This window comes from Paenirhodobacter sp., from assembly GCF_041916475.1.
In the GTDB taxonomy this organism is placed as follows: domain Bacteria; phylum Pseudomonadota; class Alphaproteobacteria; order Rhodobacterales; family Rhodobacteraceae; genus Rhodobacter.
The window spans coordinates 1-52,798 of sequence record NZ_JAYRZN010000025.1 but is presented as its reverse complement, the minus strand read 5'-3'; the positions used below and the strand labels follow the sequence as shown (position 1 = coordinate 52,798).

The following is a 52,798-nucleotide window of genomic DNA, read 5'->3' as shown; positions in this document are numbered from 1 at the left end:
TGATCGGCGTCGACGCTGGCATCGCAGCCATCGAGGCGCCCACGAAATTCATGCGCGACTGGGTCTCGCGCAACTTCGAGGAGCAGATCCTGCGGGAGCTGCGCGCCTCGGGGATGGTCGTGGAGCGCATCGAGTTCCGCGTCCCGGATCTGCGCCCGATCCCGGCGGCGGACGTCGTCCGTCCGGTTGCGGCCCCGGCGCGCAAGCCGGTGCGCGCGAGCGATGACGATCTGCCCGGCGCGCCGCTGGATGCGCGGTTCACCTTCGACAGCTTTGTCGTCGGCAAGCCGAACGAGCTCGCCCATGCTGCCGCGCGGCGCGTGGCCGAAGGCGGGCCGGTGAGCTTCAACCCGCTGTTCCTCTATGGCGGCGTCGGCCTCGGCAAGACCCACCTGATGCATGCGATCGCGCATGAGCTGTCCACCCGCCGCCCCGACATGCGGGTGCTGTACCTCTCGGCCGAGCAGTTCATGTACCGTTTCGTGCAGGCGCTGCGCGACCGTCAGATCATGGATTTCAAGGAGATGTTCCGCTCCGTCGACGTGCTGATGGTCGATGATGTGCAGTTCATCGCCGGCAAGGATTCCACCCAGGAGGAATTCTTCCATACGTTCAATGCCCTGGTGGATCAGGGCAAGCAGATCGTGATCTCCGCGGACCGCGCGCCCGGAGAGATCAAGGATCTGGAGGAGCGGATCCGCTCGCGCCTGCAATGCGGGCTGGTCGTGGACCTGCACCCCACCGATTATGAGCTGCGCCTCGGGATCCTGCAGACCAAGACCGAGGTCTATCGCGGCCAGTATCCGGGGCTGAAGCTCGCCGATGGCGTGCTGGAATTCCTTGCGCATCGGATCAGCACCAACGTGCGCGTGCTGGAAGGCGCGCTGACCCGGCTCTTCGCCTTCGCCTCGCTGGTCGGGCGGGAAATCACGCTGGATCTGGCGCAGGAATGCCTCACCGATATCCTGCGCGCCTCGGACCGCAAGGTCACCATCGAGGAGATCCAGCGCAAGGTGGCGGAGCATTACAATGTGCGCCTCTCCGATATGATCGGCCCGAAGCGGATGCGCACCATCGCGCGGCCGCGGCAGGTGGCGATGTATCTGTCGAAGAATCTCACCACCCGCTCGCTGCCCGAGATCGGGCGCCGTTTCGGCGGGCGCGACCATACCACCATCATGCACGGCATCCGCAAGATCGAGGAGCTGATGGTGGACGACCGGCAGCTGACCGAGGATGTCGATCTGCTGCGGCGGCTGCTGGAGTCTTGACGCTTCCGGCAATCCAGCCGAATGTCCTGAAAATCCGTGCCGGGGCGCAGGACGCGCCCGGCTGCCGCGAGGAAAGACCATGAAGATCAGCATCGAGCGCGCAGACCTGCTGAAAGCCGTCGCGCAGGCACAATCGGTTGTCGAGCGCCGCAACACGATCCCGATCCTGGCCAATGTGCTGATCGAGGCCGAGGGAAATACGGTGTCGTTCCGCGCGACCGATCTCGATATCGAGGTGGTGGACAAGGCGCCCGCAATGGTGGAGCGCCCCGGCGCGACCACGGTTTCGGCGGTCATGCTGCATGAAATCGTGCGCAAGCTGCCTGATGGCGCACTGGTGGTTCTGGCCGACGATCCGGCCGCGGGGCGGCTGACGATCACCGCCGGGCGTTCGAGCTTCAACCTCGCGACGCTGCCGAAGGAAGATTTCCCGGTGATGGCCTCGACCGAGTACAGCGCCAATTTCGGCGCCAAGGCCGGGGTGCTGAAGCGCCTGTTCGACAAGTCGAAATTCGCGATTTCCACCGAAGAGACCCGGTACTACCTCAACGGCGTCTACATGCATGTGGCGCAGGGTGAGGAGGGCGCGGTGCTGCGCTGTGTGGCGACCGATGGCCACCGCCTGGCGCGGATCGATGCGGCGCTGCCCGAGGGCGCTTCGGGCGTGCCCGGCGTGATCGTGCCGCGCAAGACGGTGAACGAGCTGCGCAAGCTCCTGGATGACGACGATGCCGATATTGCGGTTTCGGTGAGCGAGACCAAGGTCCGCTTCGCGACGCCGCGGATCACGCTGACCTCGAAGGTCATCGACGGCACCTTCCCGGATTACACCCGCGTGATCCCGACGGGCAACACCCGGCGGCTGGAAGTCGATGCGGCGGAATTCGCCAAGGCGGTGGACCGCGTGGCCACGGTATCCTCGGAGCGGTCGCGCGCGGTGAAGCTGAGCCTCGAGGAGGACCGGCTGGTGCTCTCGGTCAATGCGCCCGATGCCGGGGCGGCCGAAGAAGAGCTCGCCGTCGCCTATGGCGATGAGCGGCTGGAGATCGGGTTCAACGCGAAATACCTGCTGGAAATCGCGAGCCAGGTGGACCGCGAGAATGCCGTGTTTCTGTTCAATTCCTCGGGCGATCCGACGCTGATGCGCGAAGGCAACGACACCTCCGCCGTCTATGTCGTGATGCCGATGCGGGTGTGACGATCCTTTCCACGCTGACGCTGCTGCAATTCCGCTCGCATCGCCGCGCCGAAATCCGGTGCGACGGGCGTCCGGTGGCGATCTATGGGCCGAATGGCGCGGGTAAGACCTCGGTGCTGGAGGCGGTGTCGCTGCTCTCGCCGGGGCGGGGGCTGCGCCGGGCCGCGGCGGAGGAGCTGATCCGGCGGCAGGAGCATGTCGGCTGGAAGATCCGCGCCGAGCTGAATGGCCATGAGGTGGAGACCCATGCCCTGCCGGGGAGCCCGCGCGAGGTGCGGGTGGATGGCAAGGTGGTGCCGCAGGTGGCGCTCGGGGCGGTGGCGCGGGTGCTGTGGCTGGTGCCCGCGATGGACCGGCTCTGGATCGAGGGGGCCGAGGGCCGCCGCCGCTTTCTGGACCGGATGACGCTCTCCTTCGCCCCCGGTCATGCAGAAGCCGTGCTGGATTATGAAAAGGCGATGCGCGAGCGCAACCGGCTGCTGAAGGATCAGGCGCAGGACCGCGGCTGGTATGAGGTGCTGGAGGCGCGGATGGCGGAGGCCGGCGCCCGGATCCGGGCCGCGCGGGCGCTGGCGCTCGGGCGGATCGCGGCGGCGCAGGCGGGGGCGGCCACGGCATTCCCGGCGGCGGAGCTGGTGGTGACGGGGGAGGGGCCGGCGGAGCTCGCGGCGGCCTGGGCCGCGGACCGGCGCCGCGACCTGGCCGCGGGGCGCACGCTCGAAGGCCCGCATCGCGCCGATCTGGAGGCCGTTTATGCGGAGAAGGCGACGCCTGCGGCGCAATGCTCCACCGGGGAGCAGAAGGCGCTGCTGATCTCGCTGCTGCTGGCCAATGCGCGGGCGGTGGAGCGCCCGGTGCTCTTGCTCGACGAAGTGGCGGCGCATCTGGATTCTGCCCGCCGCGCGGCACTTTACGATGAAATCTGCCAACTTTCCGCGCATGTCTGGATGACGGGCACCGAGCGCGTGTTATTCGACACGCTCGGTGCCCGGGCGCAGTATCTGGAGGTGAGCGATACGGCGGGCATGTCGGACGTCAGGGAGGTGACGCCATGAATTATCCTGTGCAGCGGGTGACGCTGATCACCCTCGGCGTTCGCAGCCTTGCGAAATCGCGCAGCTTCTACGAGGCGCTCGGCTGGACGCCCGCGGAGGCCACCCCGGCGGTGGTGTTCTTCCAGATGCAGGGCCTGGCGCTCGGCCTGTTCGGGCTGAAGGACCTCGCGGTCGATCAGGGCCGGCCGGAGGTGCCGCTGGGCACCGGCGGCTTCACCCTCGCGCAGAATTTCGACAGCGCCGAGGACGTGGACGCCGCCTATGCCGCGGCGGTGGCGGCCGGGGCGGAGCCGATCAAGCCGCCCTCCAAGACCTATTGGGGCGGCTATTCCGGCTATTACGGAGACCCCGACGGCCATGTCTGGGAGATCGCCTGGAACCCCTACTGGCCGCTCGCCGCAGATGGCACGCTGACCCTTCCGCGACAGGGCTGATCCCCCCATATTTTGTGCGTTTGGCGTGACATTCCCCCGCCAAACCGCTACAACTCCGCAGCAACTCACAGGATTGGTGCGGATGACCGAGCAGACCCAGAACAAGACCGAATACAGCGCGGATTCCATCAAGGTTCTCAAGGGCCTGGAAGCGGTGCGCAAGCGCCCCGGCATGTATATCGGCGACACGGACGACGGGTCGGGCCTGCACCACATGGTCTATGAGGTGGTGGATAACGGGATCGACGAGGCTCTGGCGAATTATGCCGATTTCGTGCAGGTCGTGATCCATGCCGACAGCTCGGTTTCGGTGCGCGACAATGGCCGCGGCATTCCGGTGGACATGCACCCCGAAGAGGGCGTCTCGGCGGCCGAGGTCATCATGACCCAGCTGCATGCGGGCGGCAAATTCAACAACACCGACGAGGGCGGCAATGCCTACAAGGTCTCGGGCGGGCTGCACGGGGTGGGCGTGTCGGTCGTCAATGCGCTGTCGGACTGGCTGGAGCTGAAGGTCTGGCGCGACGACAAGATCTATTTCGCCCGGTTCGAGAAGGGCGATTGCGTGGAGCATGTGCGGGTCATCGGCGATGAGCCGGGCGGGCGCGGCACCGAGGTGCGCTTCCTTGCCTCCGCCAAGACCAACGACCCGGAGGGCACGTTCTCCAACCTGGAATACAGCTTCAAGACGCTGGAGACCCGGCTGCGCGAGCTGGCGTTCCTGAACTCCGGCGTGCGGATCATCCTCGAAGATCTGCGCCCGGCGGAGCCCCTGCGCGCGGAGCTGCATTACGAGGGCGGCGTGAAGGAATTCGTGAAATACCTCGACCGCTCCAAGACCGCGCTGATCCCCGACCCGATCTACATGACCGGCGAGGTGCGCGGCATCGGCGTCGAGGTGGCGATGTGGTGGAACGACAGCTACCACGAGACCGTGCTGCCCTTCACCAACAACATCCCGCAGCGCGATGGCGGCACCCACCTTGCGGGCTTCCGCGGCGCGCTGACCCGGACGCTGACCAAATACGCCCAGGACAGCGGCATCGCCAAGAAGGAGAAGATCGACTTCACCGGCGACGATGCCCGCGAGGGGCTGACCTGCGTTCTGTCGGTGAAGGTGCCGGACCCGAAATTCTCGAGCCAGACCAAGGACAAGCTGGTATCCTCCGAGGTGCGCCCCGCGGTCGAGAACCTGGTGAACGAGAAGCTCGGCGAATGGTTCGAGGAAAACCCGGGGCCTGCGCGGGCGATCGTGGGTAAGATTGTCGAGGCGGCGCTGGCGCGGGAGGCGGCGCGCAAGGCGCGCGAGCTGACTCGGCGCAAGACGGCGATGGATGTGGCCTCGCTGCCCGGCAAGCTGGCGGATTGCCAGGAGAAGGATCCGGCGCTCTCCGAGCTGTTCCTGGTCGAGGGGGATTCCGCAGGCGGATCGGCGAAACAGGGGCGCGAGCGCAAGAACCAGGCGGTGCTGCCGCTGCGCGGCAAGATCCTGAACGTGGAGCGCGCGCGGTTTGACCGGATGCTGTCTTCGGATCAGATCGGCACGCTGATCACCGCGCTCGGCACCGGGATCGGGCGCGACGAATTCAACCTCGGCAAGCTGCGCTACCACAAGATCGTCATCATGACCGATGCCGACGTGGACGGCGCGCATATCCGTACGCTTCTGCTGACCTTCTTCTTCCGGCAGATGCCGGAGCTGATCGAGAGCGGCTATCTCTACATCGCGCAGCCGCCGCTTTATAAGGTCGCGCGCGGCAAATCCGAGGTCTATCTGAAGGATCAGGCGGCGCTGGAGGACTACCTGATCCATCAGGGCGTGGAGGGGGCGCGGCTGCGCCTCGCCGACGGGCAGGATATCATCGGCGCCGATCTGGGGCGGGTGGTCGAGGAGGCCCGCGTGATCCGCCGGATCCTGCAGGCCTTCCCGACGCATTACCCGATGCCGATCCTGGAGCAGGCGGCGATCGCGGGGGCGCTGTTGCCGGGCCGGGTCGATGCCGATGCGCAGGGCGTGGCCGATGCGGTGGCCGCGCGGCTGGACCTGATCGCGGTGGAATACGAGCGCGGCTGGAGCGGGCGCCCGACGCAGGACCATGGCATCCGGCTGATGCGGGTTCTGCGCGGGGTGGAGGAGCACCGCACACTCGACGGGCAGGTGTTGCGCTCGGGCGAGGCGCGCAAGCTGGCCGCCCATACCGAGCTGCTGCAGGAGGTCTATGGCAAGCCCGCGATGCTGATCCGCAAGGACCGCGAGCAACCGATTCACGGGCCGCTGGCGCTTCTGCAGGCGATCCTGTCCGAGGGCGAAAAGGGCCTGACGCTGCAGCGCTACAAGGGCCTGGGCGAAATGAACCCCGAGCAGCTGTGGGAAACCACGCTCGATCCTTCGGCGCGGACGCTCCTGCAGGTGCGGGTGGAGGATGTGGCCGAGGCCGATGACATCTTCACCAAGCTGATGGGCGATGTGGTGGAACCGCGGCGCGAATTCATCCAGCAGAACGCGCTGAGCGTGGAGAACCTCGACTTCTGATGTTCGAGCTGTCGCTGGATCTGGTGGCGCTGCTGGTCGGCGCCGCCTTCGTGGCGGGGATCATCGATTCCATCGCGGGCGGCGGCGGGCTCATTACGCTGCCGGCGCTGCTCCTGGCCGGGGCTTCGCCGCTCCAGGCGCTGTCCACCAACAAGGTGCAGGGTGTGTTTGGCGCGGCCACGGCGGCCGTCTCCTATGCGCGGGCGGGGCATGTGGCCCCGCGCCGGCAGCTGCGCGCCGCGGGCTACGCCTGCGCCGGGGGTGCCGCGGGGGCAGGCTGCGCCACGCTGATTCCAGCCGATGCACTGCGCATGGTGCTTCCGGTGGTGCTCGTGGCCATCGCGGCCTTCTTCGCGCTGAAGAAAGGGCTGGGCGATCTGGACCGGACCGAGCGGATCGCGCCGGCGGCCTTCGCGGCCAGCATCGTGCCGCTGATCGGGGTTTATGACGGGCTGCTGGGTCCGGGGGCGGGGTCGTTCTACATGATCGGCTTCGTCACGCTGGCGGGCTATGGCGTGCTGAAGGCGACGGCGCATACGAAGCTTCTGAACCTCGCCTCGAACCTCGGCGGGCTTGCGGCCTTCGCGCTCACCGGAAAGCCGCTCTGGGCGGTGGGGCTGGCGATGGGGCTTGCGCAGATTGCGGGCGCGCGGATCGGCTCCGGGCTGGCGATGCGGGCGGGCGCGCGGCTGATCAAGCCGCTGCTGGTGCTGACATCGACGCTGCTCGCGCTGCGCCTGATTTCGCAGAACTGGCTTTAGCCGAAGCCGGGCGCGAGGCGCATGCCGCCGGTCTCGAATCCGCGCCAGTTGCGCTGCACCGAGGGGATCAGCTGCTCCACCACCGGATGCGCCGGGTCCAGCACGCCGCAGCGGATCAGCAGCGCGGTGATCGCCGCTTCCGAGGCACGGGTGCCGCCATCGAGGATTTTCAGCGCGATGCCCTGCCGGGTCTCGGGCAGGATCGCCACGAACACCGCTTCGGCCCCGGTTTTCACCGCAGCCTTGCCGCCGGTGGCGCGCATCAGCCGGGTACAGGCGCGCTCTTCGCCCGCGACCATTTCCGGGAAGGCCATCATCGCGCGGGCAAGCCGGGCGGCGGCGGTTTCGCGCAGGCCGCCCTCGCGTGCGGCGGCGAAGAACTGCATCGCCCGGGCGAGGCCGGTGATGGTGCAGGCAAAGTTCGGCGCGGAGCAGCCATCTATGCCGAAACCGGCCGAAACCTCGCCGGTGACCTCCTCAAACGCCGCCTTCACGGCCTTTTGAACGGGGTGGTCCAGCGCCACATATTCGGTGCCCCCGCCCAGATGTCGGTTCAGCGTCAAGAAGCCTGCATGTTTGCCGGAGCAATTGTTGTGCAGCTGGCAGGGCGCCGTATCCGAGCAGGTGAGGCGCTTGTTCTCGTCGCGGTCCTGCGGCATGTGGCTGCCGCAGCGCAGGTCGGCCTCGGCCATCCCGAGCCCGGCAAGCCAGTCCGCAACCGCCTGAACATGCAGATGCGCCCCGCTGTGGCTGGCGCAGGAGAGCGCGAGCTGGCGTTCGCTGAGCCCCGCCGCTGCGGCGGCCCCGCTCTCGATCAGCGGCAGCGCCTGGATCATCTTGCACGAGGAGCGCGGGAAGATCACCGCCGCCGGGTCGCCCCAGGCAGCCTCCACACCATCCGGCCCGAACACCACGGCATGGCCGGAATGCACCGATTCCAGCATGCCGCCGCGCCAAAGCTCGATCAACGGAACTGCCGCCATTTCCCACCCCGACTGCGAAAAGCCGCCCCGAAGGTCTTTCCCCCGGGTGCCAATTTGCGTTATCTGTCGAATATCGAGTTGAAATCGGTTCCGCCACTGTAAAGAACGGCCGAAGGCCAGCGGGCGGTCAGGGGCAACAGGCAGCTGGAGGCTGTAACCATGAAGAAATTCGTTGTGCGGGGGGCTGCGGTTCTGGCGGCGTCGCTGGTTCTGGCAGGCACCGCGGGGGCACAGGCCACCTCCAACCGCGTCGCGGCAAAGACGGACTGGAGCGTTTTCGTCGAGGACAATCCGAAGGAATGCTGGGGCGTCTCCTCTCCCAAGGAAACCGTGAACACCAAGGACGGCAAGAAGATCGAGGTACGCCGCGGCGATATCCTGCTGTTCGTGACTTTCCGCCCGGGCAAGCAGGGCGAAGTGTCGTTCATGGGTGGCTATCCCTTCGCTTCGGGCTCCACCGTCGATCTGGAAGTGAACAACGGCCAGAAGTTCCAGCTGTTCACCGATGGCGAAGGCGCCTGGGCGGGCTCGCCCGAGGATGATGCGAAGATCGTCGCGGCGCTGAAGGCCGGGGCCGATGTGACGCTGAGCGCGCGCTCGGGCCGGGGCACGGTGACGAAGGACAAGTTCTCGCTGATGGGCTTCACCGCGGCCCTGACCGAGGCGCAGACCCGCTGCAAGTGACCTTGCGGGTGCGGTGACACGACCGGCGCGCCCCCGTGGCGCGCCTTTGGCGTTTGGGGCTTTGTTTTTCAGGGCGAATCCCTTATATCCGCCTCTCACTCCACAGGATCCCGGTCATGAACCAGCCCGCTGCCCCGATCACGCAAGACGTGATGACCATTCCGCGCAAGCTGCCCGAGGGCGGCAAGGTGAACCTCGTCGGTCTCACCCGGCCGCAGCTGCGCGAGGCGCTGATCGCGGCGGGCACGCCCGAGAAGCAGGCGAAGATGCGGGTCGGGCAGATCTGGCAATGGATCTATCACTGGGGCGTGCGCGATTTCGCGCAGATGACCAACCTCGCGAAGGAGTATCGCGCGCTGCTGGCCGAGCATTTCGAGGTCTCGGTGCCCGAGATCGTCAGCCGCCAGGTCTCCATGGACGGCACGCGCAAATACCTGCTGCGGATCGCGGGCGGCCATGAGGTCGAGGCAGTCTATATCCCCGAGGAGACCCGCGGCACGCTGTGCATCTCGAGCCAGGTCGGCTGCACGCTGACCTGCTCGTTCTGCCATACCGGCACGCAGAAGCTGGTGCGCAACCTGACCGCGGGCGAGATCGTGGGCCAGGTGATGGTCGCGCGCGACGACCTCGGCGAATGGCCCGAGCCCGGCGCGCCCAAGGACGAAACCCGACTCGTCAGCAATGTGGTGCTGATGGGGATGGGGGAGCCGCTCTATAATTTCGAGAATGTGCGCGATGCGATGCAGGTGGTGATGGATGGCGAGGGGATCTCGCTCAGCCGCCGGCGGATCACGCTTTCCACTTCGGGTGTGGTGCCTGAAATCGCCCGTACCGCGGAGGAAATCGGCTGCCTGCTGGCGGTGTCGTTCCATGCCACCACCGATGCCGTGCGCAACACGCTGGTGCCGGTGAACAAGAAATGGAACATCGAGACGCTGCTCGGCGCTCTGCGCGAATATCCGCGCCTGTCCAACAGCGAGCGGATCACGTTTGAATATGTGATGCTGAAGGGCGTGAACGACAGCGACGACGATGCGCGCCGCCTGGTGAAGCTGATCCGCGGCATTCCCGCCAAGATCAACCTGATCCCGTTCAACGAATGGCCCGGCGCCCCCTATGAGCGCAGCGACTGGGAGCGGATCGAGGCCTTCGCCGACATCGTCTACAAGGCGGGCTACGCGAGCCCGATCCGCACCCCGCGCGGCGAGGATATCATGGCCGCTTGCGGGCAGCTGAAATCCGCGACGGAGCGCGCCCGCAAGAGCCGCGCCGAGATCGCCGCGGAGGCTGGCCTCAATTGAGCGCCGGGGGGGCGCTTTCGGGCGCCCACCACAGGCACCAGTCGGTGCCGTTGAAGGCGATGCGCTCGGCCTGATCCACGGGCAGCGGCGCATCGCGGCATTCCGAGAGCAGCACCCCGCCCGGATGGGCCGCGATCCAGGCCGGAGCCTCCGCCGCCGCGGGCAGCTGGATCGCCGGGATGATCCGGCCCTCGAAATCGAACTCCTCGTGGTAGTTCTCGGCCACGACGGCGATGCCCTTGTCCTGCACCGGGCCGATGCGCCGCGCGATCACGCCGCTGTCGTAGTCTCGGCCAAGTGCGGTCAGCCCGATGACGAAGTTCAGCGCCATCACCACGCCAAGCCCGAGCAGCAGCAGCCCGCCGAGCGGCCGGAGCCGCAGCGATACCCCGGCCAGCGCCACCAGCGCGGCCGCCACCAGCGCCACCCAGGGCCAGGGCTGCAGCTGCGCTGCGGCCTTCGCGCCCGCCGCGCCGAAGCTGGCCGCGGCCAGCGCGAACGCGATGACGACGGTGAGCCCGGCCGCGACCCAATTGCGCCCGCGCGGCTCCACCCCGCTCAGGGCGCGCCCGAAGACGAGCGCGAAGGCGGGCAGGGCGGGGATCAGGTAATGCACCTGCTTGCCGGAGACGAGCGAGAACAGCGCGAGGCCCGAGAGCCCCCAGATCAGGCAAAGCCTGAGCGCCCGGTCCCCCGGCTGCAGCGCACGCAGGCCGCGCCAGAGCGCCCCACTCCAGACCCAGGGGAACAGCACCACCGGCAACAGCGCCACATACCACCAGAGCGGGCGGGCATGGGCGAAGGAATTGACCGCGCGGCCAGCCGTCTGCTTCCACAGGATCATTTCGCGGTATTCGGCGCCGCCCGCAATGGCCGCCGGCACGACCCAGAGCGCCACCAGCACCAGCGCGAAGCCGACCGCGAGCCCCGCGCCCTTCAGCACCTCGCGCGCGCTCGGCCGCTCCACCGGCGCCCAAAGCGGCCAGGAGACGAGCGCGGGCACCAGATGCAGCAAGATCGCCGGGCCCTTGGCGTAGACCCCGAAGGCCAGCGCCAGGCCATAGCCGAGCCAGGCCCACAGATGCAGCCCCGGTGCGCGCAGCGCCCGCCACAGCGCCGCGATGCCGCCCAGCGTGGCGCAGGCGAGCATCGTGTCGAACATGGTCAGGCCGCCATAGATGGCAAAGACGCTCGTTCCGGCGAGAATGGTCGCGGCGGCGAGGCCGGTGCGGCCGTCCCAGAGCCTGCGGCCGAGCAGGCCGGTGCCGATTACGGCCAGGAGCCCGAAGGCCGGGCCCACCAGCCGCGCCGAGAACCCCTGCACCCCGGTCACCGACCAGACCAGGTTGATCAGCCAGAACAGCAGCGGCGGCTTGTCGGTATAGAGGCCGTAATTCTTGATCGGGAGCAGCCAGTGATGCTCGAGCCGCATTTCCCAGGCGACGTCGATATAGCGCGTCTCGTCGATCGGGATCAGCGGGCGCAGCGCAACCCCGGCCACAGCGACGAGGGCGAAGGCGATGACGGCCATGAGCGCCGTCAGACGGTGATGGGCAGTCATTCGCAGCCGTAGTCCCAGGTGTCGATGATGGCGAGCGCCTCTTCGGCGGTCTCGACGAAGGAGATCAGGTTCAGGTCATCGGCATTGATCGTGCCGGCCTCCACCAGCAGCGACCAGTTCACCACGTTCTTCCAGAAGTCGGCGCCGAACAGGATGAAGGGGATCTTGCTCATCCGGCGGGTCTGGATCAGCGTCAGCGCCTCGAACATCTCGTCCAGCGTGCCGAAGCCGCCCGGGAACACGGTGACCGCCTTCGCCCGCATCAGGAAATGCATCTTGCGCAGGGCGAAATAGTGGAAGTTGAAGGACAGATCCGGGGTCACATAGGCATTGGGCGCCTGTTCGTGCGGCAGCAGGATATTCAGGCCGATCGAATGGCCGCCCGCTTCATGTGCGCCGCGGTTGCCCGCCTCCATCACCCCCGGCCCGCCCCCGGTACAGATCACGAACTGGCGGCCATAGCTTTGCAGGCTGCGGTCGGTCATCGCATGGGCGAAGCGGCGCGCCTCTTCGTAATAGGACGACAGCTCGCCCAGATAGGGGGTCTTGGCGGTGTCTTTGCGCTCGGGCGCAGGAATCCGCGCGCCGCCGAACATCACCACGGTGGATTCGATGCCGCGCTCGTCGAGGATCATCTGCGGCTTCAGCAGCTCCAGCTGCAGCCGCACCGGCCGCAGCTCCGGCCGCATCATGAAATCCTCGTCGATGAAGGCGAGGCGGTAGGCGGGCGAGCGGCTCTGCGGGGTATCGGGCACGCGATTGGCGGCCTTCGCGTCGCTGATCGAATCGCGGAAGGTGTGTGCCCGTTTCTCTTCGCTTATGCCATCCATAGCGGTCCTGCTCGTTGCGCCAGCCTGCATGTCCAACTATAGGCTTGGGCGACAGAAAACCACAGAGTTGTTGAACCGGAGGCCACCATGTCGAATGCCGCGCTCGAATCCGCGATCGAGGCTGCCTGGGAAACCCGCGACACGATCACGCCCGCATCCCGCGGCGAGAGCCGTGACGCGATCGAAACGGTGCTGGAGGGGCTCGACAAGGGCGCGATCCGCGTGGCCGAGAAACAGGCCGATGGCAGCTGGCATGTGAACCAGTGGGCCAAGAAGGCGGTGCTCCTCGGCTTCCGCCTGAAAGACATGGAGATCCAGGAAGGCGGGCCGCAGGGCTCCGGCTGGTGGGACAAGGTCGACAGCAAGTTCAAGGGCTGGGGCGAGGCCGACTGGAAGGGCGCGGGCTTCCGCGCCGTGCCGAACTGTATCGTGCGCCGCTCGGCCTATATCGCGAAGGGCGTGGTGCTGATGCCCTCCTTCGTGAACCTCGGTGCCTATGTGGACGAGGGCACGATGGTGGATACCTGGGCCACCGTCGGCTCCTGCGCGCAGATCGGCAAGGGCGTGCACCTGTCGGGTGGCGTGGGCATTGGCGGCGTGCTGGAGCCCATGCAGGCCGGCCCGACCATCATCGAGGACAATTGCTTCATCGGTGCGCGCTCCGAGGTCGTCGAGGGCTGTATCATCCGCGAAGGCTCGGTGCTGGGCATGGGGGTGTATATCGGCAAATCCACCAAGATCGTCGATCGCGAGACCGGCGAGGTGATGTATGGCGAAGTGCCGCCCTATTCGGTGGTGGTCTCGGGCTCGATGCCCTCGAAGAACGGCATCAGCCTCTATTGCGCGGTGATCGTGAAGCGGGTGGATGCGCAGACGCGCTCCAAGACCGGCATCAACGAGCTGCTGCGCGACTGATCGCCAGGGCACGGGAAACGGCCGCGGCGGTCCTCCGGGGCCGCCGTTTGCGTTTGCGGGCGTGCGTGGCGGCGGGTGTTGCGCTAGGCTCGTTCGGGTGGCGGGAACCGGGGCGCCGGCCCCGCGTTTCGCAAGCGCTGCCGTATGTGTCAGGAGGTACAGATGGGTCTCGGGTTTTTCGCATCGATCATCGTCGGCGGGCTGGCCGGCTGGATCGGGTCGCGGATCATGGATGCGAAGACGGGGATCTTCGTGAATATTCTGCTCGGCATCATTGGCGCGCTGGTGGCCAATGTCATCCTCGGGCTGCTCGGCATCTATGCCGCGAATGCCTGGCTGCCGCAGCTGGTCGTGGGCACGCTGGGCGCGATCATCCTGATCGCCGTCGGCCGCGCGATCCGGCGCTAGAGAGGCGTTGACCGGGCCTGCCCGTCCGCCTATGCCGTACGGGCAGGAGGCCGCCATGACCGACACACCCAAGCCCGAAAAGCCCGCGAAGGAAAAGCGCCCGCAGCAGGTCTATACCCTGCTGGTGCAGGTTGGCCGCAAGAAGGGCGATGGCTTGCCCAAGGGCGCAACCGGGGCGGGCATTCTGTGCTTCGCCTCCGGGGTGGACGAGGCCGAGGCCGTGCGCGAAACCGTGGCGATCCTGAAGGAGGCCGACCTGGCCCCGCTGGATGTGACCGGCTATGGCACCCTGGCCGATCGCGAGAAACAGGGCGACGAGATCGACCCCGAGGAGCGCGCCCTGATGCAGCGCGCCCTCGACGAGAATTCGGTGATCGTCGTTCAGATGAGCCCGTTCTTCGGCGACGACGCCTGAACGTTTGCGCCCCGCGCAGGGCCTGCTACACTGCCTCAAAACGCAGAGGCAGGCATGAGACACGCAGCAAATCTGGGCACCCTGACCCTGGTCGCCTTCACCGGGCTCTCGGCCTGTTCGAGCCCGGCGGAGCGCTATGCCGGGCCATCCGTTCCCCTGGGTGGGGCCGCGGAGGCGATCCCGGCGGCGGATGGCCTGCACGAGCAGGGGCTGCAGAACTGGCTCGCGGCCTTCAAGCCCCGCGCCATGGCGGAGGGGATCAGCGAGCGCACCTGGGCGCGCTCCGCCGCGATCATCCGCTACAACCCCAAGGTGATCGAGCGCGACCGCTATCAGGCCGAATTCACCAAGCCGATCTGGGACTATCTGGACGGTGCCGTCTCGCCAGACCGGGTGGCCACGGGGCAGGCCATGCTCGCGCGGCATCAGGCGGTGCTGCAGGCGATTGAGGCGCGCTACGGGGTGGACCGCGAGGTCGTGGTGGCGATCTGGGGCATGGAATCGAACTATGGCCGCAACCGGGGCAAGACGCTGATCCTGCCCGCGCTGGCGACGCTGGCCTATGACGGGCGGCGCGGCGCCTTCTTCGAGCAGCAGTTCCTCGATGCGCTGAAGATCATCCAGGCGGGCGATACCGATCCGATGCACCTGACCGGCTCCTGGGCGGGGGCGATGGGACATACGCAGTTCATCCCCTCCTCCTACCTCGCCCATGCGGTGGATTTCACCGGCGATGGCCGGCGCGACATCTGGTCGGACGACCCGGCCGATGCGCTCGCCTCCACCGCGGCCTATCTCGCGCAATCGGGCTGGACCCGGGGGCAGCCCTGGGCGGTGGAGGTCACGCTGCCTGCGGGCTTCGATTATGCCCACAGCGGCAAGCGGGTGACGAAATCTCCGGCGGACTGGGCCGCGCTTGGCGTGCGCCGGGTGGATGGCGGGGTGGTTCCGGGCCATGGCGCGGCGTCGATCCTGCTGCCTGCGGGGGCGCGCGGGCCTGCGCTGATGATCTTCGACAATTTCGCCGCGATCGCGCGCTACAATACCTCGGATGCCTATGTGATGGGCGTCGGGCTGCTGTCGGACCGGCTGAAGGGCCGGGGCGGGCTGGTCGCCCCCTGGCCGCGTGATGCGCGTGTGCTCTCCAGCGCGGAAAAGCAGGAGTTGCAGCAGCGGCTCACCTCTCTGGGCTATGATACCCAGGGCACAGATGGCAAGATCGGCCAGAAGACGATCGACGCGCTCACCGCCTGGCAGCGGGCGAATGGCCTTGCCCCGGATGGCTATGCGTCGGCCGCCGTGCTCGAACGTTTGCGGAGAAGCTGATGCCCCCTGTCGCCACCGTCTTTGCCGCCATCGATGCCGCCAATGCCGCGGACCCCACGCAGGAGGAGGGCGCGCCGGCGGCGCTGCTCTATGGGCGGCGGATGTCCGAGGAGCTGGCGCGGCTGTTCCCGGCGGCCTCCGAGCCGCTGCAGATCGCGGCGCGCGGGCAGCATGTGGAGCGCTGGCTCCTGCCGCGCACCGATTTCCCCGAGGGCCGCATCGGCTATCTGGAGTGGCGCCGCGAGCAGGGCCGCCGCCATGCCGAGCGCCTGGGCGGCATGATGCGCGCGGCGGGCTATGACGAGGCCGCCATCGCCCAGGTCGGCCGCATGCTGCGCAAGGAGGGGCTGAAGCGCGAGGCCGAGGTGCAGGCGCTGGAGGATGTGATCTGTTTCGTCTTCCTGCGCCATTATTTCGCGCCCTTCGCGCCGACGCAGGCGCCCGAGGTGCTGCTTGGGATCGTGCAGAAGACGGCGCGCAAGATGTCCGCGGAAGGGCGCGCGCGGGTTCTGGCCGAATTCGCGCTGCCCGAGCCGTTTGCGGCGGCCTTCGCCTGAGCCTCAGCCGGGCGGCAGCTGCTGCAGCAGCGCCTTCAGCCCCGGCTCCGCGACCCGGCGCGCGGCTTCCTGCGGCGAGACGAATTCGCGCGCGCGCTGGCCCTTCTCCGGGAAGTCCCCGGCCATCGCCGTCACGTCGATCACGAAGACCTGCACCTCGGTGTCGCGCGGCAGCCCGGTCTTGCTGCGCTTGGCATAGGTGAAGCTGCCGATCGGCTCGGGGCGCAGGCGGCCCTTGACCCCCGCCTCCTCCCAGGCCTCCTGCATCGCGGCGCCGGCCAGCGTGCGCCCCGCCATCGGCCAGCCCTTGGGGATGATCCAGCGCCCGGTATCGAGCGAGCTGATCACCAGCACCTTGCCCTCCTTCAGGCACAGGGCGCCCGCTTGCAGCGGCCGGGGCCGGTGCCCGAGGAGCGTGGTGAGAAACTTGCCCAGCCGCATCAGCTTTCCTCGTCCTCCACCCGCCCGCGCAGCGCCTTCACCGTGCCGCGTTGCGTCTTGGCCTGCAGGCGTCGGCGCTGGCTGCCCAATGTCGGCTTGGTGGCGATCCGCCGCTTTGGCGCGACGAGCGCCGCGCGCACCATTTCGGCCAGCCGTTCGCGTGCCAGCTCGCGGTTGCGCAGCTGGCTGCGCGTCTCCTCCGCCCGAATGACGATGGCGCCGTCCAATGTCCATTTCCGTCCCGCGATCCGTTTCAGCCGCGCCTTCACGGCGGGGCTCAGATGGGGAGAACGCTCTGCCTCGAAGCGCAGTTCCACCGCGGTCGAGACCTTGTTCACGTTCTGCCCGCCCGGCCCCTGCGAGCGGGTGAAACTTTCGGTCATTTCCCAATCGGCGAGGGACAGGGTTTCGGAGATCCACAGCATCGGATCAGATTAGCCGCCGCCGCGGAAAGCGAAAGCCCCCTCAGGCGGTCAGCCGCGCGCCGTCATGCCCGGTGATGCGCGCGCGCAGGATCGTGCCTTCCGGCATGTCCTGCGCGAAGGTGACCTCGGTGAAGAATTCGGTGCGCCCGGCGCGCGGGCCCTCGGTCAGGATCACGCGCTCCTGCCCGCGCTCGGCCTCCAGATGCCGGCTGAGCGCCTCCTGGCCCTTGGCGCGCAGCCGGGCCGCGCGCTCCTTGATGGCCGGGCCCTGCACCCGCGGCATCCGCGCGGCGGGGGTACCCTTGCGTGCCGAATAGGGGAAGACATGCAGGAAGGTCAGGCCGCAGTCATCCACCAGCCGCAGCGAATTTTCGAACATGGCGTCGGTTTCGGTCGGGAAGCCTGCGATGATATCCGCGCCAAAGACAATGCCCGGGCGCAGGCGGCGCGCCTCCTCGCAAAAGCGGATCGCATCGTCGCGCAGGTGGCGCCGCTTCATCCGCTTCAGGATCATGTCGTCCCCGGCCTGCAGGCTCAGATGCAGATGCGGCATCAGGCGCGGCTCGGTGGCGATCGCATGCATCAGGTTCTCATCCGCCTCAATGCTGTCGATCGAGCTGATCCTGAGCCGGGGCAGATCCGGCACCAGCCGCAGGATCCGCATCACCAGATCGCCGAAGCGCGGCTCGCCCGGCAGGTCCGCGCCCCAGGAGGTCAGGTCCACCCCGGTCAGCACCACCTCGTTGAAGCCGCGGTCCACCAGGCGTCGGATCTGCTCCACCACCACCCCCGCCGGGACCGAGCGCGAATTGCCCCGGCCATAGGGGATGATGCAGAAGGTGCAGCGGTGGTCGCAGCCGTTCTGGACCTGCACATAGGCGCGGTGACGGCCGAAGCCGTCGATCAGATGGCCCGCGGTTTCGCGCACCGACATGATGTCATCGACCATCACCCGCTCGGTCGCGCCGATGAAATCCGGGGCCTTCAGCGCGGCCCAGGTTTCGGGCTGCATCTTCTCGTGGTTGCCGACGATGCGGGTCACTTCGGGCATTTCGGCGAAGGTTTCGGGCTCGGTCTGCGCCGCGCAGCCGGTGACGATCACCGGCGCGCCGGGGTTTTCGCGCGCCAGGCGGCGGATTTCCTGCTTCGCCTTGCGCACGGCCTCGGCGGTGACGGCGCAGGTATTGACGATCACCGCCCCCTCGATCCCGGCCGCGGCAGACAGCTCGCGCATCGCCTCGGTCTCATAGGCGTTGAGCCGGCAGCCCAGCGTGGCAAAAACCGGCGGCTTCATGGCATCAGGCCGGGCGCGAGCCGCCCCTCGAAGACCAGCGCCGTCGGGCCGGTCATCCAGACGCCATCTTCGCGCCAGTCAATCTCCAGCTGCCCGCCATCGACATCGACGATGACCCGGCGCCCGGTGAGGCCGCGCAGATGCGCGGCCACCGCCGTGGCGCAGGTGCCCGATCCACAGGCGAGCGTGATCCCCGCGCCGCGCTCCCAGACCCGCATCCGCAGGTGATCGGGCCCGACGAGGGAGGCGAATTCGACATTGGTGCGCTCGGGGAACAGCGGGTCGTGCTCGATCCGCGGGCCGATGCCGGCCACATCCACCGCTTCGGCATCCGCCACGAAATAGATGCAATGCGGGTTGCCCATGCCCACCGCGACCGGCGCCCCCTCCAGCGGCAGCGACATCGGATCCGCCTTTACCGGGATTTCGGCGGCGTCCAGAATCGGGGGACCCATGTTGACCGAAACCAGCCCGTCGGCGCGGCGCTGCGCGAACAGGAGGCCGCGGGTGGTCTCCAGGCTGATGCTGTCGCGGCCGAGCTGCGCCATCATCCAGTCCGAGACGCAGCGCGTGGCATTGCCGCAGGCGCCAGCGCGCGAGCCATCCGAATTCCAGAAATCCAGTGTGAAATCCGCCTGCTCCGAAGGGCGGATCACCGCGAGCTGATCGAAGCCCACGCCACGGTGCCTGTCTCCGAGTGCTCGCGCGAGCGCGGGCGTGACCGGATCATCGCCCGAACGGGCGTCGATCACCACGAAATCATTGCCAAGCCCGTGCATCTTCATGAAGGGCAGGCCGTTGGGAGGGCGGTTCTGGATCATGCGCGCGGATATACGCCGCGGGCGAAGATTTTTCCAGTGCTGCATTTTGTCTGGGATTTGGCCTTGACCCAACTCACGATGGTTTGTAGAGAGCGCCGCGTGATGGGCCGTTAGCTCAGTCGGTAGAGCAACTGACTTTTAATCAGTGGGTCACAGGTTCGAATCCTGTACGGCTCACCATCACACATTGATTTTGTTGGATTTTCTTGTCAAGTGGCAAGTGGTCCGTCCGACCGTCCGACCCATCCGATATCGGACGGAAAAGCCGAGGCCCGAGAAGGCCCCGACAGATCGCGGAGATCACTCCACGGCAACGACCCAAAACCCCTCGCCATAGTCCGATTCGATCACGACCATATCCAGCAGGACATTGTGGCGGCGCACCAGCTTTGGCAGAACCGTGCATCAGCTTTGGCAGGAAAATTTTCCACCGTCGCCGATCCCTGACACCATCCGGTAGCCCACGCCCCATATGCTTTCGATGCGCATATCGCTCGGGAGCTTCTTGCGCAGCCTGTGCACCAAAACCTCAACGATCCTTGGCCCGGCCTCGTCGGGCTTGTTTGCGTAGAGCCTGTTCAGGATCCGCTCCCGCGGCAGCGTTACGCCTTCTGCCCGTTTCAGGATCAGGAACAGGTGCGCTACCTGCCTTTGGACGCCAAGCTCCACCATGACTCTGACCACATCATCGTCGGCCCCTTCATAGGTGCAGGTAAGCCATTCGATGCGCGCCGCCAGATCCTCGATTACCTCATCGCGCGGCCTTTTTTCTGCGCGGATCTCATCGCGCAACGTTGGCATCCGGCGCGCACGGCCAGCGGACAAAGCCTGACGGTCAATCGCGATATAGGTATCCAGCGCCTGGGCCAGAAGCGGACGGGCGGATCGGGCCGGGGCGCCGACCTCTCGCTCGTATTCTTGCACTGGCCACTTGTCGATCAGGAGCGATGTCATCACGTCGAGAGCCATGGGCGGAATCTCCACACGGGATGGGTCATCCATGAACTGCAAGGCGGCCTCGGCCTGCTGCTCGGATAGGTAATGCACCAAGTTCATGTGCGATGGTTCGAGCCGTGCCCCGAGGATCGCCTTTGCCGGTGGACGCTGGTTCATCAGGGGATCTGCTCCCCCCGGATCATACCCAGCAGGGCCGCCCGCTCCTGCTCGGCCGCCTCATAAAGCCCTCGCCACATGGCCGCGTCGCGCTCGTATATCCGCGCGTCGGCGGCCGCGGCCGTCGCGGCCGCCTCTGCCTCCGCCGCCTGCTCAGCCCGGGCCTCGATGCTGGCGGCCTCGGCCGCCAGCTCGGTGAGTTTTGCGCTGATCATCACGCGGCCAGCGGTGCGGTTTCGAGCGGCGCGGCGCGCATCGCCTTGCGCAGGTTGTAGTTGGTGGGCGATGCGCCATCGCTGTTGGAGCTGTAGAGCCCGATCCGGCCCGCTCCGGTGATGGTGGCGTCGGTCGCTGTGACCTGCAGAACACCGTTGACGTAGAAGCGCAGCGTCGTGCCCTCGATCTCGAACCGCCACGTCTCCTGCGTCCCGCTTGCGGGAGCCGTGCGGGTAAGGCTGCCCAGCTCGGTGTAGGTGCCCGCGACGGTCTTGCCGATCCGCAGCTTGGTCCCGCCCTGATCCGTGCCCGCCTGATAATGCGTGGTCCCCGCGGCATCCACGCGCGCGATGATCCACGGCGAGCCCAACGCGCTAGACCCGAACCTCGCCGTATCGAGCTCGATCGCCACATCGTCATCCGCGAAAGCGCTGTAGGCCTTGGCTTGCCCGGCCGTCCAGGCAAGCCCGTTGATTGTGCCATTGTTCCACAGCACGCCGCCCGGCGATGCCATCCAGGCATGGCCGCTGGTCGAGGTGGTGCCGCCGATCGCGGTCTGATCGACGCGGCCGGTAAAGGTGTCGGAGAACACCCAGGCGCGGGTCACGGCGCCGGTGCCGCTGGTGGCGGATTTGGTGGCCGAGGCCGTGCCCGCGCCGACCGCGTTCACCGCGCGCAGGGCGAAGGTATAGGCCGTGCCTGCCGCGGGCATGGCCAGCGTGCGCGCGCCGGTCCCGGTGCCGCTGAGCGCGGTCCAGGTGGTGCCGCCGTCGATCGTGTATTGCAGCGCGGTGATCGCCGAGCCGCCAGTCGCGGGCAGGGCCGAGACCGTCAGCGTCACCTCAGTGTCAGCGGCTCCGGTCGCCACAGACCAGTCGCCCGCGGCAAACTGCGCAGGCGCTGTCGCCGCCGCACCGAGCACGATCGCGGCCGTGGTCGCCTCCACCGGCGTCGCATCGTCCACCGCGCGGATGTATTGCGCGGATTTGGTGGCCGAATCCGGGAACGGATAGACCCAGACATCCACTTGCCCGCTGGGCGCGGCCGAGAGGGTGATGGTCAGGACCGCGCCGGAGACGCTGACCGAGGAGACGGTATAGCCGCCCGTCGAGGTCCCGGCCGGATAGACCGCGACCCGGCCGACCGGGTTGCCGATCAGCTCGATAGGCTCCGAGAAGGTCAGGGTGATGGTGGCGCCGCTGATCGCGGAGCTGACCACCGTGGGCGCGTTCCATGCCCCGGAGAGGCCCTTGTGCGCGGCATTGGCGAGGGTGATGTTGCCCGCCTGCGTCGGGTGGACGTTATCGACCAGCGCGCTGTCGCGCGGCTCCACCCAGGTGCCGCCCTCCGCCAGCGCCGCGGCCCGCATCTGGCGGCGGATCGCATTGACCTGCTCAAAGGCGCCATCGCCGAAGCGGGTGGCCGTGGCCGTGAAGATCTTGCGCACCGTGCCGCCATAGCCGTTGCGGCTGTTGATATCGGCCAGCGCGGTGGCCACGTTGGCCGCGAAGGTGGCCTCGGCGGTGCTGGAGGTCACATCGGTGGAGCCGATGTAGAACCAGAACGCCTCCCAGCCGCCCGCCTCGGCGAGGATGTTGCGCAGCTGGGTCTGGCCGGTGCTGGTGATGATCCCCTCGACCGTGCTGCCCGAGCGGCCGTAGCAGACCCATGCGCAGGTGACGCCATGCTGGGCCACCTGCAGGCGCAGCAGCTCCGCCGCGCCGACACCGTTGTAGATCGCCGCGCCGTCGGTATCGCTCGGGATCTGCCAGCCCGCGCCCTTGGTCTGGGTGTCGAATCCGCTGCCGGTGTAGTGGTTGCGCACCGATCCATAGGGCGTGGCGCCGGGCACCAGCGCCGCGATGGTACCGCCCGCCGTATCGACCTTGGCCGCCAAGCGACCGATCTGCGACTGGCCGACGCCGAGGATCACCCGGCCCATGCCAAACCGCGTATTGCCCTGCGTCCAGGGACCGGCCGCGCCGGGCGCCAGGTCGAGGCGATACCAGCCGAGCCGCGCTGGCGCTGCGACGGTGAAGGAGTTTGCGCCAGCCACGGCATCGCCGATCTTGGCTGCGGCCACCACCACCGCATTGGTGTCAGGATCGACCAGCCTTGCATAGACCGGGGTAGCGGCATCGGAGGCGACCGAGATCGGCACAGAGCCCGCGCCGAGGCCATTTGCCCCGCCCGTGGTCGTCGTGCGCTGATAGACCTTGCGATCGGTGATCTGGGTCAGCGTCAGGGCGATGCTGGCGCCGCTGGTGGCAGATTTGGTGGCCGAGGCCGCGCCCGCGCCCACCGCGTTCACCGCGCGCAGGGCGAAGGTATAGGCCGTGCCTGCCGCGGCCATGGTCAGCGTGCGCGCGCCGGTTCCGGTGCCGCTGAGTGCGGTCCAGGTGGTGCCGCCGTCGATCGTGTATTCCAGCGCGGTGATCGAGGCGCCGCCATTCATGGGCAGCGCCGAGACGTTGAGCACCACCTGATTGGCGGCGAGGCCGGTGGAGACTGACCAGTCGCCCGCGGCGAACTGCCCGGGCGCAGTCGCCTCGGGCGGCGCATCGCCATAGATCTGCGTCTCGCCGCGATAGGCCGCGACGATCTCGACCGAGCCTTTGTAGAACTTCAGGAAATCACCGAACCCCATGTCAGGCCTCCGCGCGGATGAGGTAGATCGTCTGCGCGTCTTTGCTCGCCAGCGCAGCATATTCGGCCTGCGTCAGGACCACGGACTTCAGGCCCGCGACCGTCCCGATGGGCATCAACGTGTGCAGCAGCACTGGCGCCGCGCTCTCGGGCACGTTGACCCCGGCGACCTCGAGCTTGCCGCCCGGGGTCGAGGAAATGGTGACCTTGTAGCTCGTGCCCTTGAGCCCGGCGATGTTCGGCCAGACGTCGATCGAGCCTGTGCCGTCACTGCCGATCACGGCCTCGATCGCGGTGGGCATGATGATCCCGCCGTCGAGGTCAAATCCTGACAGGGTGAACGTGACCTTGCCGCCCGTCACGGCGGCGCCGGAGGGCTGCTTGATCGCGAAGGTGATGTGCGTGGTGTCCATAATGGTCTCCTTAGAACCAGCGGCCGATCGCGATGAGCGAGGCCGTTTTCGAGATCGCCGCCGCACGGCTGATCGAGCTAAACATCCGGACGTTGCAGGTGGTGCTGGTGCTGTTGCGCAGCGAGATGCCGTGCATACCCTCGACGCTCATCGACAGGCTGCCCCAGACCATCGGCGCGCCGCCGGGGAAACCGGAGGGGTACGTCCAGATCGTGTTGTCACTGATGAAAACCTGACCCGAGGCCGTCGCGCAGGCCGTCGCGGTCAGGTCGAGAGACTGGCCGCAGATCTGCAATCCGTCGGCTGTACGGGTCCACCAGCCGTTGGCATTGCTGCCGCGCTCGACGATCGCGCCGGTGGGCACGCCGCCCGACTGGCCGACGGTGCCGAGGATATCGCGCAGGGCTGCCGTGCTGAGGCCGGTGACGACCGGGATCTTGGCCCCGCTCGCCCCGGCCAGCCCGAGCACCGCGCGCGCGGCCGGGGTCAGATCGGTGGTTGCGAAGGAGCTTGCCCCAGAGAAATACGGCAGCTTGTTGGCCGCGGTGGAGAGCGCCGCCAGCGAGGTCAGCGTGCCATTGGTCAGCTGCTGCAGCAGCGTGTTTGCGGCGGCGAGAGAGCGGACATCGTCATCGCGATAGTCGATATCGTAATTGGCCCCCGATAGCGCCGCGCCCGGCCAGGGCCGCGCCAGCGTGATCGAGGTGTTGCTGTTCACGCTGGCGATCGGGACGCAGAGCCCGGATGCCATGAACATGTCGCCCGCGCGCACGCCGCTGGTCAGCCAGGCGGTGCTGACGCCGGTGACCGCGGTGCTGCCTGCGCCGACGCTGACGGGCCCGGTCGAATAGGTGGTGGTTGCCATTACTGCCTCCGAGAGAGCGCCCCGGCGGCGAGCCAGAGCAGGTGGATGAGGGCGATGCGCCAGTCGATCGCGACGGCCAGCGCGCCGCACAGGACGTGGCCGGTGTCCTCGGCGCTGTCGTCGAGCGTGCCGCCCCACAGGAGCAGCTGCGGAAGCTCGATCAGGGACACATAGAGGGCCATCCCGAGCATCAGGCCCGGGCCGCAGATCCAGCCGATCGGCGCACCGATGGCCCAGGCATGGCCGAGCTGGTTGAGCGTGTAGCCGCGCGCGTCGCCCGGGAATGATGTTGGCGTGCTGATATAGCGGTAGAGCCAGCCGATCATGGCGCGATCCCTCCGAGCTGGGCGGAAAGCGCCGCGATGATGGCTGCGACGTCCTCGGGCGCGGTGGCGGCCTGCACGGCGGCCTCGGCGGCAAAGCAGCCCCCGTCGATGGCGGCCGCGACCTGCACCCAGAGCGCGTTGAGGTTGAGAAAAACCTGGGCGACCTCGTATGGCGTGGGCGCCGTCACCCCGACCTCGGAGCCGATCAGGGGATAGTCGGCGATGTCAGGATCCACGGCCGCGAGCCAGGCGCGCGCCTCCTCGAGCTTGGCGATGTAGATCGCCTCCTGCCCGGGGATATCGGTGATGTAGGCCAGCCGCGCGGCACCGCGCAGGGCGGTGATCTGCGCCAGCGCCGCGGCCCGCGCCTCGGCCAGCCGGGCCGCATGCCAGGCCGCATCGCGCGGATCGCTCCAGGCATGGGTGGCCCAATCCCAGACGGCCCAATCGCCCGGGGCCGCCGGAAACGGGACCGGCTGCCCGGCGACGATATAGACCTGCGCAGGGTCATGGTGCCCCGCGATATACCCGGTGCCCGCCGCAAGATTGAGCGCCAGATCCTGCTCTGAGCCCTCAAACCGCGCCGTGATCCGGCCCTGCGTATCGAATACGGTCCAGCCGGTCATTTCTTCACCTTCAGGATGCCCATGGACATATCGAAGCAGAGACCGTTCGTCCCATCGGCGGCCTGGACAAACTGGATCGCGAGGGTATTGGTGCCAGCCACCAGGTTGACCGCCTGGACGTAGGCCACCTCCAGCGCCTCGCTGTTCTGGATCGTTTTTGGTACGTCCCTGTCGCCGTAGGGCAGCTCCGCGCCGTTGAAGGTGATGCGCGTCCTGCCCGAAACCGAAGCCCCCGGGGCCGCATTATTGGCGCGGATCCGGTAGTACAGGGCCAGCAGTGCCTTGTCTGTCGCCACGCCCGAGATCGACAGCGTGTAGATGTTGAGCCAGCTGCCATTCGTCGGGGTGAACGACACATCCGCAGGCGTCACCGAGACCATGTCGGTCAGCGCGCCGTTTTTGACCTGCAGCGTATCGACCGTGAGATCCGTGATCGCCGCGCCATCAATAGAGGCCGTTTTGATCCGCGCGGTGTTGATATAGACGACGCCGCCATCAACGATAAACGGCAGGTAAGAGACCCCGCCCTGCTGGATCACGAACTGATCGGCCACGAAGGCGACCCGGGATTTCCCGCCCGGCACCGCCTCCATGAACATTGCCGCAGAGCGCGCGCTGGTAGCCTCGGCGGCGGTCGCGGCGGCCTGAAGCCCGATCCGCGACAGGGCGCCGGAGGGGGTCGCCTCCACCCCGATCCGGAACAGACCAGATGCCGCAAACTGCCCCACGCTCGCGTTGAGCGCAGTATAGGCATCCGCCTGGGCGCTGATATCGCCCTCCACGTCCGAGACCCGCGCCGTCAGGGCATTGAGCGCGCTCGATGCCGCCTTGCCGCCGACCACGGTGGTCAGGTTGTCGAGCCCGGCCTGCAGGCTGGTGAGCCAGGTGCTGTTTGCCGAAATGCTGTCGCCCTGCTGGGTCACCACAGTGCGCAGCGCCTGCAGCGCATCGGCCGTTGCGAGCCCCGGGATCGCCGCCTTGAGCGCGGTGACGGCCTCCGCCACGATCGTCACCTGCTCGTCGGTCAGCTCGATCCGCGTGGAGAGCGATTGCGAGGCCTGGGCGATGTAGTCGCGCAGATCCTGACGGCCCAGATGGTCGCGCGCGGCCCCCTCGACACCCTCGGCCCGCAGCGCGCGCAGCTGGCTCGTCAGCGCCCGGATCGCCGCCGACTGCACCAGCTGCGAGCCGTCCCCGGTTTGGGTCTCGGTCGCGATCTGGTCGATCGCATCGGCCAGCGCATCGAGGCCCGTCGCCGGGTCGCTCACCCGCGATGATTGCAGCGCGGTCATATCCTCGGACAGGACCTCGATCCCGTCCTCGGTGGCCGTCACCCGGCTCTGCAGCCCGCTCAGGGCCGAGCCGAGGCCGGAGACCGCGCCCGCCTGATCGGTCAGCTCGGCCTGCAGCTGCACCACATCCTGCGCCAGCGCCTCGTCCGCATCCGTCATCGCCTGCTGCAGCGCCGACAGATCCGCCGAGGAGGCCCCCGGCGCCGGGCGCCCGATCGCGATCCAGTCCACCGCCACGCTGTCCGAGGCGGTGTTGTCGGCCAGATCGAGGCGGATGCGATCAATGCTGCCCGACCAGCCCGGCACGATCGAGATCATGCCCTCATCGGCAGCCCAGACCGGCTCGGCGATAGCCACGCGCCGCGCCGTGCTCCAGCCCTCGCTGGCGCCAGCCCACCACAGATAGCCAGTCCATGCCGGGGTGCCCGTGCGCTCTACCCGCAGCCGCACCTGACTGTAGCGGGCGGCATCCACCGCGAGGCCAACGGGCGAGACGATATAGCCGCCTGCACCGTTGGCCGGGCGGATCAGCCCGCCCGCCACCGCAGCCGGATTGGACGGCGATCCGGTCCAGCCCTCGGCCGAGCTGTCGAAATACCAGATCCGCGCCTGATCGAATTGCGTGGCATTGCCCACGGCCAGCCCGGTGATCAGCGCCGCCAGCGCCTCGTCCCCATCGACCTGTGCCTGCGCCACCTGCTGGATCCGCGCCTGGCTGTCGGCCGCCGTGACCTCGAGCGTCTCAATCCGCAGCACGGCCGCCATGTCGGCATCGGCCAGCGTGACGATCTGCTCATCATAGGCTGCGCGCAGATCTCCGAGCTGCACGGCGAGGCTGCGCCGGATCTCGTCGCGGGCGGCATGGCTGGCCGAGGCGAGCTCGACTGCCTGCGCCTGCAGCGCGCGCACCGTCTCGCGGGTCTTGCGCCACCGCTCGGCCGCCAGCTGCGCATCGGCCACCCGATCGGCCTGCTCGGCCGCGATCTGGTCGGCCAGTGCCGCCAGCTCCGCAGGCAGGCTCCCCGAGCCACCGCCGTCGATCCAGTCCTGCATCTCCTCGAGCCAGTCGCGCAGATCCTGCTCGAGGTCTTCGAGCGTCACGCTCACCTGATCGGTCGTGGCGCTGTCCCATGCGGTCCATGCCGTCTCGCGGCCATCCACGATGGCCCGGCCGCGCGCCTCATAGGTGGTCTCGGGCAGGATCCCCTCCGAGACCCGCGCCCCGCCCGCCTCGACCGCCTGGGTCGATCCCGCCTGTACCTGAGCAGAGCCCTGCACGCGGATCTGCCACTCGACGCCATCCGCCAGGATGGTCCCGTCCCATCCGAGCTGCAGCGCGACGCGCCGCGCCTTGCCGGTCGCGTCATCGATCGTGACGGCCGCGACATCCCAGCCCGCAAGCGCCTCGACCGCGGGCGGCGTATATCCCGGCTGCGAGGGCACGGATGGCAGCTCGAACCCGGGCTCCCAGCTGTAATCCGTGGGATCGACCTCGCGCAGCGCCTCGCCCTGCAGGCAGGTCATCAGGTCATCGACCGTCTCGGAAATCTCGAAGAGCTTGCTCTCGTAACCGTTCTTGGTGCTGGCCCAGGCGATGCAGTCCAGCGGCTCGAGTGCGGCGCGCGCGGGCGGCAGCGTGAACTTGTGCACGCGGAACCGGCGCTGATCTTCGATCCAGGCGCGCATGAGCCGCTGCACCTGCAGCGCATAGGGCACCGAGGGCAGCTGGATATCGACGACCTTGCGGCCAAAGCGGTCCTGCGCCTCCCATGCGGCATTGTAGCGGGCGGGCGCGTCCTTGGATTGCCAGAGCGCCTCGGGGCTCGGGAAGGTGGCGGTGATCCCGTTATAGGTGGCGTCGAGCGCCGGGAACGGATCGAGCGTCGCCTCCTTGCTGACGATGATGTCGCTGTCCGCGATCACCGCGACCGGCAGGCTCGGCGCGCCCGCCCGCACCTTCCAGGTGCCCGCCACATCGGCGATCTGGGCGGAGGCCGATTTGAGGAGCTCCTCGACCAGATCGGCCGGCGCATCGGACAGGCTTGCCTCGGTGCCGCAGCGGTACTGCGGTTCGGTTCCGCCCGCGCCATCGTCGATCGCGACGTCGCAGACGTTCATCGCGGCGATCCAGACGCTCATCGGCAGATCGCCGGTCTCGATCTTGCCGCCCCAGATATCGCCGCCCGGCAGGCGCAGCCCGCGCATTACATTATAGGCGATGACGATCGGGTTCACGCTCTGCGCCCAGGTGGCGGGATCGGCCCAGCGGTGCGCGCCGGAGCCACCGGCGGTGCTGTCGCGGCGCGGGTCATAGACCGGAAGGCCGCGCATCTCGAACAGGTAGCGCGGGACCGAGGTCAGCTTTTTCTTGTCGTAGAGGAATGTCAGGATCGCGTAGCAGATCCCGGCGCCGATCATGTCCGACGACCAGGGCCGATCAGGATGCGCGCCATAATTGGCCACCAGCATCGGGTCGGCGGCGGTCTGGCGGCCATCGTAATACTTGACCCAGATCAGCCCGGCATGTTCGCCGGAGGTGACCGGCAGGCCGTAATCCGGATGCGCCTCGGTGCCGAGCGAGACGAACTCGTTGTTGATGACCAGCCGCTCGAGCGTGGCGCCCGGCGCGGAGCACAGCTCGATCACATGGGTCAGATAGCGGTTGTCCTTCCCATGCGACATCGGCGGGCAGATCGCCTGACCCGCCGTCGCGGTCCAGCCGAGGATGATCGTCTCCGGGTTGGCCTCGCCGGTGAGCGTGGAGGAGGTCTTGATCCCGCCGCCGGTGTTCGTTTTGGGGCGCGACTGGAGCGCGTAGGTCAAGGCCGACCAGGCCACGGTAGTCAGCAACTTAGATGCGATCGTGCCAATCAATGTGGAGCCAAATGCCGCACCAGCCACCCAGCCGCCGAACATGGACGAGCCGATCGCCGGGGCCGCAAAGCCGACCATCCCGATGACGAACCCTGCCGCCTGAGGCATCAGCGCACCTCCCAGACCGCGAGCGCGGCCTCGATCGTCGCGAGCGACAACCCGCCCTCCGGGCCGAGCACATAAATCAATGTGCCCTGCACGATGCCCACGGCCGCGGTGCCGTCTTCGCCGGGCACCGCCGCGAGATCGCCGCCGATCGCCTGGGCGCGCGGGAGCCGGGCAAAGCGCGCGTCGATGCAGGCGAGGTGGTCCGCGAAGCCCGCGTTTTTAAGGACCCGGAAACCGCCTTTAAGGGTGGTGTAACGGCCCCGGAAATCGGCGGCCGGATCGGTGCCGGTGACGGCCTCGACCCCGCCTGCACCGAAGAGCATGCAGTCGAACTGGCCCGGCGCGAGGGGGCGCGTCCAGGAGGCGAGGATGTAGGCGGAGAGCCGCGCCTGCCAGTCAGGGAGCCTCATTTCATCCCCCATTTGACCGTGATGGTGCCCGCCACATCGGCGTATTGCCGGAAGGCATCCCCGGAGGCCCGCGCGCGCAGGCTCTCGTTTGAGCGCTTGCGGCTGAGCGGGATCGTCAGGGCGCGCGCCGAGGAAGCGAGCTGCAGCTCGACTGTGACCTTGTCGCCCTTCGGCCCGGTGCGCAGCGGGCTGATCTTGTCGATGTAACCCTTGAAGCGGCGATGGGGCTCATCGACCAGGGCGTGGCTGTCAGGATCGAACAGCGCGCGGTGGATCTCGACGGGGGCGAAGCGCGCATCATAGCCGCGGATCAGCTGCTCCACCTCCGGCGCCAGCGGGCTGAACACCAGGCGCTGCATGCGAACGTTGAGCCCCGTGCGCGAGGTGATCGGATCGACCGCGATCAGCCCGCCCGCGCCGTAATAGGTGCGCTCCTCGCCGCGGATCGTGAACACCCGGTGATCGGCGCCATTCCAGATCCCCATCGTCTCGATCTGCCCGGTCTCGCGATCGAGCGCCTGCATCCACACCAGCACCCGTGCCCGGATCCGGGTCTGGGCGGCGAAATAGGCGGCGGTCGCGCTGGCGAAATTCGTGGCCATGGCTCAGTACCTCAGCGTCTGGCGCCACCGGAACCGCGCACCCTCGGTCAGGGTGGCGGACGCGGTGCCGGTGGTGACGGAGCCTGGCACGATGATCGCGGTGCACCAGGGGCGGGTCAGACGGACGGCGGTGCCGACCGTGGCGCCCTCGCGGACATTCGGCAGCACCTCGAAGGCCGCGGTGGTGCCGCTGCCGTCCGCCGTGATGGTATCGTCCACCACCTTGTGCAGAGCCCGGCGCACCGGGTTGGTGCCGTAATCCCAGCCGAGGTAATCGCCCCGGCGCAGCACATAGCCCGCAGGTAGCCCGGTGAGGCGCACCTGCCGGTTATTGCTCGGCAGCGCGTGGATCGTGACGGCCGAGGCGCCAAGCACCGCGCCCAGCCAGTCGGCGCGCGGATAGGGGCGGCGGACGTCGAAGACGCAAAAGCTCCGCCCCGTGCGGAGCGCGTCGATCAGGGTGATCGCATCGGCGTCCTCGTCGCGGGTGATCTTGCCGAGCGTCACCTCGCCCTGCCACAGCCGCTCGCCGATGTCGGCCGTCAGCAGGTCGCCCGCACCGGATTCGGACATCTCGAGCGATTCCGGGCACTCGAACGTGGCCTTGGCGATCGGCAGGCTGGCGAAGAACGTATCGAGCGCCGTCGGGAAATTGAGGAGCGCCATCAGCCAATCCTCCGCGGATCGTTGCTGACCTCGTTGATCCGGGTCGGCAGCACCTCGCGATCGTATTGCGAGAGGGCCTGCTGGATCGCCATATCCACACCGCGCTGGACCACCGCGAGGATCTGGCTGTCGCCCTGCGCGCCGCTGACATCGATGTTGGCGTTGACTGTCAGCGACCGCGACGAGGCCGCGGCATCACCGCCCTGGGCGGAGCGGAGCAGGGCCGGAGCCGGGGCGAAGCTGACGGAACCCACGCGCCCGCCATCGGCAAGCCGCGGGGCCGCACCGCCGAGGATCATGGTCATGAGCTGCTTGCGATCAGCACCCGCGTTGATCGCCTCGATCAGCGGCAGGTTCTCGCGGGTGGAGGCCGCATTGACCACATATTCGCCGTTGGAGAGCCAGCGCAGCAGGTTGTCCTCGCGCGGTCCACCGGCGCCCACAACCTGACCGCCGTCCGCATGGCCAAAGATCGTGCCGCCGAAGAGGCCAGTCACAAAGCTGCCGATCCCGCCAGAGCCGCCCGTGCCCGACCAGAGACTGTCGAACAGCGAGTTCGCGGCCATGTCGGCCATGCGCGAGGCCAGCCGCCCGAGCGCATCCCCGAAGCTGTCGGCGCCGGTGATCAGGCCGACGAACCCCTCCCGGAACGAGGCCTCTACCTCGGCATTGGCCTGCCGCAGCGAGTTGAGTTCGTCGCTTTCCTGCTCGTAGCTGATAATCAGCTGCTCCAGCTCCGCCCGTTGTTTGGGGGTGGCGGCAGCGAGAGCCTCCCGATTGCGCAGCAGCTCCGCCTGTACCGGGTTGGTCGCGCGCAGGATCGCCAATTCATCGCGCTTCGACTGGATCAGGTCCTGGACGGATTCGGCATCGCGGGCCGAAGCCTTCGCATCGGATCTGGACGCACGGGCAGCTTCGGCGCGCGCTTTTTCCTGGGCAGATGTATCGGCATCCAGTCGCGCCGTCTCGGCCGCGGCGTCACCGGCGCGACGGACCTCCGATTCGAGTACGGCAAGGTCGGCACCCTCTGCCCCGTCGCGCAAGACCCCTTGGGTGCGTCGCATCTGGGCCATTGCCAGGGCTCTGGCTGCGCCCACCGGATCGCCGACGTACTGGTTGCGGATCTTGGCATCTTCGAGGGATTCCGCCCCGGATGCGCCAAGCGCCCTCACCGCAGACAGTGCCCGGGTGATTTCATCAGCCATCTTGGAGGCTTCATTGCGGGCAGCCGAAATCCCGGAGGCCATATCGACCTTGGCCAGCTGCGCGGCCTTGAGCGTCGAATCGTTCAGGGCGTTGTAGATTTCCTGAACCGGCCCCGGCATTTTCTCATATTCGCCGTAGGCCGCAGCCAAAGCCTCGGCATAGGCCGCGGCCGCTTTTGCTTGCGCCTCCGGCCCATCCGCAGACTTCAGCTCCTGATGGAGGTCTGCGAGCTTGCGGGCTTCGGCGACGGTCAGCCCATAGGCGCCGGTCAGCTTCTCGATCGACGCACGCCCTTGGTGACCAGCGGCATCGATGTTGCCGAGCAGGCGGCTGAACTCGGATGTATTGGCGGCGATCGCGACCTTTAGCGTCGCCATTGCCTGTATCAGTTCCGTTCGCAGCAACGCCTGGGCGGCAGCCTGCGCCACGTCCGTAAGGGCGCCGTATTTCTCCCGCAGCTCATCGGTTGAGAGGTTCGCCGCAGTATTTGCCTGCGCAACATTGGACAGAGCTTCGGCGAGATCGTCCTGGGCATCTGCCAGCGTTCTGGTTTCAGGGACCATGGCCCCAATGGCTTGGACCGCTGCAGCGCCGAGGCCGATCGCGGCCATCGCGATGAGCCCCATCGGGTTGAGCATTTGCGCGAACGCCGCCCGGAGCGTGGCGCCGAGAGACATGCCGGATGCCGCAACGCTGCCAAAAATCTGGCTGACCTGGGGGCCCTGCTGAATCATCAACATGAATGGGCTTTGCCCGGATGCCGTCATCATGGCGATGTCATTCAGCTGGAACGACAGGTTGGCGGCATAGCTCGCCGCGGCTCCAGCGCTGGCGCCGACCTGACGCATACCGCCCGCCAGAGGCGCCATCGCAGACGCCGCCCGCTCGCGCGCCATCGCCGCCTCACTGGCAGAAATGGCCCCCAGCCGCTCAGCCGCAGCGATGCCGCGCAGCTCCTGCTCATAGCGCTGGCTGACCGCGAAGAGCGGATTGTACTGCGCCCGGATCGCGTCCATTTCCTGACGGTAGAGGGCAGTTTCGCGGATGGTCGCGGCAACGTCCTGGCCGACCAGGCGATAGCTCTCGCTGAGGCGGGCATTCGCCACGGCGAGCGCCGAGCTTTGCGCCGCAGCCTCGCCTCCTCCTGAGAGGCCAGACAGGTTTGCCGGGAGGGCTTGCTTGACCACCGCGATGGGTGCTGCAGCGGCCGCACGGACCTGATCGCTCGCGCGCTTGGCTGCCGCGGCATATTCGGACTGCGCTGCGGCCGCACGCTGGGCCGCGGCGGCATTGTCAGTCAGCGCGGAAGCATTCTGGTTTGCGGCTGCCGTCGCAGATCCGGTCTCAGATCCAATCGATCCGATTTCGCGCTTGAACTCCGCGAGCCCAGCCTTTGCGGCTGCGGTGTCGGCGCGAAACACGACCGAGATATTGAACGCCTTCGCGTCGGCCATCAGCTGGCCTCCTCGGCAAAGACATCGAGCGCCGCCTGCTCCATGAGCTGGACCTGTGCGAATGCCTCGTCGGTGATCCGGAGGCGGCGGAATGCGACATCCGCCGCTGCGTAATCGATCCCGAGCCAGCAGACGGCGCCCAGACCGACCGCCAGCCGCCATTGGGTCTGGACCGCCAGAAAGGCCGTCACGGCGCTCCAATTGCAGGCCCAGACCTCGATCACGTCCTCATCCTTCGCGGGGGGGATAGCAGCGGGATCGACCGCCGCGCCCATTGCGGCGAACTGACGGACGATCTCGTCATCGATGGCGACGGGTATGGACCCATCTGCTTTTCCAAGCCGCGAGAGCGCCCAGGCTCGCGCGGCCTCTCTCAGTTTCCCGTCTGGGCTTCCTTGCCCAGGATCACTTCCGCCTGAGCGGCATAGACGCCCACCCGGAACCACGACTTCTTCCAGGCGGCCCGGAGCATTTCCTCCGAGAACGGGACCGGGTTGCCATTGCCGTCCACAACCCCGTCCCAGCCGCAGATGGTCTCCGCCATGTCTGCGGTTTCAGCCTCGATGCGCTCGCGCTCGGTTTCCAGCGCGGCGTAATATTCCTGCCGGTCCAGCACCTCGTCCCGATCACGGACCACGAACTGCACCTTCAGCCGTTGCACCGCCAGCTTCCCGGGCTGATTCGGATCCGGGACCCGGACAGTGACCGGCCACCAGACCGTGGGGCGTTCGACGAGGACGAATTTCATGAGCAGTCTCCTTGAGAGCAGGTTCAGCGGATGGTGATGGTCAGCTCGTCGCGCCCGTTGACCGGGCAGAACGACAACGGCAGCGAATAGTTGACGATGCCGTCGGTCTCGCCCTGCGTGGGCTTGCCGATCTCGACGGCGGCGCCTGTCACCTCGACGATGTTCCCGGACGCGGTCCCGTGGACGATGCTCATCGTGTCGCGCGCGCGCGAACGGGCCATCGCGAACCAGTTGACCTCAGCCAGCGAACGGGCTTCGACGACAGCGGTTCCGGTGGATTTGCGGTCGGAAATCATCATCCGCTCGTCGCCGATCAGGAACCGCGGGGTGAGCGTATTGCCGAGGTCGATCGTCAGGCTTTCGGCCACAGACCCTGCGCCGTGCAGCGACATCACCGTATTGGCCTTGCTCACGACGAGAGGGGTGGTCCAGCCCGCGAGGCTGAAGGCTGGCAGCGCCACGTCCTCGATGTCGCCCAGCATTCCCTGAAGCGTGAAGCGGAACTTCGGGATCTGCTTCGGCGTGAAGGTCATCTGGACATTGGCCTGCGCACCGATGAAGGCGTGCTGCACCCCGTCCGAGTTGAAATAGAGCGTGCCGCTCGGGACATTGTCCTCGATGATCGAATAGATCACCGCGCCGCCAGAAACCGTTTCGTCCATGCCCGCCACCTGCAGCAGCGAGCCGTACTTCGGCGCGGATCCGGCAGACCCGGCGCCCGCGATCTCGACGTCGAACTCGATCTTGCCGTACTCCGCCGCGAGCACCACGCCCTGGTTGCCCAGGTAGGGCATAAAGAGGTCGCGCGAGACCTCCTCAGCCTCGATCGGCGTGAAGCTGATGTTCGTGGAGACGATCGCATCCGCATCGGTGGGCGCGGCATCGTCCATGTAGGCGGACTCAATCTTGTGCAGCATGGCGAGCTTGCGCCAGCGACGAACGGCCATGGGGATCCTCGATCAGTTTGCGCGGCCCGGAGGGCCGGGTGTCTGATCCCGGTTTGTCATGGCTGGGAATGCGAAACCCCCGGACTTGGTCCGGGGGTCGGGTCTGGTTGCGCTGACGGCACCATGCGCCAGCGATCCACTTCGGGTCAATATGTCTGCTTCCGGCATCGCCTGACCAACCAGCGGGCGCCGAGCGAGAACAGGTCATCGACAAAACTGTAGATCTGCCACCCGATGCGGCCACCGATGACGAGACCGATCCCGAAAAACATGCCGATCAAGGCCACCGAAATCACTAGAGCCACCCCCGTGAAGGCTTCCCCCATAACAGTCATCCCCCTGTCAGGAACCGGGCCGTTGCCCAGGTCTGCACGAAAATACTGACACCCTTGGCGACCGGGCTGCTTTCGCCCCCGATCAGCTCGCAGGGCTCGACGCCGGAGGGCGGCTCCCATCCGGCGAGTGCCGCCTCCACATCCCGCTTCAGCTCGTCGAAGCGCACCGCACGGTCCCCGCCCATGAACTGGTCGTATTCCCGGATCACGATGCCGGTCGCGAACTGCACCTCGACACGCTGGCGAAACCCGCCTGTCGCAAGGCTCTGAGATCCGGCGCGCTCGCGCCATGGCATCAGGATCAGCGAGCGATCGGGGAGCTGGCCCGCCAGAGCCGACATCGCATCGATGTCCTCCGCGACCGCCACGGTGTCCCAGTGGTCGGAGGGGAGCGCGCTTTCCAGATGCTCGTGGATCTCTGCCAGCATCAGCGCCACCCCCGCAGCCGATCCGGCGTGAACACCTGGGGCGGATGTGCGGCCATCACCGTGCCTGAATTGGCGTTGATCGCATCGTCACCGGGAAGGACCGGCAGGGTCGCGGTGCCGCGAGCCACGTCTTTCAGCGCCGCGATCGCATCCTTGTAATCCGCCTCGACATGGTCAGGAGCACCGTTGCGATGCAGCACATAGCGCGCGATCGAGGTGGCCCAGGTGCGCACGATCGGCGGGGTCGAAGCGAGAGGCACAGGGTATTTCGCGCCGATATAGGTGTTGACCAGGTTGTCGGCATCCTGGAGCGCGGCCTCGATGACGGCGGGATCCGCAATTCCGTCGCGGTCCCGATCGGCGATGGAGCGGATTTCCACATCACCGGCGCGTTCGATCAGATCGTCCAGGGCTGCGTACATCGATCAGCCCACCAGCATCACGCGCCGCTCGCCCAGGTCACCCGAGCAGACCATGCCCGACACACGCCGCCCGGCGAGCGAGCGCGCCTGGTGCGCGCGGAAGCGCACATCCGCCGCGCCGCCCGATGCCCGCCAGTCCTCGCCGCCGGGATAGATCCCGGGGGGATCGAAACGCGGCATCGCGACGATGTGGAAGCTGGTCCAGAAGGTGTCGATGAGCCAGTCGAGCGCGATGGACGCCCAGGCGAAGTTGCGTTTCCACCACGGCATCAGCGGGCCACCTTTTCGCATTCGGCCTGCCAAGCGGCCTCGGCCTGCGGCGAAAACGGCGTGTCGCGATCGCAGTCCATGCCGCAGGCATAGCCCGTCATGAACACGGTTTTCATGCCGTCGATTGCGTTCGGCAGATCGACCCGCTGCGGCTGGAACACGGCACGGTTCACGGCCATGAACCCCTGTTCGATATGCGTGCGCCCGACCGCGAGCCAGCGCTTGTCGATCGACGGATCGGACGCAAGGCTGTCAAGAAGGCGAAGAACTCTCTCCTCCATCACTTTCGACGCGTTGACCGTTGCCACCGCCTCTGCGGATTGCGGTCGATATCCCGAAACGGGAAGGCCTTCGTGCTGGCTCATGTCTCTGTCCTGTTGAGAGGTTGGTGCCGGGGATGCAGGGAGGAGGAAGCATCCCCGGCAGTGAAGGGCTGCTGCTCTTCAGCCCTTCATCTTGTCGCCGCTGGCCGTCTTTTTCGACGTGTCTTTTGCGGCCGCAGTATCCTGCTCGACAGGATCCGGCTGCGCGGTATCGGCGCCAATGCCCAACGCGATCTGCGCCTGAAGCTCGACAACGCGCGCCTGAAGCAGGTCACGCTGGGCCTCCGCCTCGATCGCCCGCGCCTCGGTAGCATGCAGCTGCTGCTGAAGCATGTCGCGCTGGCCTTCCGCCTCGGCGGCCCGCGCCTCGATCGCGCTCAGCTGCCCCTCGTGGAGCACCGTCGCCGCGCTCACGGCCGCGGTGATCGCGTCATCGATGCTGGTGGCGGACGCGGGCAGAACCTCGCCCTCGATCGGCAACTGGCTGACCAGATGCCGATCGACCGTGATCTGGTCGCCGGGCTTTTTCCAATCGTTTCCGATCTTGGCCGCACCGGCGAGGATGACAGTGACCTGTTCCGACATGATTCCCCCCCTTAAGCCGCAGCGGCCCCGGCGTTCTGGAAGAGGAAGCCCGCATCGGCCCCCACCAGATACGGGCGGCGCTCCGTGGTCGTCGGATAGATCCACGACTTGGTGGGGCGGTCGTAATAGGGCTGTTCCACCTGCGGATAGCCGATCAGCTCGTAGGTGTAGCCATACGAGGGAACCATGTAATTCCCCCCCGCGGTCGGCACCCAGGCGAGGATCGCATCATCGCCCCAGATGTCGGTCGCCTTGGCGCTGTCGTCAGCCGTCTCGGGCAGATAGACCGCATCCCCGGCGACGACACGCTCGAGCTCGAAGAAGGCCGCAAGCATCTCAAGCGTGATCGAGTCCTTCGACACATACTTGAACTGCTCTTTGATCTTCGGGTGGCCCTTGAGCGCCGCAGCCGCGGTCGGACCCAGCACCAGGGTGTTCGGGCGGCGGCCGGTATAACCCCGGATGATTTCCTTCGCGGCCCCGATATCCGCGCCCGGATTACTGGTATCGCTCGACCAGCGTGCGGCACCGGCCAGCGCCAGCTTGTGGTCGGCAGTGTAGTTCGCGGGCGCCCGCGCCAGCTGGGCGGTTTCGAACTCGAGGCCGAGGTCCACGACATCCAGCACCATATTGATGGCATTGGCGCCGAGATCGATGCCCGGAACCTTCTCGGCCTCTTCCTGGTATTCGATCGGGACGATGGCTTCGAGCGCATCTTGCTGAAGCGCGATCGTGTCAGCGCCATAGCCATATTGTACCCGCTTCACGGCGGACCCCGGCGCGCGGCGGGTGTTCAGCTTGCGGAACGCCTCCTTGCCGAACTTCAGGACGGACATCGAGCGGTTCGGCACCGAGACCCGGGGAAACAGAACCGAGCCGATGAACCCGGCGTTGCGGTAGCCGCGGGCATGGTTCGACAGGATCGGGTTGATGACGGCGGCGGTGCGGTTGTTGAGGGGAGCCATGGGGCGTTTTCCTTCAGCGGACGAGGATATCGACGAACTCGCCGTCGGCGGCGGCCGTCAGCGCGATGGCGAAGGCATTGGCGGGGGTCGCACCCGCGGCTTTCACGCCTCCGGCCGCGGCCGAGATGAGCTTGGCGCCCACGGTGATCGCGCCCACGGCCTTCACACGGGCAAACCCGATGGCCATGACCGTGGTCGGATCGCCGATCACCGTGCAGGGGCTCTGAGCCACACCAAGCACGGCCGCGTCATCGGTGGTCACCTTGGCGCCCGCGAAGCCGATCAGGTCATAGGCCGCGAAGACACCCGTCGGGATGACCGTCAGGCTGAGCGCGCTGTGAAAATTCTGCATCGTTTCCTCCTGTCAGGATACGGCGCGCACGGCGTCGAGATATGCCGTGCCCGGATTCTTGTTCTGGTAGTCGATCGCCTTGGCGTGGGTGGCGAGACCATCCGGATCGACGGCCTTGCCATCGGCTGCGAACTTCGCCGCGCCCTCGGAACCCGGACCGGGCGGAAGATCGGTCGCGCCGAACTCGATCACCTTGGGCTGTGCCGCGAGGATCTCGCGCACGGCTGCCGCGGGCGTGAGCTTCTCGGCGCCCTCAGAAAAGCTGACGGCTTCGCCGGAAGGCAGGCCGTCGAGCAGCGCCACGACCTTGTCCTTCAGAACCGGCAGGAGCTTGCCCTCCTGGACGAGCCCCTCGGCGAAAGCGATGTTGTCGGCACGCGCGGCATCGGCCTCGCGCTTGGCGAGGTCCTGTTCACGGCGGGCAATGTCGGCTTCGCGCGCGGCGAAGGCCGGATCTGGCTGCGTCACAGCGGTGGTCTCCTTTTGGGGGGTCAGGGGGATGGCAGGGGGATCGCCCCCCTCGGAATAGGCAGGCACGGGCGGCGGGTCGCTCGCGAGCTCGTCGAGCCATTCGATGTTCCAGGACGGGAGCGCCTTGTCGGCATCCTCGAGGCCGTAGATATCGATGAAGAACTCGCGCATCTTGCGCAGGATCGAGGCCGTCTGGCGGGCGGTCTGATCGCCGAAGGCCGCGGTGAACGTCACGGCCTCGCTGGCGGCGAACTTCGCATTCTTCAGGCCGCTGACTGCGGGAGCGGCGGCGCCGAGAAAGCCCACATGCTTTGGGTACCATGCCCCGGGCGTCGGATTGTGCGGCTGCCCCGGCGCGAAGAAGGCCATGGACACTTTCTTGAAGCGCCCTTCCTTCACCAGACCGGCGAACTGCGGCTCGATTTCATGGAGGTTCGCAAACAGCCGCTCCGCCTGCGGATCGTACTCGAAGCGATCGACCCAGCCGAAGGCCGGGGCATCGGTATCGGGATGGCCGACGACGACCGGCGCCGGGGCGGTCTCCGGATCGTAGGCATCCGCAATCGCGCGCAGCTCCGCGGCCGAATAGGTGATCGGGTCTCCCGACATCGGCTTGAATGTACCTGGACGGAAAACCTCGATACGGGCGGTCAGGGGATGGGCAGTCAGAGATGTGTCGGGCATTGAGCAGTCCGCTGTTGATGGACCACCCATTGCATGGGCCGGAAACGCAAACCCCCGGACATGGTCCGGGGGGCATCATCTGGGCCGCTCACGCGCGATGGTGGGCGAGGTCCGGGGCAACCTCAAGCTGTTTCTGCGGGTGCGTCGCCCGCCAGCGCCCGAACATGGCCCGCAGAGCGATCCTAACAGGGGGCTAACAGGCCATCATGCTTTCGCGCGCCCATCGGCATGCCAGCATCACCCATCGCACTCAGCGGGAAAAAATCGGGGGTCCGCATTTTCACCGCATCAGCCAGTCCTCGGCATCCTCCAGAACGCCCTCTTCATCAGCCGGGGTGAAGCCGAGATAGGGGCGCGCGGGGATGGTGATCGAATGCGCCCGAATCTTCACGTCGCGCCCGCCGCCCTGGTCGCGCCGGGCAAAGCGCCGCCCGACCATATAGCGCGATCCCTCTGGCTTCTCGATCGTTCCGCCCTGCTGGTGGATGCCAGCATAGGGCAAGGGCGAGCCGATCTGCACGTCGTCATCGCTGGCGATGTAGTGGATCGATCCCGCAAGCGACGAGCCGATCTTCCCCTTGCTGTTCGAACGCAGGATCGTCAGCGGCAGCTGCCCCTTCCGTGTGCGGGCGCGGACGGTCGCGGGGCGAAGCGACACCCACGGCACGCCATCGGGGCCTGTCTGGGTCCGAAACCTGTCCATGGAGGAGGCCAGGAGGCGCTCCCCCACGGCTGCGAAGAACGGACGGCGGTGCGCCATGCGATCGAGAAGCGCCTGCAGCGCAGCCTGTGCCTCCGCATCGTGAAGCTCGGCATGGATGATGATGCCTGTCACTGTTGATATGCTCCTCTGGAATGCTTATATATGCAGTGCTGGAGACGACTGACTGGTGATGGGTCCTGGTAAGTCAAAAGCGCGGCGGCTGGATCACCCTGGCCGTCATTTTCTTTTCCAGAGCAGTTTCCCCCCACGACGACGATCAAGAAGGCCGAGGTTGCTTCGTCCCATCTTGTCGGTGGGATTGTAGGCGGTGATAGGCTCCCACCATTTCCGGCCGACCTCCATAACGACATTGAAGCCGATCGACGGGTCGAGGCGGATGTAACGCCGATCGATCAGGTATTCCGTGAGATCTGGGCGGACGGGATCCTGCTTGGCTGATACTCCCATCCAGATCTCATCCGGTTCGAGCAAAGCCTCCGCCATCAGCGGGGTAAATATCTCCCGGCCCCGCTTTCCGACCTTCCAGAGGCCCGATCGATCCCGGAAGAACTCATCCGAGATCGGGATCTTCGTTCCGGTCGGGTCCTGCCACAGCACCGCATGGCCGATATCTGCTCCAAAGGGCTTAAGGAAGGCGCGGACGTACTCCTCCTCCGCCAGCCCCGGAGCCAGAGGCACCGCCTGAAAAGGCTTCGCGGCTGCGAGCAGGTCCTGCAGAGGCGATGGCGTGTCGATCACCGCGGCATGGCGGCCGTCGGTGGTCAGCCCGCCCGTCTCATCGATCAGCGCCGATGGGACGAGACCGCGCTCCCACTTGTCCCCGGGCATGTAGTCCCAGCCGTAATCCACACCCTCCGGCAGCTGGACTATCTCTCCGGTTGCCCTGTGGGTATAGGGGTGGCGGATGATTTCTGGCGCAGTGTCGGGGCCGCTCTTGCCCAGGCGGCGCAGGTCGCCGCGCGAGAGCGTCCTGATCCCGCAGCTGCACAGCCAGCCGTTTGGCGGGAAATAGACGTACCACCACGGATCGTCCCACATCAGGACCAGCCCATCGAAGCCAACATGCTGCGCGCGCGGGTTCATCGGCACCCGGGTGTCGGCATGGACATACTGCCAGTAGGGCCGGAGCCGCACCATATCCGGGTCGCGCATCTGTCGCAGGCGACCGGCCATGTAGCTGGTGCGGATGTTGGTCTCGAAGATCGTGCGGATGCGCCATTCGCGCCCGCCATTGTAGGACCAACCGTATTTCTCGACGAGACGGTCAAACTCGCCCGCGAATGCCTTGATGTCGTAGGTCCGGGCCCCCTCGATCACCGCCTGATGGAATTCCTCGAGCATCGCCATATCGGTCACACCGGCGACGACAAAGGCCCGGTCATGATCGCCCTGCATCGCATCGGTCCAGGCGCGTGTAGGCTTGTCGCGCTTCTGGGTCAGGAACTGGATCTGCTCGGCGAAATCCTGACGGGTCAGCGTGACGTCGGCAAAGGCCGAGCCAGACGTGCCCTCCTGGAACACCGCCTCGCGCCCCTCGAGGGCGGAAAGCTCCTGCGCCTGGGCAATAAGCGCGGCCAGCATGTCTGGCGCCCATTTCGCCGCGAGCTCCACGATGCCGCGCGATATGTCCGAAAAATCCACGGCCGAGGTGACCACCTCGCGCAGCTGGGCGATGCGCCGGCCGAAATATGCCTCGGCGGAGGCTACAGCCTGATCGGTGATCCGTCCGATCGGGCCGCCGGGCTCAGAAAAGCAGACGTGCCGCTGAGCTAGCGTTTTTTTTTTTGAGCGAGCTGAAGGCGAATGCGGCAGGGTCACCCTGGTCGAAAGGATCGGGCTCCACAGCATCCGCCGCATATGAAGTGCGAGCCGCGACCATCGCATCAATCGTTTTGTCGGACAGGTGATCCGTGATCGAAAACGAGGTGATGTACTCGCGGGCGACGGCATCATCCTCGAACCGGGCCGATTCCTTGATCACCGTGCGCAGGGCCTTCGCCTCGGTTTCGGCGGCATCTGCTTTGGTCTTGCGGGTCTCCGCCTCGGCCTTTTCGTTCTTTGGCCGCACGCGCCAGATGTCCGGAACCGCAGCACCGGGGAAATTGTATTCAACCATCCACGACAGCAGATCGCGTTTCAACGTCCCGGAAACGAGATCTCCATCCCGATCTGCCCGGGTATCGAGTTCCTCCTGGTGCACCTCGCCAAGCGCGCGGTTTCCGCCAGAGCTTCCCGCCTGCGTGGTCAGGGTTTCGCCGGTCACCGCAATCGAAATCTGCCGATCCCAGTAATCTAGGAATTGCTCATAGGTGACGCTGCCAGAACGGCTCGCCTCGAGGAACTCGACATCGGTTCCGATCGGCACGGTGATCGCCGAGGAGGTCTGCGCGCGCTGGAGCGTCTGCAGGAGCTTGTTCTGATCTTCGCTCAGCGTGCCATAGGGGGTTTTCCCCACCACTGTCGGCCCGGCGAACTTCTCGAGGAAGTGGAGCCAGAATGCCACCCCCTCGCGCTTGAACAGCACCGGCCAGAACAAGGACGATCCGAGGCCGAGGCCGTAGGGATTATTCCCCTTCACGCCCACGCGGTGCACCATGAACTTGCGCTCAGGAAGCTCGACCCCTTCGGTGATCGCCGTCCAGGTCAGCAGGCGCGGCCGCCAGTCCCGGCCGAAGACGATGCGGCGCTGATCAATGTCCTGCAGGGCGACCGGAACGATATTGTTGCCATCGCGCCCCCAGACGGTTTCGATGACCGAGAACCCCTTCAGAGTGGCGTCGAGGAGATCTTCGGTCGCTTGGTCAAAGGCCAGCTTGCGCAGCCGCTGCTCGCAGAAATCAGCGGCCTCCTTGTCGATCGCCCGGGTCCCGCCGGGCTCTATCTCCCAGGCGCGCGCGGTCAGGCGCCCCTTCCGCTTCTGCAGCATCGATCCGGCATGCGCATCCCGCTCGATCTCATCGTAGATCTTCAGGCCCTTGCCGCCGCCCTGCTGGATCAGCGTGTCATCGACGGGCGCCAGAACCCCTGTGAAGAAGGGGATCGTAATGTCTGAACTGACGTCGGCGATCAGGGTGCGCGCATTCGCAGGCAGGTTGCGGCGCACATCCTCCGCGAAGGCGCTCGCCCGGTTCTTCTTCTTGCCCATCAGCGGCCCCCCATTCTGTACCCGCCCAGACGGTCGGCGCTGTGATCTGCTGCCGCCGTCAGGATATTTCCGCCCTGACCGCCGCCGCCCGCGTAGATCAGGGTATTCTGCCAGAGCATGTCGAGCGCATCTGGCCCGTCGTCATGGGCGGCATTCGGCCACTGCTGCAGCTGCTCGATCAGCGTGGTCTGCGAGGCGTTGACGCGGATCAGCCCGGCCGACATCGGGGGCTGCAATCGCTCGATGCGCAGGTCCTTGTCCGCATTCGGAGTGATAGGCACCGCAGAAATCCCGACACCCTGCTTCGCAGCCTCGACCATCAGCTGGGTGCGCAAGAATTCCTGGAACTGGACCGCTTCCACGAACCATAGGAGCGCGCGGTATTCCCGTTGGAGCGCGATCGTGTCGGAGATGATGATGTCGGGCAGGCGCTTCTTGATCCGGGCTTCGACCACATCCATCACGCCATTCAGCCGGTCGAATCCGCCGATGAGGATCGCCGATGGGTCGCGGCCCTTGCCCTTCTTGCCGAGTGACGGGTCGATCGCGCCGAAGAAGATCCACTCGCGCACTCGGTGATTCCAATATTTCAGGTCCCCGAAAGGGTTCCCTTCGCTGATCGGCTTGTTCTGGTACTCGGTCAGGAAGGCGGACAGATCCGCAGCCCGCTCGAGCATCAGGAACAGGAGCGGCTGGACCGACGGCCAGTTCACGATGGCTCCGGCATCCATCAGCGCCTGGTTGGCGCGGTAAAAGGCCGTCGCAGCCTCCTTGCCGTCATTATGATAGGTCTCTTCGAACCTGTCCCACAGGTCCATATTGTCCGGGAACTTCACCACCGCCTGAAACTCGGTGGTGTTCCAGTCCGGATGCTTTGACGCCTTCACGATCACCGCATCGAAGTGCAGCACCGTGCCGACCCAGATCACGTCCATAGACCCATCTGGCGGGCCGAGCTTCAGCGCCGCGCGCATGATCCAATTCCAGAGCTTCTTGCGCTGGTCCGGGCTCTGGACCTGTTCGTCGTTCTCGATGTCGTCAAGAAACAGCAGGTCCGGGCGGTAGGGTCCGTGGCGGCGGCCGCGGATCTTCTTCGCGGCACCGAGGCCCTGAACCTTGACGTTGTTGCGGCTGACGAACTCGCCCTCGCGCCAGATCGCCCCCTGGCCGAAGGCATCCGGGAAGTCGTTCTGCAGGCGTATGTTCGTCGTGAGCTCCGCTTTCAGCGCCTCGATCAGCAGCACGGCCTGATCGAAGGCATCGCAGACCTCGATGATGTAGTGCTTCAGGCCGAGCACGATGCAGTAGAGCGCGAAGCCGAGGCTGAGGTGGGTGGATTTGGATGCCCCCCGCGGCGCCACGAACAGGTCCCGCGCACCTTCCGGCGTCGTCAGGATTTGCGGCACGCGACGGAAGATGTGCTGGTGAAACAGGCTGTGCTTCCCGCGCACATAGTGCGGCAGGTAGGTCTCCATGAAGAACTGGTAGCCGGTCGCGGAATCGGCAACCCGCCGCAGGCGTTCGGCCTTGGCGGCGGGGTCCGAGGGGAAGGCCTCGACGTTCAGCTCGATGTGGCGGGCGAACTCTGCCGCCATCTCCGCCATCTTGTCGCGGAATTCCTTCCGGGTGACCGCGGCCTTCAGCTTCGGCCGCAAGGTCATGTCGTATACATCTCGGAGAGACGCTCACCGAACGGCTCGATAATCTCGAGCACGGCCGCAGCGTGATGCGGAAATTCCTGACGGACGAAATCGAGCAGCTTGGTCATCACGTCCTGGGCAACGCCCAGCTCGGAGACCTTGGGGGCAAACCGCTTGGCGCTCGCTGCCATTTTCGTCATGGCATCGGACACCGAGACGAGCATGGCGACCTTCTCTTGTGTCGTATGCTCGCCATCGCGGATCTCGTCCATGATCGCCTGCGTCTGGATCATGAAATCCTCGACCACAGTCGAAACCACGGCCTCGACGCCCTCACCGGCGATCACATGCGCGGTCCGCGCCTTATCCCAATCGTCGCCGTCATCCTTCGCGGCCTTCTTCCACCGCCCCACGGTCGCCTCCGAGAGGCCATAGGCCGCGGCGATGGTCGCCTGGGTAAAACGCCGGAACACATAGTCCGAGCGGGCCTTCCGGCGCAGGTCTTCGTTATTGCGCGCCATTCAGGCCTCCGCTGATGATGAAAGTCATGGCCCCGCCGACGATCGAGGCGATGATCAGCCAGACGATCTTGTTGATGTTGGCGTTGATCGCCGAGAGCGTGTTCTGGATGTATTCCATCCGCACGGTCTGGACCCGTTCCGCCATTTCGAGCTTGGCAACGCGCTCATCGACGCCGTCGAGCCGGGAATGGGCCTCGGCGATCCGATCGACATGGTGCTGGGTGAAAGAGGGATCGGTCACGGGGGCATCCTTGGGCGGGTGTAAGGCCGCGCCCGGGGTTGCCGGGCGCAGACGGATCAGGGGTGTGTTACTTCACGCCCCATTTCGCGAAGACGCCGCCCGACACCGCGATCGCAGCGACGATGGCGGTCAGCAGGCCCTCGACGTTGACGCTGAGCAGATGGGTGCCAGCGTTGTAGCTGACCCAGCCCGCGAAGCTGGCAGGGATCATGCCGAGCAGGGTCGAGGCGATGTAGAGGGCAAGGCGGATATAGACGGCGTTCATGATCAGGCTCCTTTCGCCATGATGAGTGCGGTGCTTTCGACATTGGCCAGGCGGCGCGCCCAGCCGCGGCCGAAGGTCTTCCAGGTGGCGAGCGACATCAGGAAGGACCGGCGCGCCTTGATCGCCTGACGGATCGTGAAAGCGGCATTTGCGGCCTGGGCGGCAGCGATGGTTTTGGGGCCGATATCCCCATCGGCGGAGACGCTGAGCGACCATTGCAGCCAGCGCGCCGAACGCCCGGCACCGGAATTCACCGCGGCATCGAAGGCCACGAGGTCAAGCCCGGCGGGCAGGTCATCCCCGCGGATCTTGTTCCAGTAGCCGTCGCGGTAGATCTGGCGCAGTTCGCCTGTGGTGATCAGGCGAAGGTCATTGACCGTCGCGCCCGGCCGATAGGTCCGATAGGTCGCGAGCGTGACACCGTGGTTCGTCGCTCCGCCGGGATCATCCTGGTGCCAGGAGAACCCGCCTTCGCTCATCAATACATGGGCGAGGCAGGCTTCAAATCGGGCCTGCGCGCCCACCGGCTGATTGCCTTGGCTCGGCTGTGATGGGGTATTCTGGGGCATGATCGGGCCTTGCTCTCGCCGGTGGACCCACCCCGATTACGCGCGGGCGCAAAGCAAAACCCCCGGACAATGTCCGGGGGCTGTCAATAATCTGGAAACAAGGGGAGCTGATCGGGCGGCCTGTTCGCGAGGCGCCGCACATGGCGCTGCGAAATTCCGAGCATCCTCGCGATCTCGCGCCGGTCCCGTCCGCTGGTCTGCAAGGCCTCCACCTCGGGCCGGAGGCGGCGGACCTTGCCATTTGGCACATAGACCCGCGTCCCGGCAAGGAAATGGCAAACCCGCTGGCCGAGGTCTTCCCCAAGTGCCTCAACCATTCCCTGACACGGCTCGCGCCGGGGATGGAACCTGCGCGGAAACTCCAGCTCCTGCCCGCCGAAATGCTGCATCAGACGGAGCGCCGTGCCAAGACCGAACGTTTCGGCAACGTCGATCAGCGACTCGGGCAGATCGTCCATCCGGCTGGGCAGATGCTGTTTCACTGTGCTCGCTCCTGGGCTGACATGCCGCGCTTCTCCATCGCCCTCAGCGCGGTGATCACCGGCTTGGCCTGTTCCTTCGACAGCAGATCCGGGTCCACCGCGACGGTTTCATGGCCATGCGCGATGACGCGCTTGCAGAAGGCGCGCAGTGCCTCGCGCGACGAATTCTCAATGACTCCGAGCCGATAGCACGATTTCCAGAGCGCGTGAATCTGCCTTTGATGTGGTGCAAAGGCCTTCGGAAGGGTGTGGCCACCGGATTTGATCCGGAAGCCCATGCGCTTCAGCTCGTCGATCACGTCGAGTTTCTGACGGGTGGTCATTGCGCGCAAGGATGTCACGCCCGTGATGCGCGCCAGCATCATGCGGTAGGCATCCTCGTCCATGCCAATTTGGTCGCGGGCGATATTGATGATTGCGGTGTGGTTCATGTCAATGTCCCTCGGGCGCTGGCAGCGCCAGCGGCAGGGCCTTTGCAGGCCTCTTTGCGGCCGGAGCCTTGCGCGGATTCTGCCCCGCCTGGACCTCGCCAAGCTGCTCGAGCGCATGACCGAAGCGGAAGGCATCCGACGCCTCGATCTCGATCCGGATCACATGCTTGCCATTCTTCGACGCGCCGCTGAAGGCTTTCAGGCGCAGCTCGGCGTCTGGGTCGCCCCGGAGATAGAACCAATCGCTCATGCCGTTTTCTCCCCTGGCCTCCTAAGCACCTCTCGTTTTCCGAAATGGTTCGCTTGCGACACGATGCCATCAGCCTCCGCTCGAAGCATCAAAGCGACTGCATAGCTGTAGGAGACCATCATTTCTCTCTGTAAGAACGAGGTGCTTGCCCTTTGGTTTCCGACTATGATGCCAACTGCCAGATCATAGTCTTCTTCAGTTACCTGACCTATATTGACATTACCCATGGCGGCACCGCGAGCAGAGCCCATCTGAATCCGCCGAGGATGCGAATTGCTTGCCGCACATACGGCAGCTCTCCTTCGCAATATCATCGCCGCGTGCAGCCTTCTGGCTGCGCCGCCAAGCCGCATAGCGGGCGCGCAGCTGGGTGAAGGAAACACCCAGAGTGGCCGCCACCTCGTCCATGTTTGCGCCGTTCTTCACAGCCTGAAATGCGCCGGCCCAATCTTCCGGTGCAGGTGCGGCATTCGCTGGCGCGGGGATCGGCGGCTGATCATTGTGGATCACCACCTTCGCCACTGCACCTGCATCCGGTGCAGCAATGATCTCGTCGAATGATGTGATCGCGCATTCGATAGCTTTGGCCACGCTCTCCGTGGCGGCCTCCAGCTGTTCGGCATCTTTGCCCTTCGCCTGCATGATGCTGGTGGCAGCGTGGCGCACCGTCGGCGGCGAGTGCAGAAAGGCAATGACCCGGTCGGCAAGCTCGCGCGACAGAAAAGTGCCCACGACAACGGGACGGGTTTCGAGAAGATCGACGCTGCCGTCATCCTTCTCCTTCAGGCTGTAAATCTCCATTTCGGTCTCCAGCTGCTCATCAGGCCGGGGCCACGACACCCCGGCGACGCTCCCCCATGATCGACAAGGGGGTGGGCGTTTCGCTCAGGATTTCGATTTCGTCGGTTTGAAAGCGAGATAGGTGGAGGCCGCGATCTCGACGGCCTCTCCCGTCGCGGGATTGCGTCCGATCCGCGCCGCACGGCTTTTCTGCTGAAAGCGGCCGAGGCCGGTGATGTTGACCGTCGATCCGTTTGCAGCCTGGATAAGGATCTCAGAAATCATTGCCTCGAGCATTTCCTGTACGTTGGTCTTCGCGAAGCCGGTCTTGTTGGCGATTGCGTCGATCAGGTTCGATTTCGAGAAATTGTTCGCCATGGGTCTCTCCTATGATGGCGGTTGAGAACTGGCCGGGTCAGAGAACCCGGTCCCAATATGCTTCGACAGCGCGGCGCTCCTCCTCCGTCTCGGGTTCGCGGCCACTGTCCAGAATGGCTGCGCCTTGTTCGGCGAGCTGGATTTCGCGGTCGATGCGGATCGCGAAGGCGGCATAGAGGGCGCGGAGAAGGCGGAGGGCTGCGGTCATGGTGGGCTACGCCTTTGCCAGATCGATGGTGACGGACGACCAGGGCGCGTCGATGCTGTCGCGTGTCTGGATGCGGATGTAGGTCTTCGACCCGGTGATGCGGATCGCGGCATCAAGGGCCGCCATGGCGGCCTTCCAGCGTTCCTCATCAATCTTCAGCCGCTTGAGCATGAAGATTTCGGTGCGGTTCACCTTGCCTTCCTTCTCGGCGTTGAAGGCCTTGGTAATCACGGCCCGGATCTCCGCCCGGCTGTCAGATGCCCACTCGTTCAGGCACTCGTCGATCAGCGCCTTCGCAATCTGGAGCTCCGGCCCGAAATCGATCAGGTCCGCGACGCGCACCTCGATCTGCATGAGGTTGTCGTAGGTGCGATAGGTGCGATTGCCCTTGGGCCCCCCACGGGCCAGCCCATATTCCTGCGCGAGCAGCGCATCGAAGCTGCCGAGGTCATCGAAGACATGGCCCTTGAAGCGCCGCACCTGGTCATTCAGGGCCAGCGCGTAGCCCATGATCTTGCGAACGGTTTCATCTTCGAGCAGCTCCTGCGGCTTGATCATCTCGATCGGCGTAAAGCCGCCCTTCGCGTCGGACATATAGGGCTTGTCGCCGATCGTCATACGCCCGTCAGGAACGGGGTGCGGGGTGAAGCTGGAGGTCTGTGCTGTCATGATGTTTCCTTCGTGAGTGGTGGATTTCTGGGTGATGTGGTCAGGCATCGAAGCCCCCGATCAGGCGGAGCTGTGGACGGCGCTCGCCTTCGTCCTTCGCCATCAGGTTCTCGCGCACCTGAAAGACGACCTCGCCGAACTGCTCGATCAGGTCCTGCAGGCGGGCGACATCGGCTTTCGTCTGCGCCATGCATTCGCGCGACAGGATCGTCGCCGCCGCAGCCAGAACGGACACGCCCATCTCGTCCGCTCCGGAAAACTGGCAGAGCAGGCGATAGAGCTCATTCGACCGTGGCCCGATCTCGATCCGTTCGATTTGCTCGAGGAGGGTCATTGCGAGGCCTCCGGCTGGAGCGGGTTGAGCGGGCATCGGCGGCAGGCGGAATACTGGCGGAGCTTGTCAGGGCTGGAGGTAGACATGGGGGCGCCCGCCAGGGTGCGGCATTCGTCGGCCGAGATGCCGCGGCGCAGATGCGGGCACATCATCTGATCCCGCAGTAGCTTCAGGATCCGCGCCGCATGCTTCCGCGTGGCGAGATCGAGACTCTGTGCCGGGTAGGTCCCTGCGATCAGCATCGACACAGATGGGCGAGCCATGCCGACAGCACGAGCGATTTCCGACACGCTCTTGCCCTTGGCGCGTTCGGCCTTGAGCAGCGCCACCCATTCCAGATCCGGAAGATCGAGGCTCAGCTTCTCAAGCATGGCACATCCTTTCCGGTGTTGAAGTCGTGGATGGCGTTGGCTTTGGAGAGCGCAACCGGGGCACGGGGGCCGGTGTTGCGTGCCAGCATCCAGCGCTTGTAGCCGTTGCTGGTCATGGCTGTGCCTTCTGCGCGCCGCGGCAGCTCGACCACATAGCCAGCCGCGCGCAAGATGCGCAGGTAACTGGTCTCTGCGAGGGTGTCAGGATGCCGTCTGACAGAGCGATTTCTGACGAATCCAGCGGTCAGACCTTGAAATGCGATAGTCTTCCGTCAAGTGGCATAAAACCATTTGATTTCTCGACGCTTTTTAAGGTCTGACCAAAATTCCTGAGGTCTGACCGTCGCGTCAGACCTCTCTGGCCCTCATGGCACAAAAATTTCCGCTGTAGGTCCGTCCCAGATATCGGATGGCGCCCGATCTTCTGACCCGCACTCTATATTTTCTGTAATGTTATCCGTCTGCTATGCAATGTGCAGAGCGTGTCAGGTCTTTGCGCGGACTTTGACGGATGAATGATAGGCTGGACGTGGTTTTTTCGTGCCTTCTTTCATTGTCGTCCGAAAGCGAAATTCAGCACCGTCCCTAATTTTCTTCTATTTTACCGCTAGTTATCCGCCTTCTTCTCGGCTGCCTAATTCGTCCGGAAGTTAGTACCCCCCTACATATACCGCCGAACACCTGTCCTTGCCACGTCCCAGAACGGGCGCGCAGCCGCCAGGCAATCCGGCGGGAAGCCTTCTCGAGCAACCATTCGATTTCTGCTCTTGACGCGCGGAAACGCATCGCATAGCTACCCGCCAAGTGGCTAGGTAGCTCAGCTGGTTAGAGCACGTGACTCATAATCACGGGGTCGGGGGTTCGAGTCCCCCCCTCGCCACCATAATATCAAGAACAGTCGATGAGCTGTAAGAGAAGCCGAAACGCTTCCCTTTATTGTTTCGGTGTCTTGAAGGCGCCCGCTGTTGGCGGAAACCAGACTTTCGGACAAGCGGATCTGCCTAGGAAGGTCCGCAACCATTTGTAATCGTGTGGCAAATGTTTTGGTTGCAGTGATCTTTCAGGCGAAAATGAAAGACGGCTCGGAAAATGGCAGTCCATCTAGGGCCCAGACTCATTGCTTTTGACAGCCGGAACAAGACGGTTGCGGCGAGCATGATCGCGGAGAAGAAGGTTTCCGGACATCGGTCGTATCGTGTGGCGACCCGCCGCCAGTCCTTGAGGCGGCCG

The 52,798-nt window shown here is 66.2% G+C and carries 63 protein-coding genes, 2 tRNA genes, 1 other RNA gene and 1 pseudogene (1 of these 67 cut by a window edge); 15 read left to right on the top strand and 52 right to left on the bottom strand.

The annotated features are described in order from the left end of the window. From dnaA to ACOMG5_RS11685, 6 genes are all read left to right on the top strand, one after another. Positions 1-1,271 carry the 3' portion of a chromosomal replication initiator protein DnaA gene (gene dnaA, locus ACOMG5_RS11710; protein ID WP_420343981.1) on the top strand. Its footprint begins 91 nt before the window's first position, so only the last 1,271 of its 1,362 coding nucleotides appear in the window; its start codon lies beyond the left edge, outside the window; its stop codon occupies positions 1,269-1,271. 79 nt (positions 1,272-1,350) lie between these two features. Next, positions 1,351-2,469, top strand: coding sequence for a DNA polymerase III subunit beta (gene dnaN, locus ACOMG5_RS11705; protein WP_420343980.1), 1,119 nt, complete (start codon positions 1,351-1,353; stop codon positions 2,467-2,469). A 2-nt stretch (positions 2,470-2,471) separates the two neighbouring features. Further along, positions 2,472-3,524: a DNA replication/repair protein RecF gene (gene recF, locus ACOMG5_RS11700; RefSeq protein WP_420343988.1), complete on the top strand. Its 1,053-nt coding sequence runs from the start codon at positions 2,472-2,474 to the stop codon at positions 3,522-3,524. After that, entirely contained in the window at positions 3,521-3,958 is a 438-nt protein-coding gene (locus tag ACOMG5_RS11695; RefSeq protein WP_420343979.1) for a VOC family protein, read from the top strand. Before recF ends, ACOMG5_RS11695 begins: the two co-directional genes overlap by 4 nt. Before the next feature lie 82 nt (positions 3,959-4,040). After that, positions 4,041-6,491, top strand: coding sequence for a DNA topoisomerase (ATP-hydrolyzing) subunit B (gyrB, locus tag ACOMG5_RS11690; protein WP_420343978.1), 2,451 nt, complete (start codon positions 4,041-4,043; stop codon positions 6,489-6,491). Beyond that, positions 6,491-7,252, top strand: a complete 762-nt coding sequence (locus ACOMG5_RS11685) for a TSUP family transporter (RefSeq protein ID WP_420343977.1) — start codon at positions 6,491-6,493, stop codon at positions 7,250-7,252. Before gyrB ends, ACOMG5_RS11685 begins: the two co-directional genes overlap by 1 nt. On the opposite strand, the gene ACOMG5_RS11680 is transcribed toward ACOMG5_RS11685, so the two are convergent. Beyond that, entirely contained in the window at positions 7,249-8,235 is a 987-nt protein-coding gene (locus ACOMG5_RS11680; RefSeq protein WP_420343976.1) for an asparaginase, read from the bottom strand. The genes ACOMG5_RS11685 and ACOMG5_RS11680 overlap by 4 nt on opposite strands. Positions 8,236-8,394: 159 nt before the next feature. On the opposite strand from ACOMG5_RS11680, the gene ACOMG5_RS11675 reads away from it, so the two are divergent. After that, entirely contained in the window at positions 8,395-8,919 is a 525-nt protein-coding gene (locus ACOMG5_RS11675; RefSeq protein WP_420343975.1) for an invasion associated locus B family protein, read from the top strand. A 116-nt stretch (positions 8,920-9,035) separates the two neighbouring features. Continuing rightward, positions 9,036-10,220, top strand: coding sequence for a 23S rRNA (adenine(2503)-C(2))-methyltransferase RlmN (gene rlmN, locus ACOMG5_RS11670; protein WP_420343974.1), 1,185 nt, complete (start codon positions 9,036-9,038; stop codon positions 10,218-10,220). On the opposite strand, the gene ACOMG5_RS11665 is transcribed toward rlmN, so the two are convergent. Together ACOMG5_RS11665 and ACOMG5_RS11660 are read right to left on the bottom strand one after the other, a co-directional pair. After that, positions 10,213-11,781, bottom strand: a complete 1,569-nt coding sequence (locus ACOMG5_RS11665; protein WP_420343973.1) for an ArnT family glycosyltransferase — start codon at positions 11,779-11,781, stop codon at positions 10,213-10,215. The genes rlmN and ACOMG5_RS11665 overlap by 8 nt on opposite strands. Next, entirely contained in the window at positions 11,778-12,611 is an 834-nt protein-coding gene (locus tag ACOMG5_RS11660) for an LOG family protein (protein ID WP_420343972.1), read from the bottom strand. The genes ACOMG5_RS11665 and ACOMG5_RS11660 overlap by 4 nt, the downstream gene beginning before the upstream one ends. 87 nt (positions 12,612-12,698) lie before the next feature. Here ACOMG5_RS11660 and dapD point away from each other — a divergent pair, with 87 nt between their 5' ends. The 5 genes from dapD to ACOMG5_RS11635 all read left to right on the top strand — a co-directional run bounded on the left by dapD (position 12,699) and on the right by ACOMG5_RS11635 (position 16,232). Then, on the top strand, positions 12,699-13,526 hold the full coding sequence (gene dapD / locus ACOMG5_RS11655) for a 2,3,4,5-tetrahydropyridine-2,6-dicarboxylate N-succinyltransferase (protein ID WP_420343971.1): 828 nt from the start codon (positions 12,699-12,701) through the stop codon (positions 13,524-13,526). A gap of 162 nt (positions 13,527-13,688) precedes the next feature. After that, positions 13,689-13,934 (top strand): GlsB/YeaQ/YmgE family stress response membrane protein, encoded by a 246-nt coding sequence (locus ACOMG5_RS11650; RefSeq protein WP_420343970.1) that lies wholly within the window; start codon positions 13,689-13,691, stop codon positions 13,932-13,934. Positions 13,935-13,989: 55 nt separating this feature from the next. Continuing rightward, the gene (locus ACOMG5_RS11645; protein ID WP_420343969.1) at positions 13,990-14,349 is read left to right on the top strand and encodes a hypothetical protein; all 360 of its coding nucleotides are present in this window, start codon (positions 13,990-13,992) and stop codon (positions 14,347-14,349) included. A gap of 54 nt (positions 14,350-14,403) precedes the next feature. Next, on the top strand, positions 14,404-15,675 hold the full coding sequence (locus ACOMG5_RS11640; protein ID WP_420343968.1) for a lytic murein transglycosylase: 1,272 nt from the start codon (positions 14,404-14,406) through the stop codon (positions 15,673-15,675). Beyond that, entirely contained in the window at positions 15,675-16,232 is a 558-nt protein-coding gene (locus ACOMG5_RS11635; RefSeq protein ID WP_420343967.1) for a DUF4202 domain-containing protein, read from the top strand. Before ACOMG5_RS11640 ends, ACOMG5_RS11635 begins: the two co-directional genes overlap by 1 nt. A 3-nt stretch (positions 16,233-16,235) precedes the next feature. Here the strand turns inward: ACOMG5_RS11635 and ACOMG5_RS11630 are convergent, their stop codons facing one another. From ACOMG5_RS11630 to dapF, 4 genes are read right to left on the bottom strand one after another with little or no spacing between them, the layout of a single operon-like run. Further along, positions 16,236-16,673, bottom strand: coding sequence for an NUDIX hydrolase (locus tag ACOMG5_RS11630; protein ID WP_420343966.1), 438 nt, complete (start codon positions 16,671-16,673; stop codon positions 16,236-16,238). Continuing rightward, on the bottom strand, positions 16,673-17,098 hold the full coding sequence (gene arfB, locus ACOMG5_RS11625) for an alternative ribosome rescue aminoacyl-tRNA hydrolase ArfB (RefSeq protein WP_420343965.1): 426 nt from the start codon (positions 17,096-17,098) through the stop codon (positions 16,673-16,675). The genes ACOMG5_RS11630 and arfB overlap by 1 nt, the downstream gene beginning before the upstream one ends. A 40-nt stretch (positions 17,099-17,138) precedes the next feature. After that, a complete protein-coding gene (mtaB, locus tag ACOMG5_RS11620) occupies positions 17,139-18,392 on the bottom strand; it encodes a tRNA (N(6)-L-threonylcarbamoyladenosine(37)-C(2))-methylthiotransferase MtaB (protein ID WP_420343964.1) in 1,254 nt (417 codons plus the stop codon). Then, positions 18,389-19,213, bottom strand: coding sequence for a diaminopimelate epimerase (dapF, locus tag ACOMG5_RS11615; protein WP_420343963.1), 825 nt, complete (start codon positions 19,211-19,213; stop codon positions 18,389-18,391). The genes mtaB and dapF overlap by 4 nt, the downstream gene beginning before the upstream one ends. A gap of 104 nt (positions 19,214-19,317) precedes the next feature. Between dapF and ACOMG5_RS11610 the strand changes: the two genes are divergently transcribed. Continuing rightward, positions 19,318-19,393, top strand: a tRNA-Lys gene (locus ACOMG5_RS11610). A 225-nt stretch (positions 19,394-19,618) separates the two neighbouring features. Here the strand turns inward: ACOMG5_RS11610 and ACOMG5_RS11605 are convergent. From ACOMG5_RS11605 to ACOMG5_RS11390, 44 genes are all read right to left on the bottom strand, one after another. Continuing rightward, positions 19,619-20,326 carry a winged helix-turn-helix domain-containing protein gene (locus ACOMG5_RS11605; RefSeq protein WP_420343962.1) on the bottom strand — a complete coding sequence of 236 codons (708 nt, stop codon included), beginning with the start codon at positions 20,324-20,326 and terminating at the stop codon, positions 19,619-19,621. Then, on the bottom strand, positions 20,326-20,541 hold the full coding sequence (locus ACOMG5_RS11600; RefSeq protein WP_420343961.1) for a hypothetical protein: 216 nt from the start codon (positions 20,539-20,541) through the stop codon (positions 20,326-20,328). The genes ACOMG5_RS11605 and ACOMG5_RS11600 overlap by 1 nt, the downstream gene beginning before the upstream one ends. Next, complete coding sequence (locus tag ACOMG5_RS11595) at positions 20,541-23,189, bottom strand: hypothetical protein (RefSeq protein WP_420343960.1); 2,649 nt, start codon at positions 23,187-23,189, stop codon at positions 20,541-20,543. Before ACOMG5_RS11595 ends, ACOMG5_RS11600 begins: the two co-directional genes overlap by 1 nt. 1 nt (position 23,190) lies before the next feature. After that, positions 23,191-23,601, bottom strand: a complete 411-nt coding sequence (locus ACOMG5_RS11590) for a phage upper tail fiber protein (protein WP_420343959.1) — start codon at positions 23,599-23,601, stop codon at positions 23,191-23,193. A gap of 10 nt (positions 23,602-23,611) precedes the next feature. Then, a complete protein-coding gene (locus tag ACOMG5_RS11585) occupies positions 23,612-24,466 on the bottom strand; it encodes a hypothetical protein (RefSeq protein WP_420343958.1) in 855 nt (284 codons plus the stop codon). Then, a complete protein-coding gene (locus ACOMG5_RS11580) occupies positions 24,466-24,792 on the bottom strand; it encodes a hypothetical protein (RefSeq protein ID WP_420343957.1) in 327 nt (108 codons plus the stop codon). The genes ACOMG5_RS11585 and ACOMG5_RS11580 overlap by 1 nt, the downstream gene beginning before the upstream one ends. Continuing rightward, positions 24,789-25,418, bottom strand: a complete 630-nt coding sequence (locus tag ACOMG5_RS11575) for a hypothetical protein (RefSeq protein ID WP_420343956.1) — start codon at positions 25,416-25,418, stop codon at positions 24,789-24,791. The genes ACOMG5_RS11580 and ACOMG5_RS11575 overlap by 4 nt, the downstream gene beginning before the upstream one ends. Further along, a complete protein-coding gene (locus tag ACOMG5_RS11570; protein WP_420343955.1) occupies positions 25,415-29,692 on the bottom strand; it encodes a phage tail tip fiber protein in 4,278 nt (1,425 codons plus the stop codon). Before ACOMG5_RS11570 ends, ACOMG5_RS11575 begins: the two co-directional genes overlap by 4 nt. Beyond that, complete coding sequence (locus tag ACOMG5_RS11565; protein WP_420343954.1) at positions 29,692-30,102, bottom strand: DUF6950 family protein; 411 nt, start codon at positions 30,100-30,102, stop codon at positions 29,692-29,694. The genes ACOMG5_RS11570 and ACOMG5_RS11565 overlap by 1 nt, the downstream gene beginning before the upstream one ends. Continuing rightward, entirely contained in the window at positions 30,099-30,704 is a 606-nt protein-coding gene (locus ACOMG5_RS11560) for a hypothetical protein (protein WP_420343953.1), read from the bottom strand. Before ACOMG5_RS11560 ends, ACOMG5_RS11565 begins: the two co-directional genes overlap by 4 nt. Before the next feature lie 3 nt (positions 30,705-30,707). Further along, positions 30,708-31,370, bottom strand: coding sequence for a hypothetical protein (locus ACOMG5_RS11555; RefSeq protein WP_420343952.1), 663 nt, complete (start codon positions 31,368-31,370; stop codon positions 30,708-30,710). Further along, entirely contained in the window at positions 31,370-34,030 is a 2,661-nt protein-coding gene (locus ACOMG5_RS11550) for a phage tail length tape measure family protein (protein WP_420343951.1), read from the bottom strand. Before ACOMG5_RS11550 ends, ACOMG5_RS11555 begins: the two co-directional genes overlap by 1 nt. Then, a complete protein-coding gene (locus ACOMG5_RS11545; protein ID WP_420343950.1) occupies positions 34,030-34,254 on the bottom strand; it encodes a DUF1799 domain-containing protein in 225 nt (74 codons plus the stop codon). The genes ACOMG5_RS11550 and ACOMG5_RS11545 overlap by 1 nt, the downstream gene beginning before the upstream one ends. 149 nt (positions 34,255-34,403) lie before the next feature. Continuing rightward, the gene (locus tag ACOMG5_RS11540) at positions 34,404-34,778 is read right to left on the bottom strand and encodes a hypothetical protein (protein WP_420343949.1); all 375 of its coding nucleotides are present in this window, start codon (positions 34,776-34,778) and stop codon (positions 34,404-34,406) included. Between the two features lie 23 nt (positions 34,779-34,801). Next, on the bottom strand, positions 34,802-35,725 hold the full coding sequence (locus ACOMG5_RS11535; RefSeq protein ID WP_420343948.1) for a phage tail tube protein: 924 nt from the start codon (positions 35,723-35,725) through the stop codon (positions 34,802-34,804). Positions 35,726-35,871: 146 nt separating this feature from the next. Next, positions 35,872-36,051: a hypothetical protein gene (locus ACOMG5_RS11530; protein ID WP_420343947.1), complete on the bottom strand. Its 180-nt coding sequence runs from the start codon at positions 36,049-36,051 to the stop codon at positions 35,872-35,874. Between the two features lie 5 nt (positions 36,052-36,056). Next, complete coding sequence (locus tag ACOMG5_RS11525) at positions 36,057-36,488, bottom strand: phage tail terminator protein (RefSeq protein WP_420343946.1); 432 nt, start codon at positions 36,486-36,488, stop codon at positions 36,057-36,059. Then, complete coding sequence (locus tag ACOMG5_RS11520) at positions 36,488-36,910, bottom strand: gp436 family protein (protein WP_420343945.1); 423 nt, start codon at positions 36,908-36,910, stop codon at positions 36,488-36,490. The genes ACOMG5_RS11525 and ACOMG5_RS11520 overlap by 1 nt, the downstream gene beginning before the upstream one ends. A gap of 3 nt (positions 36,911-36,913) precedes the next feature. Continuing rightward, the gene (locus tag ACOMG5_RS11515) at positions 36,914-37,180 is read right to left on the bottom strand and encodes a hypothetical protein (RefSeq protein WP_374652393.1); all 267 of its coding nucleotides are present in this window, start codon (positions 37,178-37,180) and stop codon (positions 36,914-36,916) included. Then, positions 37,180-37,545 carry a DUF7681 family protein gene (locus ACOMG5_RS11510; protein WP_420343944.1) on the bottom strand — a complete coding sequence of 122 codons (366 nt, stop codon included), beginning with the start codon at positions 37,543-37,545 and terminating at the stop codon, positions 37,180-37,182. The genes ACOMG5_RS11515 and ACOMG5_RS11510 overlap by 1 nt, the downstream gene beginning before the upstream one ends. A gap of 78 nt (positions 37,546-37,623) precedes the next feature. Further along, on the bottom strand, positions 37,624-38,088 hold the full coding sequence (locus ACOMG5_RS11505; RefSeq protein WP_420343943.1) for a hypothetical protein: 465 nt from the start codon (positions 38,086-38,088) through the stop codon (positions 37,624-37,626). Between the two features lie 11 nt (positions 38,089-38,099). Beyond that, positions 38,100-39,053 carry a major capsid protein gene (locus ACOMG5_RS11500; protein ID WP_420343942.1) on the bottom strand — a complete coding sequence of 318 codons (954 nt, stop codon included), beginning with the start codon at positions 39,051-39,053 and terminating at the stop codon, positions 38,100-38,102. Positions 39,054-39,066: 13 nt separating this feature from the next. Next, positions 39,067-39,405, bottom strand: a complete 339-nt coding sequence (locus tag ACOMG5_RS11495) for a capsid cement protein (RefSeq protein WP_420343941.1) — start codon at positions 39,403-39,405, stop codon at positions 39,067-39,069. 12 nt (positions 39,406-39,417) lie between these two features. Next, a complete protein-coding gene (locus tag ACOMG5_RS11490; protein WP_420343940.1) occupies positions 39,418-40,590 on the bottom strand; it encodes a hypothetical protein in 1,173 nt (390 codons plus the stop codon). 250 nt (positions 40,591-40,840) lie between these two features. Next, positions 40,841-41,395, bottom strand: coding sequence for a phage virion morphogenesis protein (locus tag ACOMG5_RS11485; protein WP_420343939.1), 555 nt, complete (start codon positions 41,393-41,395; stop codon positions 40,841-40,843). Between the two features lie 105 nt (positions 41,396-41,500). Beyond that, positions 41,501-43,141: a PBECR2 nuclease fold domain-containing protein gene (locus ACOMG5_RS11480; RefSeq protein WP_420343938.1), complete on the bottom strand. Its 1,641-nt coding sequence runs from the start codon at positions 43,139-43,141 to the stop codon at positions 41,501-41,503. Beyond that, positions 43,029-44,429 (bottom strand): DUF935 domain-containing protein, encoded by a 1,401-nt coding sequence (locus ACOMG5_RS11475; protein ID WP_420343937.1) that lies wholly within the window; start codon positions 44,427-44,429, stop codon positions 43,029-43,031. Before ACOMG5_RS11475 ends, ACOMG5_RS11480 begins: the two co-directional genes overlap by 113 nt. Continuing rightward, positions 44,429-46,090 (bottom strand): phage terminase large subunit, encoded by a 1,662-nt coding sequence (gene terL / locus ACOMG5_RS11470; RefSeq protein WP_420343936.1) that lies wholly within the window; start codon positions 46,088-46,090, stop codon positions 44,429-44,431. Before terL ends, ACOMG5_RS11475 begins: the two co-directional genes overlap by 1 nt. Continuing rightward, a complete protein-coding gene (locus tag ACOMG5_RS11465) occupies positions 46,087-46,590 on the bottom strand; it encodes a DUF1804 family protein (RefSeq protein ID WP_420343935.1) in 504 nt (167 codons plus the stop codon). Before ACOMG5_RS11465 ends, terL begins: the two co-directional genes overlap by 4 nt. Continuing rightward, positions 46,577-46,831 (bottom strand): hypothetical protein, encoded by a 255-nt coding sequence (locus tag ACOMG5_RS11460; protein ID WP_420343934.1) that lies wholly within the window; start codon positions 46,829-46,831, stop codon positions 46,577-46,579. The genes ACOMG5_RS11465 and ACOMG5_RS11460 overlap by 14 nt, the downstream gene beginning before the upstream one ends. A gap of 67 nt (positions 46,832-46,898) precedes the next feature. Continuing rightward, the gene (locus ACOMG5_RS11455; RefSeq protein WP_420343933.1) at positions 46,899-47,096 is read right to left on the bottom strand and encodes a hypothetical protein; all 198 of its coding nucleotides are present in this window, start codon (positions 47,094-47,096) and stop codon (positions 46,899-46,901) included. 2 nt (positions 47,097-47,098) lie between these two features. After that, the gene (locus tag ACOMG5_RS11450) at positions 47,099-47,620 is read right to left on the bottom strand and encodes a glycoside hydrolase family 108 protein (protein ID WP_420343932.1); all 522 of its coding nucleotides are present in this window, start codon (positions 47,618-47,620) and stop codon (positions 47,099-47,101) included. Between the two features lie 128 nt (positions 47,621-47,748). After that, positions 47,749-48,147: a hypothetical protein gene (locus ACOMG5_RS11445; RefSeq protein ID WP_420343931.1), complete on the bottom strand. Its 399-nt coding sequence runs from the start codon at positions 48,145-48,147 to the stop codon at positions 47,749-47,751. Beyond that, positions 48,144-48,578, bottom strand: a complete 435-nt coding sequence (locus ACOMG5_RS11440; RefSeq protein WP_420343930.1) for a regulatory protein GemA — start codon at positions 48,576-48,578, stop codon at positions 48,144-48,146. Before ACOMG5_RS11440 ends, ACOMG5_RS11445 begins: the two co-directional genes overlap by 4 nt. Position 48,579: 1 nt before the next feature. Beyond that, the gene (locus tag ACOMG5_RS11435; protein WP_420343929.1) at positions 48,580-48,828 is read right to left on the bottom strand and encodes a hypothetical protein; all 249 of its coding nucleotides are present in this window, start codon (positions 48,826-48,828) and stop codon (positions 48,580-48,582) included. Then, a complete protein-coding gene (locus ACOMG5_RS11430) occupies positions 48,825-49,055 on the bottom strand; it encodes a DNA translocase FtsK (protein ID WP_420343928.1) in 231 nt (76 codons plus the stop codon). Before ACOMG5_RS11430 ends, ACOMG5_RS11435 begins: the two co-directional genes overlap by 4 nt. After that, a complete protein-coding gene (locus tag ACOMG5_RS11425; protein ID WP_420343927.1) occupies positions 49,048-49,629 on the bottom strand; it encodes a hypothetical protein in 582 nt (193 codons plus the stop codon). Before ACOMG5_RS11425 ends, ACOMG5_RS11430 begins: the two co-directional genes overlap by 8 nt. A 6-nt stretch (positions 49,630-49,635) precedes the next feature. After that, positions 49,636-49,715, bottom strand: an RNA gene (locus ACOMG5_RS11420) — hammerhead ribozyme type II. Beyond that, positions 49,714-49,986 (bottom strand): HU family DNA-binding protein, encoded by a 273-nt coding sequence (locus ACOMG5_RS11415; protein WP_420343926.1) that lies wholly within the window; start codon positions 49,984-49,986, stop codon positions 49,714-49,716. The genes ACOMG5_RS11420 and ACOMG5_RS11415 overlap by 2 nt, the downstream gene beginning before the upstream one ends. A gap of 37 nt (positions 49,987-50,023) precedes the next feature. Continuing rightward, a complete protein-coding gene (locus ACOMG5_RS11410) occupies positions 50,024-50,194 on the bottom strand; it encodes a hypothetical protein (RefSeq protein ID WP_420343925.1) in 171 nt (56 codons plus the stop codon). A gap of 6 nt (positions 50,195-50,200) precedes the next feature. Further along, positions 50,201-50,911: a DUF3164 family protein gene (locus ACOMG5_RS11405; RefSeq protein WP_420343924.1), complete on the bottom strand. Its 711-nt coding sequence runs from the start codon at positions 50,909-50,911 to the stop codon at positions 50,201-50,203. Continuing rightward, on the bottom strand, positions 50,904-51,197 hold the full coding sequence (locus ACOMG5_RS11400) for a hypothetical protein (protein ID WP_420343923.1): 294 nt from the start codon (positions 51,195-51,197) through the stop codon (positions 50,904-50,906). Before ACOMG5_RS11400 ends, ACOMG5_RS11405 begins: the two co-directional genes overlap by 8 nt. Then, entirely contained in the window at positions 51,194-51,568 is a 375-nt protein-coding gene (locus ACOMG5_RS11395) for a hypothetical protein (RefSeq protein WP_420343922.1), read from the bottom strand. The genes ACOMG5_RS11400 and ACOMG5_RS11395 overlap by 4 nt, the downstream gene beginning before the upstream one ends. After that, complete coding sequence (locus ACOMG5_RS11390; protein ID WP_420343921.1) at positions 51,553-51,684, bottom strand: hypothetical protein; 132 nt, start codon at positions 51,682-51,684, stop codon at positions 51,553-51,555. Before ACOMG5_RS11390 ends, ACOMG5_RS11395 begins: the two co-directional genes overlap by 16 nt. 690 nt (positions 51,685-52,374) lie before the next feature. Here ACOMG5_RS11390 and ACOMG5_RS11385 point away from each other — a divergent pair. Next, positions 52,375-52,451 (top strand) — tRNA-Met (locus ACOMG5_RS11385). A 244-nt stretch (positions 52,452-52,695) separates the two neighbouring features. Here ACOMG5_RS11385 and ACOMG5_RS11380 read toward each other — a convergent pair. Next, positions 52,696-52,798, bottom strand: a pseudogene (locus ACOMG5_RS11380) (IS5/IS1182 family transposase); the annotation flags it as partial.

What these genes read in the sequence shown, in the direction of transcription:
- dnaN (WP_420343980.1), top strand. Translation starts at nt 1,351, where the DNA reads ATGAAGATCAGCATCGAGCGCGCAGACCTGCTGAAAGCCGTCGCGCAG.
- ACOMG5_RS11695 (WP_420343979.1), top strand. Translation starts at nt 3,521, where the DNA reads ATGAATTATCCTGTGCAGCGGGTGACGCTGATCACCCTCGGCGTTCGC.
- gyrB (WP_420343978.1), top strand. Translation starts at nt 4,041, where the DNA reads ATGACCGAGCAGACCCAGAACAAGACCGAATACAGCGCGGATTCCATC.
- ACOMG5_RS11685 (WP_420343977.1), top strand. Translation starts at nt 6,491, where the DNA reads ATGTTCGAGCTGTCGCTGGATCTGGTGGCGCTGCTGGTCGGCGCCGCC.
- ACOMG5_RS11680 (WP_420343976.1), bottom strand. Translation starts at nt 8,235, where the DNA reads ATGGCGGCAGTTCCGTTGATCGAGCTTTGGCGCGGCGGCATGCTGGAA.
- ACOMG5_RS11675 (WP_420343975.1), top strand. Translation starts at nt 8,395, where the DNA reads ATGAAGAAATTCGTTGTGCGGGGGGCTGCGGTTCTGGCGGCGTCGCTG.
- rlmN (WP_420343974.1), top strand. Translation starts at nt 9,036, where the DNA reads ATGAACCAGCCCGCTGCCCCGATCACGCAAGACGTGATGACCATTCCG.
- ACOMG5_RS11665 (WP_420343973.1), bottom strand. Translation starts at nt 11,781, where the DNA reads ATGACTGCCCATCACCGTCTGACGGCGCTCATGGCCGTCATCGCCTTC.
- ACOMG5_RS11660 (WP_420343972.1), bottom strand. Translation starts at nt 12,611, where the DNA reads ATGGATGGCATAAGCGAAGAGAAACGGGCACACACCTTCCGCGATTCG.
- dapD (WP_420343971.1), top strand. Translation starts at nt 12,699, where the DNA reads ATGTCGAATGCCGCGCTCGAATCCGCGATCGAGGCTGCCTGGGAAACC.
- ACOMG5_RS11650 (WP_420343970.1), top strand. Translation starts at nt 13,689, where the DNA reads ATGGGTCTCGGGTTTTTCGCATCGATCATCGTCGGCGGGCTGGCCGGC.
- ACOMG5_RS11645 (WP_420343969.1), top strand. Translation starts at nt 13,990, where the DNA reads ATGACCGACACACCCAAGCCCGAAAAGCCCGCGAAGGAAAAGCGCCCG.
- ACOMG5_RS11640 (WP_420343968.1), top strand. Translation starts at nt 14,404, where the DNA reads ATGAGACACGCAGCAAATCTGGGCACCCTGACCCTGGTCGCCTTCACC.
- ACOMG5_RS11635 (WP_420343967.1), top strand. Translation starts at nt 15,675, where the DNA reads ATGCCCCCTGTCGCCACCGTCTTTGCCGCCATCGATGCCGCCAATGCC.
- ACOMG5_RS11630 (WP_420343966.1), bottom strand. Translation starts at nt 16,673, where the DNA reads ATGCGGCTGGGCAAGTTTCTCACCACGCTCCTCGGGCACCGGCCCCGG.
- arfB (WP_420343965.1), bottom strand. Translation starts at nt 17,098, where the DNA reads ATGCTGTGGATCTCCGAAACCCTGTCCCTCGCCGATTGGGAAATGACC.
- mtaB (WP_420343964.1), bottom strand. Translation starts at nt 18,392, where the DNA reads ATGAAGCCGCCGGTTTTTGCCACGCTGGGCTGCCGGCTCAACGCCTAT.
- dapF (WP_420343963.1), bottom strand. Translation starts at nt 19,213, where the DNA reads ATGATCCAGAACCGCCCTCCCAACGGCCTGCCCTTCATGAAGATGCAC.
- ACOMG5_RS11605 (WP_420343962.1), bottom strand. Translation starts at nt 20,326, where the DNA reads ATGAACCAGCGTCCACCGGCAAAGGCGATCCTCGGGGCACGGCTCGAA.
- ACOMG5_RS11600 (WP_420343961.1), bottom strand. Translation starts at nt 20,541, where the DNA reads ATGATCAGCGCAAAACTCACCGAGCTGGCGGCCGAGGCCGCCAGCATC.
- ACOMG5_RS11595 (WP_420343960.1), bottom strand. Translation starts at nt 23,189, where the DNA reads ATGGGGTTCGGTGATTTCCTGAAGTTCTACAAAGGCTCGGTCGAGATC.
- ACOMG5_RS11590 (WP_420343959.1), bottom strand. Translation starts at nt 23,601, where the DNA reads ATGGACACCACGCACATCACCTTCGCGATCAAGCAGCCCTCCGGCGCC.
- ACOMG5_RS11585 (WP_420343958.1), bottom strand. Translation starts at nt 24,466, where the DNA reads ATGGCAACCACCACCTATTCGACCGGGCCCGTCAGCGTCGGCGCAGGC.
- ACOMG5_RS11580 (WP_420343957.1), bottom strand. Translation starts at nt 24,792, where the DNA reads ATGATCGGCTGGCTCTACCGCTATATCAGCACGCCAACATCATTCCCG.
- ACOMG5_RS11575 (WP_420343956.1), bottom strand. Translation starts at nt 25,418, where the DNA reads ATGACCGGCTGGACCGTATTCGATACGCAGGGCCGGATCACGGCGCGG.
- ACOMG5_RS11570 (WP_420343955.1), bottom strand. Translation starts at nt 29,692, where the DNA reads ATGCCTCAGGCGGCAGGGTTCGTCATCGGGATGGTCGGCTTTGCGGCC.
- ACOMG5_RS11565 (WP_420343954.1), bottom strand. Translation starts at nt 30,102, where the DNA reads ATGAGGCTCCCTGACTGGCAGGCGCGGCTCTCCGCCTACATCCTCGCC.
- ACOMG5_RS11560 (WP_420343953.1), bottom strand. Translation starts at nt 30,704, where the DNA reads ATGGCCACGAATTTCGCCAGCGCGACCGCCGCCTATTTCGCCGCCCAG.
- ACOMG5_RS11555 (WP_420343952.1), bottom strand. Translation starts at nt 31,370, where the DNA reads ATGGCGCTCCTCAATTTCCCGACGGCGCTCGATACGTTCTTCGCCAGC.
- ACOMG5_RS11550 (WP_420343951.1), bottom strand. Translation starts at nt 34,030, where the DNA reads ATGGCCGACGCGAAGGCGTTCAATATCTCGGTCGTGTTTCGCGCCGAC.
- ACOMG5_RS11540 (WP_420343949.1), bottom strand. Translation starts at nt 34,778, where the DNA reads ATGAAATTCGTCCTCGTCGAACGCCCCACGGTCTGGTGGCCGGTCACT.
- ACOMG5_RS11535 (WP_420343948.1), bottom strand. Translation starts at nt 35,725, where the DNA reads ATGGCCGTTCGTCGCTGGCGCAAGCTCGCCATGCTGCACAAGATTGAG.
- ACOMG5_RS11530 (WP_420343947.1), bottom strand. Translation starts at nt 36,051, where the DNA reads ATGGGGGAAGCCTTCACGGGGGTGGCTCTAGTGATTTCGGTGGCCTTG.
- ACOMG5_RS11525 (WP_420343946.1), bottom strand. Translation starts at nt 36,488, where the DNA reads ATGCTGGCAGAGATCCACGAGCATCTGGAAAGCGCGCTCCCCTCCGAC.
- ACOMG5_RS11520 (WP_420343945.1), bottom strand. Translation starts at nt 36,910, where the DNA reads ATGTACGCAGCCCTGGACGATCTGATCGAACGCGCCGGTGATGTGGAA.
- ACOMG5_RS11515 (WP_374652393.1), bottom strand. Translation starts at nt 37,180, where the DNA reads ATGCCGTGGTGGAAACGCAACTTCGCCTGGGCGTCCATCGCGCTCGAC.
- ACOMG5_RS11510 (WP_420343944.1), bottom strand. Translation starts at nt 37,545, where the DNA reads ATGAGCCAGCACGAAGGCCTTCCCGTTTCGGGATATCGACCGCAATCC.
- ACOMG5_RS11505 (WP_420343943.1), bottom strand. Translation starts at nt 38,088, where the DNA reads ATGTCGGAACAGGTCACTGTCATCCTCGCCGGTGCGGCCAAGATCGGA.
- ACOMG5_RS11500 (WP_420343942.1), bottom strand. Translation starts at nt 39,053, where the DNA reads ATGGCTCCCCTCAACAACCGCACCGCCGCCGTCATCAACCCGATCCTG.
- ACOMG5_RS11495 (WP_420343941.1), bottom strand. Translation starts at nt 39,405, where the DNA reads ATGCAGAATTTTCACAGCGCGCTCAGCCTGACGGTCATCCCGACGGGT.
- ACOMG5_RS11490 (WP_420343940.1), bottom strand. Translation starts at nt 40,590, where the DNA reads ATGGGTGGTCCATCAACAGCGGACTGCTCAATGCCCGACACATCTCTG.
- ACOMG5_RS11480 (WP_420343938.1), bottom strand. Translation starts at nt 43,141, where the DNA reads ATGCGGCGGATGCTGTGGAGCCCGATCCTTTCGACCAGGGTGACCCTG.
- ACOMG5_RS11475 (WP_420343937.1), bottom strand. Translation starts at nt 44,429, where the DNA reads ATGGGCAAGAAGAAGAACCGGGCGAGCGCCTTCGCGGAGGATGTGCGC.
- terL (WP_420343936.1), bottom strand. Translation starts at nt 46,090, where the DNA reads ATGACCTTGCGGCCGAAGCTGAAGGCCGCGGTCACCCGGAAGGAATTC.
- ACOMG5_RS11465 (WP_420343935.1), bottom strand. Translation starts at nt 46,590, where the DNA reads ATGGCGCGCAATAACGAAGACCTGCGCCGGAAGGCCCGCTCGGACTAT.
- ACOMG5_RS11455 (WP_420343933.1), bottom strand. Translation starts at nt 47,096, where the DNA reads ATGAACGCCGTCTATATCCGCCTTGCCCTCTACATCGCCTCGACCCTG.
- ACOMG5_RS11440 (WP_420343930.1), bottom strand. Translation starts at nt 48,578, where the DNA reads ATGAACCACACCGCAATCATCAATATCGCCCGCGACCAAATTGGCATG.
- ACOMG5_RS11435 (WP_420343929.1), bottom strand. Translation starts at nt 48,828, where the DNA reads ATGAGCGATTGGTTCTATCTCCGGGGCGACCCAGACGCCGAGCTGCGC.
- ACOMG5_RS11430 (WP_420343928.1), bottom strand. Translation starts at nt 49,055, where the DNA reads ATGGGTAATGTCAATATAGGTCAGGTAACTGAAGAAGACTATGATCTG.
- ACOMG5_RS11425 (WP_420343927.1), bottom strand. Translation starts at nt 49,629, where the DNA reads ATGGAGATTTACAGCCTGAAGGAGAAGGATGACGGCAGCGTCGATCTT.
- ACOMG5_RS11415 (WP_420343926.1), bottom strand. Translation starts at nt 49,986, where the DNA reads ATGGCGAACAATTTCTCGAAATCGAACCTGATCGACGCAATCGCCAAC.
- ACOMG5_RS11410 (WP_420343925.1), bottom strand. Translation starts at nt 50,194, where the DNA reads ATGACCGCAGCCCTCCGCCTTCTCCGCGCCCTCTATGCCGCCTTCGCG.
- ACOMG5_RS11405 (WP_420343924.1), bottom strand. Translation starts at nt 50,911, where the DNA reads ATGCCTGACCACATCACCCAGAAATCCACCACTCACGAAGGAAACATC.
- ACOMG5_RS11400 (WP_420343923.1), bottom strand. Translation starts at nt 51,197, where the DNA reads ATGACCCTCCTCGAGCAAATCGAACGGATCGAGATCGGGCCACGGTCG.
- ACOMG5_RS11395 (WP_420343922.1), bottom strand. Translation starts at nt 51,568, where the DNA reads ATGCTTGAGAAGCTGAGCCTCGATCTTCCGGATCTGGAATGGGTGGCG.
- ACOMG5_RS11390 (WP_420343921.1), bottom strand. Translation starts at nt 51,684, where the DNA reads ATGACCAGCAACGGCTACAAGCGCTGGATGCTGGCACGCAACACCGGC.